The organism is Celeribacter baekdonensis (genome assembly GCF_900102315.1).
GTDB classification, from domain to species: domain Bacteria; phylum Pseudomonadota; class Alphaproteobacteria; order Rhodobacterales; family Rhodobacteraceae; genus Celeribacter; species Celeribacter baekdonensis.
Genome location: NZ_FNBL01000016.1, coordinates 1 through 57,671, shown reverse-complemented (window position 1 = coordinate 57,671; position 57,671 = coordinate 1). Strand labels below are relative to the sequence as shown.

At 59.2% G+C, this 57,671-nt stretch carries 50 protein-coding genes and 1 pseudogene (1 of these 51 running past the window's edge); 42 read left to right on the top strand and 9 right to left on the bottom strand.

What is annotated here, in order from left to right; genetic code table 11:
* The 20 genes from BLT54_RS19115 to BLT54_RS19015 all read left to right on the top strand — a co-directional run.
* A protein-coding gene (locus tag BLT54_RS19115) for a sugar ABC transporter ATP-binding protein (protein ID WP_074646888.1) crosses the window boundary here: on the top strand, positions 1-1,264 show its 3' portion. The gene continues 239 nt to the left of window position 1, outside the view; only the last 1,264 of its 1,503 coding nucleotides appear in the window; the start codon falls outside the window, past its left edge; it ends in the stop codon at positions 1,262-1,264.
* Positions 1,264-2,244 carry a 3-hydroxyacyl-CoA dehydrogenase family protein gene (locus tag BLT54_RS19110; RefSeq protein WP_074646886.1) on the top strand — a complete coding sequence of 327 codons (981 nt, stop codon included), beginning with the start codon at positions 1,264-1,266 and terminating at the stop codon, positions 2,242-2,244. The genes BLT54_RS19115 and BLT54_RS19110 overlap by 1 nt, the downstream gene beginning before the upstream one ends.
* Positions 2,245-2,337: 93 nt before the next feature.
* Positions 2,338-3,411 carry a zinc-dependent alcohol dehydrogenase family protein gene (locus BLT54_RS19105; protein ID WP_074646884.1) on the top strand — a complete coding sequence of 358 codons (1,074 nt, stop codon included), beginning with the start codon at positions 2,338-2,340 and terminating at the stop codon, positions 3,409-3,411.
* 116 nt (positions 3,412-3,527) lie between these two features.
* Positions 3,528-4,502, top strand: a complete 975-nt coding sequence (gene dctP / locus BLT54_RS19100; protein WP_159075139.1) for a TRAP transporter substrate-binding protein DctP — start codon at positions 3,528-3,530, stop codon at positions 4,500-4,502.
* Between the two features lie 75 nt (positions 4,503-4,577).
* Positions 4,578-5,102 carry a TRAP transporter small permease gene (locus tag BLT54_RS19095; protein WP_074646882.1) on the top strand — a complete coding sequence of 175 codons (525 nt, stop codon included), beginning with the start codon at positions 4,578-4,580 and terminating at the stop codon, positions 5,100-5,102.
* Positions 5,099-6,409, top strand: coding sequence for a TRAP transporter large permease (locus BLT54_RS19090; RefSeq protein ID WP_074646881.1), 1,311 nt, complete (start codon positions 5,099-5,101; stop codon positions 6,407-6,409). Before BLT54_RS19095 ends, BLT54_RS19090 begins: the two co-directional genes overlap by 4 nt.
* A 90-nt stretch (positions 6,410-6,499) precedes the next feature.
* Positions 6,500-7,978 carry an aldehyde dehydrogenase gene (locus BLT54_RS19085; protein ID WP_074646879.1) on the top strand — a complete coding sequence of 493 codons (1,479 nt, stop codon included), beginning with the start codon at positions 6,500-6,502 and terminating at the stop codon, positions 7,976-7,978.
* 173 nt (positions 7,979-8,151) lie between these two features.
* On the top strand, positions 8,152-9,645 hold the full coding sequence (locus BLT54_RS19080; RefSeq protein ID WP_226946243.1) for an aldehyde dehydrogenase family protein: 1,494 nt from the start codon (positions 8,152-8,154) through the stop codon (positions 9,643-9,645).
* Positions 9,646-9,844: 199 nt separating this feature from the next.
* Positions 9,845-11,614: a thiamine pyrophosphate-binding protein gene (locus BLT54_RS19075; protein WP_083351906.1), complete on the top strand. Its 1,770-nt coding sequence runs from the start codon at positions 9,845-9,847 to the stop codon at positions 11,612-11,614.
* A 259-nt stretch (positions 11,615-11,873) separates the two neighbouring features.
* On the top strand, positions 11,874-12,398 hold the full coding sequence (locus tag BLT54_RS19070) for a MarR family winged helix-turn-helix transcriptional regulator (RefSeq protein ID WP_074646876.1): 525 nt from the start codon (positions 11,874-11,876) through the stop codon (positions 12,396-12,398).
* A 497-nt stretch (positions 12,399-12,895) separates the two neighbouring features.
* The gene (locus BLT54_RS19065) at positions 12,896-13,885 is read left to right on the top strand and encodes a TAXI family TRAP transporter solute-binding subunit (protein ID WP_074646874.1); all 990 of its coding nucleotides are present in this window, start codon (positions 12,896-12,898) and stop codon (positions 13,883-13,885) included.
* 494 nt (positions 13,886-14,379) lie between these two features.
* Positions 14,380-16,290: a TRAP transporter permease gene (locus BLT54_RS19055; RefSeq protein WP_226946244.1), complete on the top strand. Its 1,911-nt coding sequence runs from the start codon at positions 14,380-14,382 to the stop codon at positions 16,288-16,290.
* Positions 16,291-16,462: 172 nt separating this feature from the next.
* Positions 16,463-17,029: a putative antibiotic biosynthesis monooxygenase gene (locus BLT54_RS19050; protein WP_074646871.1), complete on the top strand. Its 567-nt coding sequence runs from the start codon at positions 16,463-16,465 to the stop codon at positions 17,027-17,029.
* A gap of 138 nt (positions 17,030-17,167) precedes the next feature.
* Positions 17,168-18,448, top strand: a complete 1,281-nt coding sequence (locus BLT54_RS19045; protein WP_074646870.1) for a Rieske 2Fe-2S domain-containing protein — start codon at positions 17,168-17,170, stop codon at positions 18,446-18,448.
* Positions 18,449-18,579: 131 nt separating this feature from the next.
* Entirely contained in the window at positions 18,580-19,725 is a 1,146-nt protein-coding gene (locus BLT54_RS19040) for an alpha-hydroxy acid oxidase (RefSeq protein ID WP_074646869.1), read from the top strand.
* 155 nt (positions 19,726-19,880) lie between these two features.
* The gene (locus BLT54_RS19035) at positions 19,881-20,804 is read left to right on the top strand and encodes a PDR/VanB family oxidoreductase (RefSeq protein WP_226946245.1); all 924 of its coding nucleotides are present in this window, start codon (positions 19,881-19,883) and stop codon (positions 20,802-20,804) included.
* Positions 20,794-21,981, top strand: coding sequence for a Gfo/Idh/MocA family protein (locus BLT54_RS19030; RefSeq protein ID WP_074646865.1), 1,188 nt, complete (start codon positions 20,794-20,796; stop codon positions 21,979-21,981). The genes BLT54_RS19035 and BLT54_RS19030 overlap by 11 nt, the downstream gene beginning before the upstream one ends.
* Positions 21,978-22,970 (top strand): ABC transporter substrate-binding protein, encoded by a 993-nt coding sequence (locus tag BLT54_RS19025; protein WP_176832922.1) that lies wholly within the window; start codon positions 21,978-21,980, stop codon positions 22,968-22,970. Before BLT54_RS19030 ends, BLT54_RS19025 begins: the two co-directional genes overlap by 4 nt.
* A gap of 13 nt (positions 22,971-22,983) precedes the next feature.
* Positions 22,984-23,433 (top strand): hypothetical protein, encoded by a 450-nt coding sequence (locus BLT54_RS19020; RefSeq protein WP_074646863.1) that lies wholly within the window; start codon positions 22,984-22,986, stop codon positions 23,431-23,433.
* Positions 23,434-23,461: 28 nt separating this feature from the next.
* Positions 23,462-24,397: a DMT family transporter gene (locus BLT54_RS19015; protein ID WP_074646861.1), complete on the top strand. Its 936-nt coding sequence runs from the start codon at positions 23,462-23,464 to the stop codon at positions 24,395-24,397.
* A 21-nt stretch (positions 24,398-24,418) separates the two neighbouring features.
* Here the strand turns inward: BLT54_RS19015 and BLT54_RS19010 are convergent, their stop codons facing one another.
* Complete coding sequence (locus BLT54_RS19010; RefSeq protein ID WP_226946246.1) at positions 24,419-24,877, bottom strand: MarR family winged helix-turn-helix transcriptional regulator; 459 nt, start codon at positions 24,875-24,877, stop codon at positions 24,419-24,421.
* Positions 24,878-24,982: 105 nt separating this feature from the next.
* On the opposite strand from BLT54_RS19010, the gene BLT54_RS19005 reads away from it, so the two are divergent.
* Genes BLT54_RS19005 through BLT54_RS18995 form a run of 3 tightly spaced genes read left to right on the top strand, consistent with a single transcriptional unit; the run spans position 24,983 to position 26,894 of the window.
* A complete protein-coding gene (locus BLT54_RS19005; RefSeq protein WP_074646859.1) occupies positions 24,983-25,348 on the top strand; it encodes a Rieske (2Fe-2S) protein in 366 nt (121 codons plus the stop codon).
* Positions 25,335-25,634 carry a hypothetical protein gene (locus BLT54_RS19000; protein ID WP_074646857.1) on the top strand — a complete coding sequence of 100 codons (300 nt, stop codon included), beginning with the start codon at positions 25,335-25,337 and terminating at the stop codon, positions 25,632-25,634. The genes BLT54_RS19005 and BLT54_RS19000 overlap by 14 nt, the downstream gene beginning before the upstream one ends.
* Positions 25,635-25,655: 21 nt before the next feature.
* Entirely contained in the window at positions 25,656-26,894 is a 1,239-nt protein-coding gene (locus BLT54_RS18995; RefSeq protein ID WP_074646855.1) for an amidohydrolase family protein, read from the top strand.
* A gap of 396 nt (positions 26,895-27,290) precedes the next feature.
* Here BLT54_RS18995 and BLT54_RS18990 read toward each other — a convergent pair whose 3' ends face one another.
* Both BLT54_RS18990 and BLT54_RS18985 read right to left on the bottom strand, forming a co-directional pair.
* Positions 27,291-27,950, bottom strand: a complete 660-nt coding sequence (locus tag BLT54_RS18990; protein ID WP_074646853.1) for an HAD family hydrolase — start codon at positions 27,948-27,950, stop codon at positions 27,291-27,293.
* Positions 27,951-28,295: 345 nt separating this feature from the next.
* A pseudogene (locus BLT54_RS18985) lies at positions 28,296-28,556 on the bottom strand (helix-turn-helix domain-containing protein); the annotation flags it as partial.
* A 208-nt stretch (positions 28,557-28,764) separates the two neighbouring features.
* On the opposite strand from BLT54_RS18985, the gene BLT54_RS18980 reads away from it, so the two are divergent.
* On the top strand, positions 28,765-31,200 hold the full coding sequence (locus tag BLT54_RS18980) for a tetratricopeptide repeat protein (protein ID WP_074646849.1): 2,436 nt from the start codon (positions 28,765-28,767) through the stop codon (positions 31,198-31,200).
* 23 nt (positions 31,201-31,223) lie between these two features.
* On the opposite strand, the gene BLT54_RS18975 is transcribed toward BLT54_RS18980, so the two are convergent.
* Complete coding sequence (locus BLT54_RS18975; RefSeq protein WP_074646847.1) at positions 31,224-32,204, bottom strand: D-alanine--D-alanine ligase family protein; 981 nt, start codon at positions 32,202-32,204, stop codon at positions 31,224-31,226.
* Positions 32,194-32,715, bottom strand: a complete 522-nt coding sequence (locus tag BLT54_RS18970; RefSeq protein WP_074646845.1) for an aminoacyl-tRNA deacylase — start codon at positions 32,713-32,715, stop codon at positions 32,194-32,196. The genes BLT54_RS18975 and BLT54_RS18970 overlap by 11 nt, the downstream gene beginning before the upstream one ends.
* Before the next feature lie 321 nt (positions 32,716-33,036).
* Between BLT54_RS18970 and BLT54_RS18965 the strand changes: the two genes are divergently transcribed.
* Entirely contained in the window at positions 33,037-33,900 is an 864-nt protein-coding gene (locus BLT54_RS18965; protein ID WP_074646843.1) for a hypothetical protein, read from the top strand.
* 265 nt (positions 33,901-34,165) lie between these two features.
* On the opposite strand, the gene BLT54_RS18960 is transcribed toward BLT54_RS18965, so the two are convergent.
* Positions 34,166-34,432 (bottom strand): hypothetical protein, encoded by a 267-nt coding sequence (locus tag BLT54_RS18960; protein ID WP_074646841.1) that lies wholly within the window; start codon positions 34,430-34,432, stop codon positions 34,166-34,168.
* Positions 34,433-34,857: 425 nt separating this feature from the next.
* Here BLT54_RS18960 and BLT54_RS23055 point away from each other — a divergent pair, with 425 nt between their 5' ends.
* The 11 genes from BLT54_RS23055 (at position 34,858) to BLT54_RS18910 (ending at position 43,777) form a co-directional block, all read left to right on the top strand.
* Positions 34,858-34,986: a hypothetical protein gene (locus BLT54_RS23055; protein ID WP_281241912.1), complete on the top strand. Its 129-nt coding sequence runs from the start codon at positions 34,858-34,860 to the stop codon at positions 34,984-34,986.
* 24 nt (positions 34,987-35,010) lie between these two features.
* Positions 35,011-35,169 carry a hypothetical protein gene (locus tag BLT54_RS22665; protein ID WP_193217598.1) on the top strand — a complete coding sequence of 53 codons (159 nt, stop codon included), beginning with the start codon at positions 35,011-35,013 and terminating at the stop codon, positions 35,167-35,169.
* Positions 35,170-35,382: 213 nt separating this feature from the next.
* Positions 35,383-35,979, top strand: coding sequence for a DUF6088 family protein (locus tag BLT54_RS18950; RefSeq protein ID WP_176832920.1), 597 nt, complete (start codon positions 35,383-35,385; stop codon positions 35,977-35,979).
* 2 nt (positions 35,980-35,981) lie between these two features.
* Positions 35,982-36,989 (top strand): nucleotidyl transferase AbiEii/AbiGii toxin family protein, encoded by a 1,008-nt coding sequence (locus BLT54_RS18945; RefSeq protein WP_074646837.1) that lies wholly within the window; start codon positions 35,982-35,984, stop codon positions 36,987-36,989.
* Between the two features lie 213 nt (positions 36,990-37,202).
* Positions 37,203-38,357, top strand: a complete 1,155-nt coding sequence (locus BLT54_RS18940; protein WP_074646833.1) for a P-loop NTPase family protein — start codon at positions 37,203-37,205, stop codon at positions 38,355-38,357.
* Positions 38,358-39,003: 646 nt separating this feature from the next.
* Positions 39,004-41,175, top strand: a complete 2,172-nt coding sequence (locus BLT54_RS18935) for a ParB/RepB/Spo0J family partition protein (RefSeq protein WP_074646831.1) — start codon at positions 39,004-39,006, stop codon at positions 41,173-41,175.
* A gap of 126 nt (positions 41,176-41,301) precedes the next feature.
* A complete protein-coding gene (locus BLT54_RS18930; protein WP_074646828.1) occupies positions 41,302-41,682 on the top strand; it encodes a DUF3768 domain-containing protein in 381 nt (126 codons plus the stop codon).
* 116 nt (positions 41,683-41,798) lie between these two features.
* Positions 41,799-42,095: a hypothetical protein gene (locus tag BLT54_RS18925; RefSeq protein ID WP_074646825.1), complete on the top strand. Its 297-nt coding sequence runs from the start codon at positions 41,799-41,801 to the stop codon at positions 42,093-42,095.
* Positions 42,096-42,173: 78 nt separating this feature from the next.
* Positions 42,174-42,557, top strand: coding sequence for a DUF6878 family protein (locus tag BLT54_RS18920; RefSeq protein WP_074646822.1), 384 nt, complete (start codon positions 42,174-42,176; stop codon positions 42,555-42,557).
* Position 42,558: 1 nt separating this feature from the next.
* A complete protein-coding gene (locus BLT54_RS18915; protein WP_074646820.1) occupies positions 42,559-43,035 on the top strand; it encodes a DUF6915 family protein in 477 nt (158 codons plus the stop codon).
* Between the two features lie 106 nt (positions 43,036-43,141).
* Entirely contained in the window at positions 43,142-43,777 is a 636-nt protein-coding gene (locus BLT54_RS18910; protein WP_074646818.1) for a hypothetical protein, read from the top strand.
* An 87-nt stretch (positions 43,778-43,864) separates the two neighbouring features.
* On the opposite strand, the gene BLT54_RS22335 is transcribed toward BLT54_RS18910, so the two are convergent.
* Positions 43,865-44,197: a hypothetical protein gene (locus BLT54_RS22335; protein WP_143026888.1), complete on the bottom strand. Its 333-nt coding sequence runs from the start codon at positions 44,195-44,197 to the stop codon at positions 43,865-43,867.
* A gap of 94 nt (positions 44,198-44,291) precedes the next feature.
* Here BLT54_RS22335 and BLT54_RS18900 point away from each other — a divergent pair, with 94 nt between their 5' ends.
* The 3 genes from BLT54_RS18900 to BLT54_RS18890 all read left to right on the top strand — a co-directional run bounded on the left by BLT54_RS18900 (position 44,292) and on the right by BLT54_RS18890 (position 50,943).
* On the top strand, positions 44,292-48,689 hold the full coding sequence (locus BLT54_RS18900; RefSeq protein ID WP_074646816.1) for a strawberry notch-like NTP hydrolase domain-containing protein: 4,398 nt from the start codon (positions 44,292-44,294) through the stop codon (positions 48,687-48,689).
* Positions 48,686-49,732, top strand: coding sequence for a DUF7146 domain-containing protein (locus BLT54_RS18895; RefSeq protein ID WP_074646815.1), 1,047 nt, complete (start codon positions 48,686-48,688; stop codon positions 49,730-49,732). The genes BLT54_RS18900 and BLT54_RS18895 overlap by 4 nt, the downstream gene beginning before the upstream one ends.
* A gap of 299 nt (positions 49,733-50,031) precedes the next feature.
* A complete protein-coding gene (locus tag BLT54_RS18890) occupies positions 50,032-50,943 on the top strand; it encodes a DUF2493 domain-containing protein (protein ID WP_074646813.1) in 912 nt (303 codons plus the stop codon).
* Between the two features lie 184 nt (positions 50,944-51,127).
* Here the strand turns inward: BLT54_RS18890 and BLT54_RS18885 are convergent, their stop codons facing one another.
* Positions 51,128-51,760 (bottom strand): hypothetical protein, encoded by a 633-nt coding sequence (locus tag BLT54_RS18885; RefSeq protein ID WP_143026887.1) that lies wholly within the window; start codon positions 51,758-51,760, stop codon positions 51,128-51,130.
* 947 nt (positions 51,761-52,707) lie between these two features.
* Between BLT54_RS18885 and repA the strand changes: the two genes are divergently transcribed.
* From repA to repC, 3 genes are all read left to right on the top strand, one after another.
* On the top strand, positions 52,708-53,919 hold the full coding sequence (gene repA / locus BLT54_RS18880; RefSeq protein WP_074646809.1) for a plasmid partitioning protein RepA: 1,212 nt from the start codon (positions 52,708-52,710) through the stop codon (positions 53,917-53,919).
* Between the two features lie 103 nt (positions 53,920-54,022).
* The gene (repB, locus tag BLT54_RS18875; protein ID WP_074646807.1) at positions 54,023-55,018 is read left to right on the top strand and encodes a plasmid partitioning protein RepB; all 996 of its coding nucleotides are present in this window, start codon (positions 54,023-54,025) and stop codon (positions 55,016-55,018) included.
* A gap of 160 nt (positions 55,019-55,178) precedes the next feature.
* Complete coding sequence (gene repC / locus BLT54_RS18870) at positions 55,179-56,435, top strand: plasmid replication protein RepC (RefSeq protein ID WP_074646805.1); 1,257 nt, start codon at positions 55,179-55,181, stop codon at positions 56,433-56,435.
* Positions 56,436-56,447: 12 nt separating this feature from the next.
* Here the strand turns inward: repC and BLT54_RS18865 are convergent, their stop codons facing one another.
* Positions 56,448-57,563, bottom strand: a complete 1,116-nt coding sequence (locus BLT54_RS18865; RefSeq protein WP_074646803.1) for a tyrosine-type recombinase/integrase — start codon at positions 57,561-57,563, stop codon at positions 56,448-56,450.
* Positions 57,564-57,671 lie beyond the last annotated feature (108 nt).

Here is a 57,671-nt window from a genome sequence, read left to right as displayed (position 1 = left end):
CGAAGGCGTGGCGATGGTGTTTCAGGAAACCAGCCTCGTCCCCAGCATGACGGTTGCGCAAAATCTTTTTCTCGGGGAGGAAAAGCTCTTCAACCGGCTGCGCGGGATTTACATCGCGGCGCAGCAATTCATGCAGTCGCTGAACTTTCAGGTCGATCCCTGGGCCGATGTGGCGACCCTGGGCGCAGCCAAGAAACAGATGGTGGAGATTGCCCGCGCCGTCCGGCAAAAGGCCCGCGTCATCATTTTCGACGAACCCACCGCGACGCTGACGCCCGAGGAAAAACGGCATTTCTTTGCGCTGGTCCGCGATCTCAAGGCGCGCGGGGTGGCGGTGATCTTCATCACCCATGCGCTCGAAGAGGCGCTGAGCATTGCCGACCGGATCTCGGTCTTGCGTGATGGTGAGCTGGTGATCAGCGACGATGCGGACCGGTTCGACCGCGATATGATCGTTCAGGCGATGGTGGGGCGCAGCCTGTCCGACGAGCTTTACCACAGCCATGGCGAGGACAAGATCCGTCCCCCCGGCCACAAGGTTCTGTCCGTTCAGAACCTGTCGATGTCGAAGATCGTCAAGAACAATTCGTTCTCGGTCTATGGCGGGCAGGTCACCGGCATCTTCGGCCTGATCGGATCGGGGCGCAGCGAAACCGCAAAGGTCGTCTGCGGCATCTATAAACGCGATTTCTTTCACGGCGGCGAGGTGAGGCTTGAGAACAAGCCGGTTCGCTACCGCACGCCCCGGCCCGCGGTGATGGACGGGATCGTTTATGTCACCGAGGACCGCAAGATAGAAGGATTTTATGAAAGCATGTCGATAGCAGAGAATATCCATCGGGCGGCCCAGGCGGCCAATGTAAGCCCGGGCCTCTTCGTGAGCTATGCCGAGATGAAGGCTATGGCGGCGGACTGGAGCGACAAGCTCAACATCAGGGCCATCGATTCCGATGCGAGCGTCATCGAACTGTCCGGCGGCAATCAGCAGAAAGTGGTGATCGCACGGGCGCTTGTCCAAAAGCCGAAAGTCGTGTTTTTCGATGAGCCGACGCGGGGCGTCGATGTCGGGGCGATTTCGGAGATTCACCAGCTGATCAACGATCTGGCCGAACAGGGCATCGCGATTGTGGTGATCTCGTCTTACCTGCCTGAAATCCTGAACCTGTCGGACCGTATTCTGGTGTCGCGGGGCGGGCGCATCGTCGAGGAGTTCACCCCGGAAGAAGCCACAGAGGAACGCATCATGTATGCGGCGGTGCACTGATGGCGTTCGGGTTCGGGACACATCCCCCCGCAGGCGGGCGCATCTGTGTTGTCGGGGCCGGGTTCATGGGCTGCGTGATCGCGACGCTTTATGCGCGACACGGCTATGAGGTCGTGCTCTGCGACAGCCAAACCGCCATGCTCGACAGCTATGCCGAGCGCGCGCGGCCCATTGCCGCGACACTGGCCGACGACACTTTGACGGTCGAGGCCATTCTGGGCCGTGTGAGCACCGAGGCGTCTCTCAAGACGGCGGTGGCCGGTGTCTTCATGGTGCATGAGGTCGTTCAGGAGGTGTTGGAGACCAAGCAGGCGGTGTTCGAAGAGCTGGATCGCCTGTGTCCGCCGGATGTGGTTTTGGCGACAAACACCTCGTCGTTCCTGATCTCGGATATCGCGGCTGGGATGTCGCGGCGGGAGCGGATGGTGGGAATTCATTACATCACGCCAGCGCATATCATTCCGGTGATCGAGATCATCCACAGCGCGTTCACGCCGCCGGAACTGGTCGCATGGGGCCGTGCTTTCGTCCAGAGCATCGACCATGTCGGCGTGGCCTGCCCGGAGCGGCCCGGTTTTCTCATCAACAAGATCCAGTTTGCCATGCTGACGGAAATTTACCGCCTGATGGACGAAGGCCTGGCCAGCCGAGACGATATCGACGCGGCGGTGCGCTTGAGCCTGGGGCCGCGCCTCGCCCTTTGGGGGCCGCTTCTGACCGAGGATCTGATCGTCTCGAAAAAGACCGCGCTGGCCGTGACGGAGTCGCTGTTTCACCAGACGGGAGACGAAAACTACGCGGGACGCAAGGTGCTCCGCGATCTTGTGGATCAGGGCCATCTGGGTGCCGCGACGGGGCAGGGCTGGTACAGGTTCGAAGACGATGTGGACCAAGTCACAGAAGAGCGGGACCGGCAATTGCGCGCGCTCCTCGACTGGTTGCGCGAGGCCGGTCCTGTGGAGCGGCTGAATGTGCGTTGAAACGTGTGATCTGAAATTTCGGAGTGGCGCGCCGCTTGATGGAAAACATGTCCTGAAACCGAGAGTTCAGGATAGAGCATATGGGAGAATGTTATGCGTGGAGTGACCTTTCCGGGGGATCGCAAAGTGGCGATCATGGAATTCGACGATCCGACGCCGGGGCCGGGAGAAGTGGTCATCGAAGTCAAGGCATCGGGGCTGTGCGGAAGCGATCTGCATGGCTACCGGGCCCCTTCGGACGACCGGGCCTTTCGGGAGCTGGCGAAGGGAAAGCCCTATGAGACCATGCGCGACACCGGGCCGAAAATCGCCGGGCACGAACCCTGTGGCGTCGTCGTCGCAATCGGTCCAGGTGTCAGCGATCGTGTCGCCCGCATCGGCCAGAGGGTCATGATCCACCATTATTCCGGCTGTCATGTCTGCGATCAATGCCGGACAGGATGGCCGCAGATGTGCGAGGGCATGGTGCCCGATATCTACGGCTGGACCGCTCATGGGGCGCATGCGCAATACATGAAATGTGCGGCACATACGCTGGTCACCCTGCCTGACGAACTGTCCTTCGAGGCGGGGGCGGCGATTGCCTGCGGTTCGGGCACATCCTATGCGGCGCTGCGAAAAATTCAGCCCAATGCCAGTCATACGGTTGCGATCTTCGGTCAAGGACCGGTCGGCTTGTCGGGCACGCAATTCGCCGCCGCCCTGGGCGCGCGGGTCATTGCGCTGGATGTCAACAAGGAGCGTCTGGAAATGGCTCGACAGTTCGGTGCCGCTGAGACGATCAACCCGGCGGAGGTGGATGCGGTCGAGGCGATCAGGGGACTGACCCATGGACGGGGTGCGCATTTCTCGCTTGAAACCTCGGGCGCGCCGCAGGCCATCGAAGGGGCGACCAAGTGTCTGCGTCTTTGGGGCACGGCGGTTTTCGTCGGTCTTGGCAAGCCGCCCGTGGTCGATTTCGCTTCGGATGTCATCTTTCGGCAGATTTCCTTGCAGGGGTCGTTCACCTTTTCGACGAATATCATGGAGGAATGTGCGATATTCTCGGTTGATCGTGGTGTCGAGGTGGACGCAATCTTTTCGGATCGTTGGACACTCGATCAGGCTGGAAAAGCCTATGAGCTGCTGGACAGGCAGGCCTCGGGAAAAGGTGTGATCGTCTTTTGACGGGGGATCGCGCAAACGCAATGGGCGTTGAATTTCGAGAAGGGCGTAACGCCACTTATCCAGGTCCGAAACGACCGGATACGGCGTCGTCCATCATTAAAACAGGGAGGAAAAACATGAAAACCATTCTGAAAGGCCTTTGCATGTCGGCTGCGTTGATGCCGGTGACGATGGGGGCCATGGCGCAAGATTTGAAAGTCCTGTCGAGCTGGGATCAGAGCTATGCCGCTGTCGGTGAGGTGCTGATGCCGTTTATGGAATATCTTGAGGAGGAAACCACGGCTGACTTGAAGCTTAGCCGCTTCGGGCCGGAAACCATCCCGCCGTTCGAACAATTCAACCCTGTGTCGCAAGGTTTGTTCGACCTGCTGTATACCAATGGCGGCTATCACTATAACGATATCGCGGTCGGCATGTCGCTGGATGCGCTCAGCGGGTCCGCAGAGGAGCTTCACGCCTCCGGCATCTGGGATCTCGCGGATCGTCAATATCAGGAAATGGGCCTGAAACTGATCGCTGTCTTCTATGACAGAAACGGGTTTCACATGGTTCTCAAGGAACCGCTCGGCGATGACGCTCTGGCCGGACGCCGCATTCGCGGCACTCCGCTTTATCATCCGGTGATCGAGGAACTCGGCGGATCTCCGGCGGTGTTGCCTGCACAGGAAATCTACCCTGCGCTGGAACGCGGTGTGGTGGACGGTGCAGGGTGGCCCGCCGTCGGCGCCGTGAACTACCGCTGGTTCGAAGTGGCCGGGTATTTCGTGCGCCCGACCTTCGGGCAGGTGAGCCATATGCTGTTGATGAATCTCGAAACCTGGAACGGGCTCGATGAAACAACGCAATCCGAAATCGAGACGGCCGCGCGGCATTACGAAACGGTCAGCTCCGGGATTTTCGACGATCTCGCAGCCAAGGAAGAGGCCACGCTTGTGGCCGAAGGTATGGAGGCCACGTATTTTCAGGAGGACATCGCCGCCAATCTCAAAAGCGCCTGGTTCGAGGGCGTTCTGGATTTGTCGGCGACCATCAACCCAGAGGACATCGCCGAAATTCGGGACATGGCGGCGCAGGCGAATATCGGTGGCTGAATGCACAAACGAAAGGATCGTTCCCCTGCGGGGACGATCCAAAACCAGAAACAAGGGGTGGTTTCGGAGCTCACTATGAAGAATTTTTTACGACGCGTTTTCAGGGCGCTTCTGTCCGGTCACGATGCCCTGGTCAGTGCCGGGTTCTGGCTGGGCTCTCTGGCGCTCATGTCCATCGTGGTGATTTTCGCCTATGAGGTTGTGATGCGATATTTTTTCGACGCTCCGACGAAATGGGCGAGCGATTTCGTGTCTTTCCTGCTTCTAATTTCCGTTTTCCTCATTATCCCGCATGTGACACGCCTCGAAGGCAATGTCTCGGTTTCGATCCTGCTCGATCTTCTGGGGGAGCGCAGCTCCGAGGTTCTGCGGCGTCTGGGATTTGCGGTCGGGGCGGCTGTCTGCCTCTGGGTCGGATATATCTTTTGGCAGGAAACACATCGCCTGTTCCTGCGCGGTACGGTCACGCTGACGACGGTTCCGGTGCCGAAATGGACGCTCTATGCCTTCATCCTGTTCGGGATGCTCAATTCCGGGGTGTATTTTTTGCGACAGGCGCTGGGTGACAGCTTTCATGGCGTGAAAGGGGCGGGCAAATGATCGAGGGAATTCCTGCTGTTCTCGCCGGCGTCGGCCTGTTGTTGCTTGCCATGTTCAGTGGCATGCCGGTGTTCGTGGCCTTTCTTGTGGTCAATCTCGGGGCGACGGTTCTTTTGCTGGGCCCCGCAGGGTTCGGGATGTTCTCGGGCAGTTTCTTTGAAACCGCAACAAGCTCCTCTCTGGTGACCATTCCGCTCTTTATTCTGATGGGCGAACTGCTCTTTCGCAGCCGAGCGGTCGAGGTTCTGTTCCAGTCCATCGACACGCTGGTCGGGCGTGTTCGGGGGAGGCAATATATCCTGTCGATTGTGCTCGCCACCGTGTTTAGCACGCTGTCAGGCGCGGCCATGGGGGTTGCTGCGATGCTCGGACGTTCGCTGTTGCCCGGCATGATTTCACGGGGCTACGACGCGCGCCTGTCGATCGGGACCATCCTTGCCGGGGCCAGCCTTGCGCCGCTGATCCCGCCCAGTGTTCTTGTGATCATCATCGGCACCCTGTCCGGGGTCTCCATCGCGGGTCTTCTGATTGCGGGGATCGTTCCGGGTCTGATGTTTGCCTCGCTGTTTGCCGCCTATGTGTTCTTTCGGATATGGCGCAATCCAGAACTGGCGCCGATGACGGAAGATGCGACCCGTCGGGCGAGTGCCAGAGAGGTTGTGCTGGCGCTGCTCAAACTGCTGCCGTTCAGCATCATCATCCTTTTGGTGATGGGGCTTATCCTTATGGGTGTTGCCACGCCCACCGAAGCGGGGGCCATGGGGGTTCTGGGGGCTTTGATCACGGCTGCGATTTACCGGAACCTGAGTGTAAGGATGGTGGCGGAATCCCTGGGGGCCTCTGCGCAAGTGTCCGCGATGATCCTCATCGTCATGGCAAGTTCCAAGCTGTTCAGTCAGCTTCTGGCCTTCTCGGGCGGGGCGACGGCTTTGACGGAATGGATCGTCGCTCTGGAAGTGTCGTCCTGGACCATGCTGATCCTGCTGATGGTGCTGCCCTTTGTTCTGTGTATGTTCGTCGACCAGATCGCGCTGATGCTCATCGTCATCCCGATCTACCTGCCTATCATCGAGACCTTCCACTACGACCCGATCTGGTTTTGGCTTCTGTTCCTAGTGAACATCACGGTCGGCGGTATGACCCCGCCCTTCGGATATACGCTGTTCGCCCTGAAAAGCGCGTGGGGAGAGGGCTCTCTCTCGACAGTCTTTCGCGCTGCCTGGCCGTTTGTTGCGCTGTTCGTCTTGGGCATGGTCCTACTCGCGTTGATGCCGGGCCTGACGACCTTTGTTCCCTCCCTAATTTGAGGGGCGGACATCCAACCACCACAACCGGGCCGACAAAGTGAAACGGGCCAGAAAAGACAAACGGGATGGAGTATGACAATGGAAAATAGCATGAAGAAATATCAGGTGTTCATCGGAAACGCATGGAAGGACAGCGCCTCGGGCGAGAGCTTTCAGAGCTATAATCCCTTTACCGGAGACCCCTGGGCCGAGATTCCGAAATGCGATGCGCGCGATGTCGATGAGGCTGTGGAGGCGGCACATGACGTGCTCTATCACGGTGCATGGGGAAAACTTTCGGCCACGGAACGGGGCGCCTTGTTGCGCAAACTCGGCGATCTCGTGGCACGGGACGCCGACAGTCTCACGGCTGTCGAGGTGCGCGACAACGGAAAGCTGCGGGCCGAGATTGAGGGGCAAGTGCGGGGAATCTCGCAATGGCTCTATTTCTATGGCGGCCTTGCGGACAAGATCAACGGCGCTGTCATTCCGATCAACAAGCCGAACACCTTTACCTACACCCTGCGCGAGCCCGTGGGGGTCGTCGCGGCAATTGTGCCGTGGAATTCCCCGCTCATGTTGATGGTCTGGAAACTGGCACCGGCGCTGGCCGCCGGATGCACTCTGGTGATCAAACCGTCGGAACACACCTCGGCCTCGGCCCTCGAATTCGCGGCTCTGGTGCGTGAGGCGGGCTTCCCCGAAGGCGTGGTCAATGTGGTGACGGGATTCGGTCAGGATGTAGGCGACCGGCTGACGACCCATCCGAAAGTGGCCAAGGTTGCTTTCACCGGCGGGGAGACCGCCGGGCAGAAGATCATGGAAAATGCCGCCGCCACCTTCAAGCGGCTGACGCTGGAACTCGGGGGGAAATCCGCGCAGATCGTGTTCCCCGATGCCGATCTCGATGCTGCTGTTTCCGGAGGGATCGCCGGGATTTTCGCCGCGACGGGACAGACCTGTATCGCGGGTTCGCGTCTTCTGGTGCATGAGAGCATTTACGAGGCCTATCTCGACAAATTCGTCGCCTCTGCAAAAACGGCGCGAATGGGCGATCCCATGGAAATGACGACGCAGGTCGGTCCGGTGACCACGCAGCCACAGCTCGACCGGATCGTGTCATATATCGAGATCGCGAAATCCGAGGGCGCGCGCTGCGTTCTGGGCGGGGCGCTTGCCCAGAAGCCGGAATGCGGAAACGGCTGGTTCGTCGAGCCGACGGTCTTTGCGGATGTCCGCAACGATATGCGGATCGCGCAGGAGGAAGTCTTCGGGCCGGTGGTTTCTCTCATCTCCTTCAGGGACGACGAAGAGGCCTATGAGATCGCCAATGACACGGACTACGGGCTCGCGGCCGGTGTCTGGACCTCCAGTATCAAACGCGCGACTGTGGCTCCGAAACGGCTGCGGGCTGGCACGGTCTGGGTCAACACCTACCGGGCTGCCAGTTTCCTCATGCCGTTCGGCGGTGTGAAGGCGTCGGGGTTCGGGCGGGAAAACGGGATCGAGGCCATCGACCAGTATCTCGAAACCAAATCCGTCTGGCTGTCCTATGAGGCAGAGACGAAAAACCCCTTTGTGATGCAATAACATCGGTCCGATGAGAGGCCCGCGCAGGCCTTCGAAGACGAAGCCATAAAGCGTTGGCCGTCTTCGCAAAACGCACAAAAGAGAGCTTTGGCCGGGTGTTTTCGACAGGCTCGGTCGCTTGACAATTATTAGACATCTAAGCTAATTGTCGGAAAAATACGGGAGGAATAATCTTGTCGCACAGTTTGAACCCAGAGATCGCACAGGAGATCGCACAGGCGCTGCCGAAACATACCGATCTGTATTTCGGCGGAGGCTGGCACGCGCCTGGCAACGGCACTTATGACGATACGATGAATCCGGCCAACGGACAGTCGCTCGGGGCTGTGGCCACGGCGGGCAAGGCCGATGTCGATGCGGCTGTCGCCGCCGCACATCAGGGGTTTCTCGAATGGCGCGACGTGCTGCCGCTGGAGCGCAGCCGCATTCTCAAGGAAATCGCCGCGCTTCTGCGCAAACACGGCGATGAGCTGGCGATGATCGACGCGGCCAATTGCGGCAATCCCTATACGGAAATGCGTGGCGATGCGGCGATTGCGGCGGCGCAGATGGACTTCTTTGCCGGTCTCGTGACCGAGATGAAGGGCGATACCATCCCGATGGGGCCGGATCGTGTGAACATGACCCTGCGCCAACCCCTGGGGGTCGTGGCCCGCATCCTGGCTTTCAACCATCCGTTCATGTTCTGCGGCGGCAAAATGGCGGCCCCGCTGGCGGCGGGCAATGCTGTCATCATCAAACCGCCGGTTCAGGCTCCTTTGTCGGCGCTGCGCCTGGCCGAGATCGTCGACGGGCTGATGCCGAAAGGTGTGTTCAGCGTGCTGCCCGGCGGCACCGAGGCCGGGGCCGCGCTGGCCGAGCATCCCGATGTCGCCAAGGTGACGCTGATCGGATCGGTGCCCGCAGGCCGCGCGGTGATGCGCAGCGCCAGTGCCACGGTCAAACCGGTTCTTCTCGAACTCGGGGGCAAGAACGCGCTCATCGCCTATGCCGACAGCCATCCCGAAAAGATCGCCGATGCGATTGTGGCGGGGATGAATTTCGGCTGGTGCGGACAGTCCTGCGGCTCGACCAGCCGGGCCTTCCTGCATGAGGATATTCACGACGAGGTGCTGTCCTTCCTGTCCGAGAAAATCGCGCGGTATCAGCCGGGGATTCCGACCGACCCGGACACCACGATGGGGGCCATCGTCAGTCGGGATCAGTTCGACCGGGTGATGGGCTATATCGAAAGCGCCAAAAGCGAAGGGGCACGGGCCGTCACAGGCGGATATGCCGTCACCGATGGCGCCCTGGCCAAGGGTTGTTTCGTCGCGCCGACGATTTTCGCGGATGTGACGCCGGAGATGCGTATCGCCCGCGAAGAGATTTTCGGGCCGGTTCTGGCGGTTCGGAAATGGAGCGATGAGGACGAGATGCTGCGTGAGGTCAACGGGCTCGAACTGGGTCTGACCTGCGCGATCTGGACGCGCGATCTCGTCACGGCACACCGTGCGGCAGCACAGGTCGAGGCGGGATTTGTCTGGATCAATGAAGTCGGTCGCCATTTCCTCGGCGCGCCCTTCGGCGGTGTCAAGCAATCCGGGATTGGCCGGGAAGAGGGGATCGGGGAGTTGATTTCCTTCACCCATGAAAAGAACGTCCATATCAACCTGTCCGGGCAATGAATCAGGGCAGTGAAATGAGATGCGACAAGACCCGCGCCTGTCGGCCCGGGTCTGAGGCCATTCCATCCGCGCAGGCCTGAAAGAGGGCCTGACAAACTGCCGCATCGCGGGGTCATGTCTGATGGATCGAAAGAGCAATGGCGCAAAAACCGCACTGCGCGCCAGCTTTGCAAACGAAATGAAAGAAACGGAACGCACAATGAAAGACCGGAACACGACAGATGTCGAAATGCCTGTGACCTCTGAGGACACCGGGGTCTGGGGCAGTGATATCTTTGCCGAGATGCTGCGCGGACTTGGTGTCAAATATGTTGCACTGAACCCCGGATCGAGCTTTCGCGGGCTGCACGACAGTCTGGTGAACAAGCTCGGCAATCGCGATCCGCAGATGTTGTTGTGCCTGCACGAAGAACATGCGGTGGCGATCGCGCATGGCTATGCCAAGGTGACGGGAGAGCCGCTGGCCGTGATCCTGCACAGCAACGTGGGCCTGATGCACGGGAGCATGTCGATTTTCAACGCCTGGTGCGACCGCGTTCCGATGCTGGTCTATGGCGCGACGGGGCCGGTGGATGCAGCGCTGCGCCGGCCATGGATCGATTGGTTGCACACCTGCCGCGATCAGGGCGCGCTGATCCGCAATTATGTGAAATGGGACGATCAGCCCGGCTCGATGGAGGCGGCGCTCGAATCTATGCTGCGCGCCGATGTGATCGCACGGACGGAGCCGACCGGACCGACCTATGTCAGTTTCGATGTGTCAATTCAGGAAAAGAAACATGCCGAGGCCCCCGCCTTGCCTGATTTTTCCCGCTTTAGTCCGCCACTCCCGGCGGCGCCTTCCGCCGAAGGAGTGGCGCAGGCGGCCACGCTTTTGAAACAGGCGAAAAGGCCGGTTGTTCTGGCTGGGCGCGTCTCGCGCGACCCTGCGGACTGGGCGCGGCGCGTGGCACTGGTCGAGGCGTTGGGGGCTGAGGTTCTGACCGATATTCGCATCGGTGCGTCCTTCCCGACCGATCATCCGCAGCATCGCGGCAAGCCGTCCTTTTTCATCGACGATGTTTCGGGCGAGGTTCTGCGTCAGGCGGATGTTATTCTGAGCCTCGATTGGCTCGATCTCGCCGGAACGCTGAAACTGGCTGGCAAGCTGGAGGCCAGGGTGATTCAGGCATCGCTCGATCACCAGCTGCACAATGGCTGGGGCATGGAGCATCAGGCGCTTCCGGCACTGGACCTGCATCTCGCCTGTACGCCGGATGTTGCCACCCATGCCCTCGCCGATGCGCTGGGTGTCGGGGCCGGGGACGCGCCGACGGACCTGCCGGTCAAACCTGCGTTCGATGCACCTGCGGAGGAAACGCCGCTCGACATCATGACGCTGGCGGGCGCGCTCGGTCAGGGGCTCGACGGCATCTGTGCCAGCATGGTGCGCCTGCCGCTCGGCTGGGCCGGAGAAAGCTGGCATTTCCGTCATCCGCTCGATTTTCTGGGCTATGACGGCGGCGGCGGTATCGGTTCGGGGCCGGGGATGCTGATCGGTGCGGCGCTGGCGCTCAAGGACAGCGACCGCCTGCCGGTTGCGGTGCTGGGCGATGGCGATTTCATGATGGCGGCCTCGGCCTTCTGGACGGCGGCGCATTACGGCACGCCCTTCCTGGCGGTGGTGTCCAACAACCAGTCGTTCTACAATGACGAGGTGCATCAGGAACGTGTCGCCGTGGAGCGCAACCGTCCGGTCGAGAACAAATGGATCGGCCAGCGGATCGGCGATCCCGATATCGACATCGCGGCCGTTGCGCGGGCGCAGGGCTGTGAGGGGATCGGGCCGGTGTCGACCGCGGGCGAGCTTGTGGAGGCGGTGCGCAAGGGCATCGAGATGGTCAAGGCGGGCAAAAGCGTCGTGATCGACGCCCATGTGCAGCCGGGCTACAACCCGAATATGGTCGCTGGTCTGACCCGGAGCGAGTGAGCGGTTCTCAAGACTGGCTTGCGGTCGGACGGTCGCAAGGGAGGTCTGGTTCGTATCCGGGCCAGCCTCCGCCAAATAAACCATCGGAAATATCGAGGCGAAAATCAGGGTGAGATCAGTCCCGGATTAACGCCTTGATCCGTATGGCGCAGAAGCGATTGTACCTGTTTCCCCAGGGATACGGGTTCTGAAGCTGTGCCGATCTGCTGTGGCATTTGATACACTTGGCAAAGCCTGATAATTTTGCTTTGTATAGCGTATGACAGATCAATCCACATGCACCGAAGACCTGAACGACCTGCCGGAGGCGGATGAGCGTCTCGCCCGATTGGTGCGACTGGCGGCCCGCGGCTTTAACCGTTCTCTGCAAATGCGACTTGCGACGCAGAATGTAACATTCGGGCAGTGGATTTTCTTTCGTATCCTCTGGCAGGAGGACGGTCTGTCGCAGCGTGAGTTGAGCGATCGCGCACATCTGACGGAGCCGACAGCGCATAGTGCCCTGACGAAAATGGAAGAGTTGGGGTATATCGTTCGGCGCAACATCGAGGGAAACCGGCGTCGACAGCATGCGTTTTTGACGGAACGGGGCTGGCAGTTGCGGGGGCTGCTTGAACCGCTTGCAATCGAGGCAAACGAGGTTGCGGTAGAAGGGCTGACCAAGGATGAACAAATTAACCTGAAGCGCAGTCTCGCGAAAATGATCAGGAACCTCGAACAGGATGAGAAAGACGCTGTGCGTCGGGGGATTCGGGTCCCTCCGACCAAGGGAATGGGCGTCTGACCAGGACCTGACAAACTTTCAAAGATCAATCTGCGACACGGTTTGATTTCAAACAAGCAACATTGCCGTGTTGCGTGAAAGCTACCGATTTTCCAGAATTTATGACGCAGATATCTTGCGATATTTTCGACAAGGCCCGAGGCCGAGTGCGTGTTGCGGCAATCACGATTTTTTTTGTTACCTTAGGCGGGATACATGCACCGGGGGGGGGGGGCTGTACCTTCTGGGATTGCTTCCCTTTCTGTTTGCCTGGGTGCCCGGAACTTTATGATCTTTCAGCATTTTGACTTCATTAAGTTAACATAGATTCAAATGATAGGTTCATGCTTTTCGGGCGCGAAAAAAGGCATTTTTCTGACGATCTGAAGCTAGTTCCCTATTTGCTTGTGTAACTATTGACGGACCATGTGGGTGTATCTATAAGTAAGAAGATAGATATCTAAGACTATGGAGGAGGCTTGGATATCGCGACTGCTAAAAATTTAAAGGGAGGAAAAATGAAACACAAATTGACCACTTTTTTCGCTGCGATCGGCATTTGTGCGATCGGGAACTCTGCGGTTGCGGACAGCGTCAACGTGACGCTTTCGGGGGGTAACCCGTCCGGGCTTTGGTCCTTGCTTGGGGCCGGTGTGGACCGGGCCGTCAAAGCTAGCGATCCTGATGGTGTCGTGACCTATCAGGCGACCGGCGGCGGTTTTGCCAATATCGGTCTGCTTGCTGCCGACAGAACGGATCTTGGTCTTGCGCACGATGCTGAGATCAAGCTGGCGCTGTCCGGTGAAGAGCCGTTCCGCGAACCGATCACCAATCTTCAGGCCATCGGTTACATGTATAACTGGGCGCCGATGCATTTCTTTCTGAAGAAATCCATCGCCGATGAATACGATATCGACAGCCTTGACGATCTTGCGAAAGCCGATGTGGGCATTCGTGTCGCCATGAACAACTCGGGCAATGTGACGGCCAACATGACCGCTTTCATGCTGGACGCTGCTGGCTTTGACGAAGAGACGATCAAGGAAAACGGCGGCACAGTCGTGCGCGGTGGGTCCGCGCAACAGGTTGACCTGCTAGCCGATGGTCGCACGGATATGGTGATCAACGGGATTTTCGTTGGCCATTCGTCTTTCCTCAGTGTCGACAAGAACAACGACGTCGTTCTGTTGACTGTTCCTCAGGATGTTATTGAAAAAACAAATGAAAAATTCGGCACGGGACCCTACACGATCCCTGCCGGGAGCTATACGCATCAGGCGGATGAGGTACAGACCGTCGCACTCGGGGCCCTGCTGGTCACATCTGACGCTTTGGAGGAAGAGACGGGCTATGCGATTGCTCATAGCATTGTCGATAACATGGACCAGATCCGCTCCGTGCACAGCGCGATGCAGATGCTGACACCGGAACTGCTGGTTTCGCAAGAGACACTTCCGTTCCATCCGGGCGCGGAGCGCGCCTACAAGGAACTTGGGCTGATCGAATAAGATCAACGTATAAACCAGGTCGGCGCGCGGGGCCATGTGCGCCGACTTTTCCGATGAGGTTCGAGGATATCTGTGACTTGCTAGGGCGACGCGAAACGCATGTCGGCCATCGGGTTATGGTTTTGGCGTTATACGTAAATACGCATGATTGCGCCATTAAATATAGATATCTAAGATAATTGTAGTGTTCACGCTGCGAAAAGTGCCATGCGGGAGATGCACATATCCCGCTTTGTGGGCATCATCATGAAGAAAAGGGAGGAAAAGATGGAAGTATCTAGGACGGCCTTCAAATCTGACATGAATATATTTGGCTGCTCGGGCCAGAGGGTCATGTCCGAGCGCGTAGTGTCGGGGCAGGGAGGCTTGGCAAAGGACGGATTCTTTCACAACACTGCCGCACAACCCCTGCTCGACGCCCGATGCCCGGTGATGGGCTTTGGCGCGGATCGACAGATGCACGATACACATATGACACGCGGGGCGGTGGCACTATGAACATTCCCTCGCTTACCGAAACCGGCCGTCGCCGGAAGCTTGCTTCCACCATGCGAACGGTTGTCATCGTTCTCGCGGCCGCTTTCGCGCTATGGGTTATCTATGCGAACCTTTTCGTTATTTCCGACCCGCTGATCCTCGGCATCCTGTTCATTTCGGGCATCTTCACAATTCTCTTTCTGGCCATCGGAGCGACGGCCAGAGCCCCGGATGACGTCCCGATTTACGATTGGATATTCTCCGCATTGAGTCTTGCCTGCGGCATCTATTTTTACGTCAATGCCGGGGTCGTCGCCGATCGTATCAGCCTGCTCGACCAGTTTACGCCCGATCAGCTCTTCTTTGGCTCTTCCCTGTTGTTCCTGACGCTTGAGGCGACCCGGCGCACGACAGGCCTCGGTCTGACCGGCGTGGTTTTGCTGTTCCTGATCTACAACCTGTTCGGATATCTGCTGCCGCCGCCCTTCGGGCACCGGGTCAGCGAGTTCAGCTATCTCCTCGACGTTCTCGTGTTCACGACCGATGGTCTGTTCGGTGTGCCGATCCAGGTTGTGGCCAGCTATGTGTTCCTGTTCGTGATGTTCGGAACCTTTCTGTCCAAGGCCGGTGGGGGTGATTTCTTTTTCAACCTCGCTTCTCTGGTCACCGGGCGTGCACGGGGCGGCCCGGCCAAGATCGCTATCATTTCTTCGGGTCTCTACGGCACCATGTCGGGCAGCCCGACCTCGGATGTCGTCGCGACGGGCTCGATCACCATCCCGGTGATGAAACGCCTGGGCTACAGCGCGCGTTTTGCCGGTGCGGTGGAAGTTGCTGCGTCAACCGGCGGCAGCGCCATGCCTCCGATCATGGGCTCGGCAGCCTTCATCATGGCCGAGTATTCCGGGATTTCCTACAATGAGATCGTTTTCGCGGCCCTGTTGCCCGCTTTGATCTACTATGGTGGGGTGTTCTCTCAGGTGCACCTGCGGGCCGTGCGGCTCGATCTGCGTCCTTCCGAGGATGAGGTCCCGTCCGTTGCGGACACTTTCAGAACCGGCTGGGTTTTCCTTTTGCCGATCATCGGCATCGTGGTCGCGCTGATGTTGGGATATTCCCCGACGTTCACGGCGGGCGTCGGTGTGGTGGCGACCATTCTGGCCTCGCTGATCCTGAAAGAGACCCGTATGACGCCCTGGCAAATTCTGGAAGGGCTCGGAACGACGACGCTGCAGATCCTGCCCGTGGCAGGGGCCTGTGCGGCGGCCGGTCTCGTGATCGGCGGTCTCTCGATGACCGGGCTCGGTATGAAATCCGCCAATGTCATCCTGGAACTCAGCAACGGTCAGCCGATCCTGACTTTGGTGATCGCAGCTGCCGTGACCATCGTTCTCGGTCTGGGTATGCCGACACCGAGCGCCTACATCCTTGCTGCGGTTCTCGTTGGGCCTGCTCTGGCCAAGCTCGGGTTTCCCGTGCTTCCCAGCCAGATGTTCCTGCTCTACTACGCAATCCTGTCGGCTCTGACACCGCCGATTGCCGTGGCTGCGATTGCGGCTTCCGCGATTGCCGATGAAGACCCGTTCAAGATTGCCTTCTCCGCTGTTCGGCTGGCTGTAATCGGTTTCCTTCTGCCGTTCGCCTTCGTGTGGAACCCGGCGATCCTGTTGATGTCCGATCCTTTGATCAACACGCTTGCCATCGTCGGTGCGGTCTCTGCGACGCTTGCAATCGCCTGTTCTTTGGAGGGGATGGTCAAAACGGACCTGAGCACTCTGGAACGTTTGCTGCTGACGATCGGAGCCGTTGGCGCCGTGAGCCCTTTCCCGCTTCTGGCTGTGGCAAGCATTGCCTTGGTCATTGCTGTACTCGGGCGACAGTTCTTCTTTTCCACTCCGGTCGCGGCCGGCGGGAAGGAAGAGACCTGAGACCGGCATATTCTCAGAAGAAAGTGGCCACCCTGTCAGGGTGGCCACAACATTTTAAGGCGTTTCGGAATGCAGGCATGGCGCATGCCCATGACGAAACGTTGTGTAAAAGTCGTATGATGCAATGATTATGAGACTTTCCGTGCATGATACGCCGTCTGCAGGGGGAAAAATGTCCGCAAATACCAAGAGCGCAAACAAGCGTGAGGCCGGGAGTGTCTCGGGGTTCACCCTGTCTTTCGGTGTCGCGCCGGATCGCGCGGCTCCTGTCGCACAAATTTGCCGTGATGTTGTCGCTGCGGATGTTTCCCGCCACCCCTTGGTGTCCTTTCTGCAATTTGCCGAGCAACGGGGCGCCGAGCGGCATGGTTTTTCCATCAGTGCCCGTGGATGCCGTCTTGTTGCCGAGATGCCGGAGTTGCCTGAACGTCTGGCGCAGGCCATCAGGAGCCGGATGGCGTCGATGCCGGAGACTCCGCCGCTCGATATAGAGATCGCGTATCTGAGCGCAGACAAAGACAAACCGCCGCGTCCGGCACCGGTCTGGAAGCGTTGGGCGCTCAGTATGATTGGCGTTTATCCCTTGCTGGTGGCTTTGTTCTATTTGCTGCAACCGATCACGGCGCAGCTGCCGGTGCCGGGGGCGTTGTTTCTGGTTGCTCTGGTGTTGACTGGGCTAAACACAGGTTACGTCCTGCCGTTCCTGAACCGGCGTCTGGGGGGTTGGCTTTCGCGGTAAACCTGATACCGCTGGCGTCGAAAATGCTGTCGCCGCGCACATGTTTTATACTGCGCAGGTTGTTGACAGAATAAACTTAGATAACTAAGATTGATGCGAGTTCTGAAAATTGATTCATCGTCGTATGGAGGAGGTCATATGCTAACACCCGAAGAGAATGAACTGCTGACCCGCGTGACGGGAGATGCACCGATGGCGCAACTCATGCGTCAGCACTGGACACCTGTCTGTCTGATCGAAGAGGTGGCAGAGCCCGATGGAAAGCCGCTTCGGGTCGAGGTGCTGGGTGAAAGCTATGTCGCTTTTCGTGACACCAATGGTCGGCTTGGCATGCTTGACGAGCTCTGCCCGCACCGCAAAGCCTCGCTGGTCTATGGCCGCAACGAGGAATGCGGTCTGCGGTGCCTGTACCACGGCTGGAAAATGGATGTGGACGGCAACGTAGTGGCGATGTCCTCCGAGCCCGAGGGCAGCCCGCTCATGGACAAGGTCAAACAGCGCTCCTATCCGGTGCGTGAATGGGGTGGCTTCGTCTGGGCCTGGCTCGGCGACAAGGATGAGATGCCCGAATTCCAACCGCCGGCTTTTGCCCCGACGGAGGACACCCCGGTCGCAATCCTTAAAATTCGCGTTCCGGCCAACTGGGCACAGATTCATGAAGGTCAGATCGACAGTGCGCATTCGTCTTCGCTGCACTCGTCCACTATGGTTCCTGCCCGGGTCGAAGGCGCCGCGGCCGATGACAAATCCTGGTACCGGCCCTCGACCGACAAGGCACCGCGGATGCAGACCGAAACCACCAGCTACGGGTTTCACTATGCGGCGATCCGCAAGCCGATCAAGAATGCGGCGACGCATCATTACCTGCGCATCACCGAATTCATCGCGCCCTATTACTCGCTGATCCCGCCGAACAACAACTACAAGGTGGCCAGCGTGATCGTGCCGATCAACGACGATGAAACGGCCTTCCACTTCCTCGCTTTCGGGGGTCCGAACGTGCCATCGACCGAGGAATGGCGCAAATTCGCCCATGCCGTTCCCGGCGTGGATGTGGATCACAAATGGCGGACGCTTCGGACGCTCGAGAACGACTTCCTGCAGGATCGCGAGCGGATGAAAGAGGGTCACTTCACGGGTGTCGACGGTATCCCGAACGAGGATATTGTGATGTGGGTGTCGATGGGCAGCCGCGTGCAGCGCCACACCGACGTGTTGGGCGCCTCGGATCTTGCGATCGTCGAGTTTCGCCGTCTAATGGCGGATGCGGCCAAGAAGGTTGCCGAGGGCGGAGAAGCTATCGGCACTGGTTCCGAGGTCCCGCAAGCCAAGATCGCCTCTCATGAGGGGGTTTACCCGAAAGAGGTCGACTGGCGCACACTCGTCGATACGTCCGGAGCCACAGAGGCCGCCGAGTAATCATTGATCATATTTCTCCCCAATTCGCCCGGCTTTCTTGTCGGGCGGATTTTTATGTATATCCGAACCGCGCGGTACGCCCGGCGGCGGAGTTGTAATCCCGAGATATGAGATACACCGGAAACCAGGCCATGAAGGCCATAAATATCGACGATCTGCGCTGCCGCGCGCAGGCCCGACTGCCCGCTGTCGTGTTCGATTATCTGGATGGCGCTGCCGAAGACGAGATCACGCTTCGGGCCAACCGGCAGGCTTTCGAGCGCATTCATCTGCAGCCCCGCATTCTTTCGGGTGGGGATGTTGATCTGACGACGAAGATTTTCGGCCAGCGCTATTCCACCCCCTTACTGATCGGCCCCACCGGATTGAACGGGCTTTACTGGCCGCAAGGGGATGTGCATCTGGCGCGTGCGGCGGATGAGGCAGGGATTGGTTTCGCGCTGTCCACGGCGTCGAACACCTCCATGGAAGAGATCGCCAGACAGGGCTCCGCACCGCAGTGGTTTCAGCTTTACCCATGGGGTAAGCCCGATTTTTCAAAAGCACTGATCGATCGTGCCGCCGCCGCCGGATATTCCGCACTGATGATCACGGTGGATTCGCTGGTCGGCGGAAAGCGTGAGCGTGACCTGAGACATGGGTTCTCACATGAAATCAAAATGAGTGCTCCGATCCTTCTCGACGGTTTGATGCACCCGAGATGGCTGACGTCCGTATGGCTGGGTAAACACCGGCCCCGGTTCGAAAACCTGACGGCGTTTCTGGGGGAGGGGGCCAGCGACAAGGAGTTGGCGGACTTCACCCGCTCGCAGCGCAATCCGAATTTCTCATGGGACGATGTGCGACGTATCCGAAAACAGTGGAGCGGACCGCTTCTGATCAAAGGAGTGATGTGTGCCGCCGATGCCTTGCGGGCGCGCGATGAGGGGGTGGACGGTGTGGTGGTCTCAAACCACGGGGGACGCCAGCTTGACGGAGCGCCTGCGACGCTGTCGGTTCTCGAAGAGATCGCGGATCGGTTGGGCGATAGCGCGACCGTGTTGCTCGATGGCGGGATACGGCGGGGCAGCGATGTCGTGAAGGCGCTTGCGCTGGGAGCGCAGGGCGTTCTTCTGGGACGTGCTCCGCTTTACGGTCTGGCGGCTGGCGGGCATGTCGGGGTTGCGCGGGCGCTGTCGATTCTTGAGGAAGAAATACGCCGAACCATGATTTTTACCGGCTGTCGCAGGCCGCAGGACTTGGATCGCCGGGTGCTTGTGGGCTCTGAGATGCGGTGATGCCTACTGGTGGCCAGATGAAATGGCCGGGACGGATTTATCTGAGCCAAAACACTGGACGAACAAGGGGTTCGAATGTTGACTTCATCAACTTAGCTATCTAAGTTGATGGGGTGCTGCGAACAGATCGGGAGGATTTTATGGAGCAAATAAAAATGCGCGTCGACAAACGACGCGATTTAACGCCAAGCATCTCTGAATTCACTCTGGTGCCGGTCGAGGCCGTTGATTTGCCGGATTTTGCACCGGGGGCCCATATCACTCTGGAAACGCCTTCGGGAGCGATGCGCCGGTATTCCCTAGTAAACGATGGGGAAACACCCAAGGAATACGTGATCGCAGTCAAACGTGAGCCGCAGTCGCGCGGCGGATCGGCGTCCATGCACGAGGACGCACAGGAGGGAACCGAGCTCAATATCGAAGCGCCGGAGAACGATTTCCCACTGACCGATGTGCAGAAATACCTGCTGATCGCGGGCGGTATCGGCATTACGCCGATCTATGCCATGGCGCGCTACCTCGATAAAAAGGGCAAGGCGCTCAGGATCATTTATGTCAGTCGGAGCGCGGAAGAGTCCGCCTATCTGGACGAGTTGAACGCTGTTTTCGAAGGCCGGATCATCGTTCACCATGACAATGGCGATCTCGATCAGGTCTATGATTTCTGGGACGATCTGGTGACGCCCCGGGCCACGCATGTCTTCTGCTGCGGACCCAAACCCTTGATGGAAGAGATTAAGGCCGTGTCGGGTCACTGGCCCGAGGGACGTATCCATTTCGAGGACTTCAAACCCGTCGACGTCGTACGCGACGATGATGTGCCTTTTGAAGTCGAATTGAAGAAAAGCGGTGAAGTCGTGAAGGTTCCCGAGGACCGCTCGATTCTCGAAGCGCTGCGGGATGCCGGCTTTGCAACCTCCAGCTCCTGTGAGAGCGGCACCTGCGGCACCTGCAAGACCCGTCTTCTGAGTGGTGATGCCGATCATCGGGACATGGTTCTGATGGATGAGGAAAAAGACGATTATGTGATGATCTGCGTGTCGCGCGCCAAGTCGGGGAGGCTGGTTCTTGACCTCTGATCCCGTCCGTCTTGGCGTTGCTGGGCTGGGGCGTGCTTTCATGCTCATGGTGCCGACCTTCGATGCCGATCCGCGTGTCAAACTCGTGGCCGCTGCTGCCCCCCGCGAAGAAAGCCGTGCGGCTTTCGTCCGGGACTATGGCGGCGCGGCATATGAAACGGTCGATGAATTATGTGCCGACCCTTCGGTCGAGGCGATCTACATCGCCACACCGCATCAGATGCATATAGATCATGTGCTGGCTGCGGCGCAGGCGGGCAAACATATTCTGGTGGAAAAGCCTCTGGCCATCTCCATGGAGGATGCCGAGCGGATGGTGCGCGCCGCCGACGAGGCCGGTGTGCATCTGATCGTCGGTCCGAGCCATAGCTTTGATCCCCCCGTGGATCTGGCCGCGCGCCTGATCGAAAGCGGGGAGTTCGGTCAATTGCGGATGATTCAGGCGCTGAATTATACCGATTTTCTCTATCGCCCGCGTCGCCCCGAAGAGTTGCGCACCGAAGAAGGGGGCGGGGTCCTGTTCAGCCAGGCCATTCACCAGATCGACGTGGTGCGGCGGCTGGCCGGTGGCATGGCCAAAAACATCTACGCGATGACCGGCGCTTGGGATCCAAAACGTCCGACAGAGGGTGCGTTTACCGCCCTTATGAGTTTCGAGACGGGCTGTGTCGCCAATCTGACCTATTCCGGCTATGCGCATTTTGATAGCGACATCTGGATGAACGATGTCGGAGAATTGGGCCAGCCGAAAAAGACGGGGGCCTATGGCGGAGCCCGCCGTGCGCTCATGAACCTCAACCCCGATGACGAAGCCCGGCTCAAAGCTACACGGACCTTCGGCAGCGGGACGACGATCGAGGCATCGCATAACGAACATTTTGGTCCGGTCATCGCTTTGTGTGACCGTGCCGATCTCAAACTGACGCCGGACGGGATCGAAGTTTTCGGTGACACCGAGCGGCACTTCATCGAAGCCCCCTTTGGGCCCGCCCCCCGCCGAACCGTGCTCGACGCTGTGGTCGATGCGGTGCGCAAGGGCACGGCGCCGGATCAAACCGGCGCATGGGGGCTCGCAAGCCTTGAGGTTTGCCACGCAATCCTGACATCCGCCGCTGCCGGCCAACCGGTCGACTTGCAGTATCAGTGCAGAACGAAACACGAGGAACCGACAGAATGACCAATCTCAAGCTATCTCTGGCCATGGGCAATTACGACAGGACGCGGGCCATCGTGGATGGCCGGGTGCAGATCGACGGCGTCGATCCCATTCCGATGCTATTGTCGCCGGAGGAAATGTTCTTTCGCGCCTTCCGGCACGAGGCCTTCGATATCAGTGAAATTTCGCTGTCGTCCTATTCCATCTCGGTCGCGCGGGGGAACCCGCATTATGTGGCGATCCCGGTCTTTCTGAGCCGGGCGTTCCGGCATACTTCGGTCTATATCCGCACGGACAAAGGCATCGAGAAGCCCGAGGACCTGAAGGGCAAGCGCATCGGGATCGCTGAATATCAGCTCTCAGCCAACGTCTGGGTGCGTGGCATCCTGGAAGAGGATTACGGCGTCAAACCCTCCGATATCACTTGGGTGCGCGGCGGCATGGACACGCCCGGACGGCCTGAAAAGATCAAGGTGCAACTGCCCGACGATATCACCATGGTCGATGCCCCCGAAGGGGCCACGCTCAACAGCATGCTGGAAGCGGGCGAGATCGACGGGTTTATCGGTCCGCGCTGGCCGCGCTGTTTCTCCGAAGGTCATCCGCATGTCGGGCGGCTGTTCGCGGACAGCATCACGACGGCCGAAGATTATTTTAAACGAACGAAGATTTTCCCGATCATGCATGTGTTGGGTGTGCGTCGCAGTCTCGCCGAAGAATATCCGTTCCTGCCCGCGGCCTTGCTCAAGGCCTTTACCCAATCGAAACGATTGGCCGAAGAGGCCCTGTCGGACACCTCGGCGACCAAGGTCACCATGCCCTTTGTCGAGGACAACCTGAACCGGGTGCATGCGCTGATGGGCAAAGACCCCTGGAGCTATGGGGTTGCTGACAACGCTCATGTACTCGACCGTTTCCTAGACTATCATGCCAGCCAGGGTCTGTCGCCGCGTCGCGTCAAGATCGAGGAACTGTTCCATCCGTCCACGTTGGAAGCCTACAGCCTTTGAGGGGATAGTCGAAATGGAAGAATATAAACCCGGCGATATCGTCGAAATCGAGACGGACGATGGGCTGGCCTATGTGCAGGTCACCCATGCGCACCCAAGCTATCCGCCTGTCGTGAAATTCCTGAACGGGCCGTATCAAAAGCGGCCCGATAACGTCGCTAGCCTTTTTTCCGGCAAAGAGGAAGAGTCCATTGCAATGGTGCCGCTTGCCGGTGTGCTGAAAAAGCTCAATCTGCCGCATAGCAAGATCGGAGAGGCCGAGATTCCTTATGGCGAACGCAAATTCCCGATGTTCCGCATGCCTGTGCGCGGCAAGCAGGGCGAGATTATCTATTGGTGGTTCTGGGACGGGCAGGGGCTGAGTTATTCTTCCGAGCTTGATGAAGCGCAAAAGAAAATGCCGCTGCGTGAGGTGATGGCTTCGGATCGTTTCCTGCAAAAAATATGTGAAGGGGCCCGCTGATCAACAGCGGCATGTCGGAGGCATTCCCATGATAGCGGTTTTCGGGGGGCTTCTGGCCGTATTCGGAGCTTTTTGTTATGCGTTGAGTTCTGTTGCCATCGTCAAGAGTGCTCAATCCGCCCGGGGACGCGGCAACGATGTGTTCCTGTCCATTGTCACGACCGCCACGGTCTCCGGGGGGCTCTGGCTTTTGATCGGCCCGCCGCTGCCCGAATATGGGTCGGCGGTCTTTCTCGGCGTGGGCTATTTTGTCCTCGCCGGGCTTTTGGGAAATGTTTTGGGGCGACTGACGCTTTTTCGGTCGGTGGAACTAGCGGGAGCGATCGAAACCGGGCTGATCCGCAGACTCATTCCGGTTTTCGCCGCCGTTTTGGCCTTTTTCTTTCTTGGAGAGGTGATGACCCCGGCGATCATGGTCGCCTTTCTTCTGGTCACCACGGGCGTGGTCGTGATGATGACAAGCCCGTCGCGCCGTTCGGGTCTTCCCGGCGTCATTTCAGAGCGTCCCGCTGCGGAGCGGCAAAAGGGGCGTTTGCTGGCTCTTGGATCGGCTGGGGGCTACGGCAGTTCTCTGGTCGCGCGCAAGATGGCCATGCAATACTTGCCCGATCCGCTCGCCGGAGTGTTCGTTGGCGCATTGACTGGATTGTTCTGGTTTGGTGCGTCTGCGATTTTGCGTTACAGCCCTCAGACACAGCTTCGCGCCCTGCTGGAGAAACCGAGCGGCTGGCAGCTTTTGGCTGCCGTGGCGATGAGCACGGGGCAGATCACGTTGTTTTTTGCCTTGATGTTGGCCGATGTGACCGTGGTCGCGCTTATCTCGTCTGTCGAAATGTTCTTTGCCGTCTGGTTTGCGGCTTATGTCTTCAAAACCGAAAACCGCCCCGGACGCAGGTTCTACCTGTCCTCTGCGATGGCCGGGACAGGGGTGATCCTGCTGGCCCTCGCTCCGGTTCTGTCATGATCTCGGTTTCCCGAGCGCTGCTCAGGTGGCGGTCGAGAGAGTTTTGATGATTTTGTCCAGCGAAGCGAAAAGCTGGAGCAATTCGCCCTCGTCGAAATTTTCGGAGGCGAGTCTGGCGGCGACTTTGGCCGAGGACATGGCCTCGTCGATTTTCTTATGCCCCTCTTCCGATAGGCTGACGATGATCATGCGCCTGTCCTGTTTATGACGTTCGCGGCGGATGAGGTTTCTCTGTGCGAGCTCGTCAAGGACACGCGTCGATGAGGCTTTTTCGATGCCGAGCTGTGCGGAGAGTTCCGATTGGCTGAGGCGTCCTTCTTCTTTCAGTGTCCTGAGATGGATGTATTGCGCCATGCTCAGATCAGAATCGATCAAACGCTTTTGCAACAGCTTGCCATAGAGATGATTGGCGAGGCGAAGGGACGCGCCCAGCCCGCGTTTTTGCGAGGGGGATTCACCTATGACATTGTTATTCATCATTATTTTAGGCCCTTAAATTCTTGACGAAACCTAAAGCATTCCATATAGTAAGACAATCTTACTATGTTAACAGTAAGATTTGCTTACTATAACGGAGGAGAGTGTATGCCTGAAAAACTGTTGTGTGCCTCATCGGATATCAGCGAGACTACTGCGAAAATCTGTGAGCTCGAAGGTGTGGAGATCGGTGTGATCCGTCACAAAGGAACGGTCGTGGCCTATCGCAACGTCTGCCCTCACCAGGGTGGGCCGGTGTGCGAAGGGCTCAAGATGCCCAAGGTCTGTGTCGAATTCGACGAAGAGCGTCGCCCGCTCAAGCAAAGCTTCGATACGGACGAAATGCATTTCGTGTGCCCCTGGCACGGTTGGGAATTCAAGATCGAAACCGGCGAGGCCCTGGGCGACCCGAAAATTCGTCTCAATCGCTACAAGGTGATTGAGCGGGATGAAAACATCTATGTCGAAGTTTGAAAAAATGACCCCGCAAACCAATACGCTGGACGCCTCTGTCGATGATGTGCTTCGTGCTTTGCGTGCGCCTGATGGCGATGGGCTCAGCCTTACACAAATGCAATCCCTTCTGGCTGGGTTGATCCGCGTTTATGCCGGTCTGCGCGAAAGCGACAAGGATCTGGCAGCTTTCCCGAACGACAGCGATGTCTCGGCGACCGAAGTGGCCATTGCCACCACCGGCCTGCTCGAAGCGGCCGATATGGCGGCGTTCGAACTGGGCATGTGGCAAACGCTGAAAAATTAAGGACAGGGAGCGATACCTCAAATGTCACTGACACCTAACGCACTGAACTATAGCTCTGACAACGATCCTGCGATCAAGGAATTCAACACGACGAAGCTGTTGAAAAATGCTCGCAAACAGGCGGAAGAGCGCAATTACAAAGACTTCTTCATTTGTGATGTGGACAGCCACCATTACGAAACCGAGGCCCTGCCCGAAATCCTCCAGTACATGGATGATCCGGTCATGCGGCATCTCGGTTTGTCGGCGGGCAATGTCGGGCGTGCCAGCCTTATTCCTCAGGCCATCGGATCGCAGGACATGGCCGGGCGCGTGACGCGCTATGCCGGGCGCAACAAGGAAAAAGTGCCCGAAAGTCCGCATCGCGACATCACCCTGACCCGTCGCTGGATGGATGCCATGGGGGTGGATGTGGCTTGCCTTTTCCCGACGCCGATGCTGTTGCTGGCGACCCATCCGCAGCCGGAGGTCGAGGTCAACATGGCCCGCGCCTATAACAGATGGCTCTGCGAGCGCATTCTGGAAGAGGACAAACGCATCTGTTCGATGGTCTACCTTCCGATGAACGAGCCGCATGAAGCCGAGAAGATGATCGACGAATTCGCTGAACGCAAGGGCGTCGTCGGCTTCCTATCTACCGGCTATCTGAAACGGCCTGTGCATGACAATGCCAACATGCGCATCTTTGCTAAGCTGGAAGAGCACGGCAAACCTCTCGGCTTCCATGCAGCCTATCACTGGGCGGATTCGTCGCTGGCGCAGTTGAACAAATTCATCTCGGTGCACGCGCTCGGATTCAGCTTCTGCAACATGATCCACATGACGAACTGGGTGCTGAACGGGATGCCGGAACGCTTCCCGAAACTGAAAACCCTCTGGATCGAAAGCGGGTTGGCCTGGGTGCCGTTCCTGATGCAGCGTCTGGACAACGAATACATGATGCGCACCTCTGACGCGCCGCTTTTGAAGAAAAAGCCCAGCGACTACATGCGCGAGATGTTCTATTCGTCGCAGCCGATGGAGCTTGTCGACAACCGGGAGGCGCTGGAAGTGACGTTCAAGATGATGAACGCCGAGTCGCAGTTGCTCTATTCGTCGGACTATCCGCATTGGGACATGGATCTTCCGAGCACGATCTACGATCTCCCGTTCCTGAAGGAACAGGCCAAGCGGGATATTCTGGGCGGTAACGCTCTGAAGCTCTTCAATATCGAGCCGACGATGTCGGACTGGAAACTCGAAGCGCGCAAAAAAGGCTGACACCAGGCGATGCGACCGGTTTCGTGCCGGTCGCAATCTATGAGCGCTAGATGAAGCGCGACCCCTATTGCCTCCGAAGGTAGGGGGAGTTCTATCTCGGCCAGTATTCTTTTCTGGAAGACTGCTAAAGGGGTTTTCTAACCAAGGTATTTTCCGGGCGTATTGTTGAGTTGTTTCAGCTCATGGTCTGGCATCCGTGTGATGTCTCGCTTGGGCCTATAGCTCACCCAGTCGATCAATAACAATAATTGGTGAAGCAGACCCGAAAATGTAATATACTTAACGGGTCTGTTCCTTCGCACGTCACACCTTTGTCTACTCGGATAAAGATCGTGCAGCCCGGCATAGACTTTTCGGTCTCTGCAAAGCTGGTTGCTGACCTTGGATTGATCGCTCTCAAAGCCCCAACAGTTTCGGTAGGTCAGCCATATCGGTTAGCCGTCGCGCACCGAAGAGGTCGTCTGGTTTCAATGCCGTCTTTGGGACATAGGCAAAACAAGTCATAGCAGCATTGAAAGCCGCTTCAAATCCGCTCACGCTGTCCTCGACTACCACGCAGTTTTCCGGCGCAACGCCATTCATTTTGGCCGCATGTAAAAACACATCAGGCGCGGGTTTGCTGGCGCCGACATCATAAGCTGAATACATTTTTCCTTCAAACCAGGAAAGCAGCCCTGTCTGTTCCAGCGTGACATGCATCTTTGCCAGGAGCCCATTGGAGGCAACGCAGAGCGGTATGCCAGCCGACGAAATCAACGCCACCGCCTCACGGGCACCCGGGATCGGCGTGACGTCTGTCCTAAGAGCGTCGAGAACTCTGTTGTAGAAATCCTGCGGCCATTTCTCTGGAAGGCGCAATCCCCTGTCACTCACGTAACGTTCGACATCATGTCTGCTCTTACCGACGAACAGATTGCAGCATTCGACGAGTGACAGGCGTGCGCCAGTCGAAAGCAAGTAAGTATGCAGGACGCGATTGAAGGTCGGCTCAGAGTCGACGAGCACACCATCACAGTCGAAGATCACGAGTTTGGGAGTAAGTTGAGAAACTGGCAATGTCGGGCCCCCGTCCTCTTTGTTTGGGAGTAATCGTCCGAAACGGCTTGGAGGATTTCACGTCATGTATTGGCATTGCGCCCGGCATCAACCCTTCTAACGCTCAGTCATGTGTTGTCGCGAAACCAGAATAGATGAACACGCCTCGTTTGTCCCGTGCAGTCATCCGAATTGGGTAGAACTTACAAGCGTCACATATCGATGAGCGCCTTATGGAAGAGGAGGTCGCGGGAATTCGGACCAGCGTTTAAGGTGGGTCGCATGATGAAAGAGACGATCCACGATGGCAAAGAGAAAAACCACTCGCTTGATTTCAATGAGCTACTCCCCATCTCTTGGACAGAATTTGGCGAGATCTGGATGCTTGATCAGCTTGCGTTGTCGCGAACGTCGGTCATCGGCTTTCAACTGAGCAGCAGCGCCATAGTAACCCGCGTATTTCGGCAGGCTCTCGTCGACAAAATAGTTCCGCTTTAATTCACGGTAGGGCGTCGCTTTCGAGCGCTTCAACACACGCGCCATCTCACGGACAGGAACTTTAGCACTCAGCCAGCGCTCGATTTTACGCCGTTCTTCGATGTTCAATTGCTTGTAGGAGCCAGACATGGCACAATCTCCTAATTAGATAACCCATTGATTTATAATAGGAGTCGCAGTTCAAAGTAGCGCGCCCCTAGCTAAATTTTAGTGGCCTGTAAGGTTTATTATGTATATTATATGTGGCGATTTGTATGACATTTCGAGACTGGTATTCCCTGAGGTGGCGGCTTTGCCTATGCTGGGCGCGGATTTGCAGCGTTGAAGAGTTTTCGCGATGAGTGATTTACCTTTCGTCAATCGAACCGACGACCTGTCTGATGTGTTGAGCCTGTTGCATGGGCACTGGGACAAACCCTTTTGCTTGTTCCTCGAGGCGGCATCGGGCATCGGCAAAAGCCGCTTCATGGACGAGGTCGCCCAGCGACACGAGGGCCGCGATCTAGTACGCGTGCGCATTCGCCGCTCGCGCGGGTCGCGCCTGGAGGACGGGGTGTTCCTGACCCAGATCGCCGCCGCCCTGCAAAAGGCCGCCGAAACCGGGGCCAAGATCCTCAGCATCGAGGAGTTCAACAAGAACCTAAAGGCCTATCTGACCGACGAACACCTGGGGCTTGAGGTCGCCAACGAGCTGTTGAAGGAACTGGACGTGCCTCTGGTACGCCAGATCAAGGGCTTCTTGGAACGCCGCTTCAGCCTGGGTGAGTTCAAGCCCGAAGAGCTGTTGGACATGAACGGACAGGCCGCGGTGACCTATCTGAAACGCTATGTGCGCGCGGTGGTGGAACACCATCCAGTCGGGTTGATCCTGGAGAACATCCATCTGATCGACGAGGCGACGTTGGGGTTTCTGGTCGAAGATGTGACCTGGCGCAAGGACAGCATGGTGTTGTGTGAGATCACCCAGATCGAGGCGCAGAGCCCTTTCGTGACCTGGAGCCTGGGTGAACTGGTCGAGGAGTTCGACCGCGCAGGCTTTACCTGCAAGGCGCGGATGTTGTTGCCTCTGACCTATACTCATTACGCCGAGGTTGCGCGCAACATGGGCGTCACCAAGGACCAGCGCCTGTCGCAGGTCTATCACCAGGATGGCGGCGATCTGCGCGGGATCCACAACCTAGCGAAGGTGGTGCGCTCCGGTGCCGGGCTGAATGCCACGCAGGTTTCGGACGGCGACAGTTATGCGCAACTGTTCAAGACGATGAGTCGCGATGAACGCTTTCTGGCTGTGACCCTGCATCTGCATGACGGGGCGGCACCGGCGGCTCTCCTGGACCATTTCATGGACAGGCTGGCGGGTCAGGGGCTGGACCCCGACCAGTTGCGCGTAGCGCGCATGGAGCTGGCGTTGAACGAGATGATCACCCTGGGTGGCGGTCAGGTGGCCTTTGCCCATGATGGGTTGGCCCGCGCTATGGAAGACCTGGCGCCCCCTGCGATGGTCCAGATTGCGCGCAAGACCTGGATCGACGTTTATGGCGATCAGGCCGAGACCGACGATCAGTGGCTGTTCCAACTGCGCCTGGCGATCGAACATTGCGAGGAACATACCCTGCACCGCGCCCTGTCGAGGCTTGAGGCGATCGGCGACAACAGTCATTTCCGTGACCGCATCGTGGCGGTGTTGGAGGCCGCCGCGACCCTGTTCGGCCAGCAGATTGCCGAGGGCGCGCGGGATCTAGGCCTGTCGGGCCTGCGCAAGGTCGCTGGCCTGTTGTTTGAACTGGAAGCCTATGCTTCGGTGGCACTTCTGCTGGATCGGTTGGAGCTGTCGGGCGAGATGGATCGCCTGGCGCGGACGGCGGTCGCCGGGCGGCTGGATCAGGTCGATGAAACCCTTGCGCTGACCGCACCCGAACAGTTGGCGGGCTGTCGCGATCACACCGGGTTCGCGGTGGTGCGGCTAGCCGCGCTGGCTTCGATTCACCAACGTGATGCGGCGCTGGCGCTCTATCGCCAGGTCGTCGCCCGACCGGAAACCCCGCGCAGCCCCTATTTCCCCTATCTGCTGCGCAATGCCGATATCTTCCTGTCCTATGGCGACAGCCTGGCGCCCTTACGCCAGAGCGCCGAGCTGTTCGCGGCGCGTGGGCAGATGCGTGAGGCAGCCCATTCGCGCAATGCCCTGGGCATGCAGTTGGGCCGATTGGGGCGGCTGGACGAGGCCTCTGCCGAACTGGCCCAGGCCGAACAGATGATGACCGGCCAGGCCACAGGCCATGCGCAGATGCTGAACAATCGCGGGGTGATCCAGTTGTCGGCGGGCCAGCATGGCGAGGGCACGCGCATACTCTTCCTGCTGGCCCGCGACGGCGCGCAGGATCCGTTCGACCGGATCGTGCTGGCGCAGAACCTAGCGGTGGTCGGGGCGCTGACCGGTGATCCCGACACCGAGGCCCTGTTCGCTGCGGCCGAGCGTCTGCTGACTCATCATGCCCTGTCGAACCAGGGGCTGTGGCGCAGTCTCCACTGGAACTGGTCCCGGTGGGCCTCGGCTGCGGGCGATGCGCCCACGGCCGAGGCGCGCATGGAAAAGGCGCGCGGGATCGACATGATCCACACGGACCTTTGGCAGGCACGGCTGTTCGGCACCACCTTGCCAGACGGTGATTCCACCTTTCTGGCTGGGCAGCCTTTTCATTATTCGTTCCTGTCGAAGTGGCATTTCCCACTGGACCTGAACCGGGCTTCTTGCTCTACCGCGAACCCGTGACCTGTCGCCCCTGTGCGTGGTCGTCAAGTCGCCAAGGATATCAGGGTACGCCACATGTCGGGATACTCCACCCCCAGCGACGCCATGGATTGGGCGAAACTGGCCGTCGGGCCAAGGTGCACGTCCGGGGTCAGCTCGATCAAGCGGAACCCGTCGCGCGTCATGCGACCGTCGATGCGCATGTAGTCGACCTTTTCGAAACTGTCGAACAAGCGCCGGCAGGCGCGGAGCAGCGCGGGGTCAAGGGCATGGGTGATCGGGGTGTTTTCCGTCGGGCGGGTCAAGGTCTTTTTGACCTCCATCGACCAGATCCCGCGCGCCAGGTCAAACCCCTCGACATCCAACCGCACGGCGGCCAACTGCGCGCTGTCGCCATCCGCGCCCATCAGGCAGATCGAGACCTCGTCGCCTTCCAAGAATTCTTCGATCAGCACCGGGCAGGCCAGGGCCTCTTGCAGGGTGGCGACTTGGCGCGCAGCCTCCTCCCACCCTGGGCAGAAGGCCCGTTGGTCAATGCCGATCGAACCGCCCTCGGCCAGGGGTTTGACCACGAAGGGCGAGGTCAGGCGCGGGTCGGGTTCAAACGGTCTGCCGGGATCGACAACCTGCCCCGCCGGCCCGGCAATGCCATGGCGCCAAGCATAGCTTTTTGCCAGGTCCTTGTCCTGGCAGACGATCGCGCTGTAGGCGTCCGCTCCGACATAGCGCAGCCCCAGCCCCTCGCAGGTCGATGGCACCAGCGTGCGCCGCGTGCGCGTGCGCGTGCCTGACCACAGGCTGATAACGACCGCGTCCTCGCGCAACAGCGCGGGTGCCTGAGCGGCCAGCGCCCCTGGGCTGTCCAGGTGGGTGACGCGAAAGCCTGCGTCGGTGAGGCCGCCGACCACCGCTTTCAGGTACGTGGCTTCGGTGAATTCAAGCGTGCGATTGGCAAAGCTGGCGTCGTGCTGGGTTACCGTGTCGGCGACCAGACAAACATGCGAGGTGCTGGGGTCAGTTGTCATGGGAGAAGTCTCCGATCAATTTGGGGGTCAGGGAGGTGAGGTCGAGGGGAGCGAAGGCCACGCCGTGGGTGAACACTCCGGCATTGGTGGTGACAAAAGCCTTGCCCATCAGGCTGGCGCAGATCAGGTGACGGCGCACGAACCCGGCGCTATGCGGGTTGACCAGGCCGGGTGCCAAGCCGTTTGCGCCCAGCTCATCCGCATCAGCAAAGCGCAGGCGCCGGGTGCCCAGGGCGGCCTTGACGTTGCGCGAATGCAACCGCCGGTCGCCGGGCAGATGCACCCCGACCAGCCCGTCCGGGGTGCTGAGTACAATGGTCTTCAGCTCGTTACCCAAGAGCACGCCACGCGCGCGCGCGGCATCGTCGCAGGTGACGACCGGGGCGTGGTGAAATATCCGCAGGAAACGGAAGCCGGGCCAGCGGGACGGCACATCGGCGGGCAGGCTGGGCTGCAGCCTGGCCAGGCGTGCAAGGGTGGCATTTCCGCCAAGATTGAGGGGTTTGTTCATCGGGCCTCTTCTTTTCTGCTTGCGTTGATCCCTCTGTTCATAGAAAACGCCACCCATGCCTGTACGGGCGTGTGAACCACGTCCCACACCGCCGCATGCACATGAATGGCGGCGAACAGGGGTATGCGACGGCAAATAAGGGGCCAGACCGGCAGGCAAAGTCGCGCACAGGCGCCACCCGGTGGCTCTTCCCTAACCGTCCCGAACTGCACCAAACCGCCCCGCGCTAAGGTTAATTCTTGACGGAACACCTCGACTTGGGCGAGAACTTGCCCTCATAGGACGCACAAGGGTGTCTGGGGTGATAAGAGGGTATAAATTTTGAAACAGTCACCGAAATGGCTTTCGGATGACCCTGACGATTATCTGCATCCCCAGCACCTGGCCCCCGCGCATTTTATCCCGCCCGATTGGCAGGACGACTATGGCCGCTGGCGGCATTGCTATCTGCCCGGGGTGCGTGAAGAGGTTGCCGGGTGCTTTACCGCTATCAACTGCGCGCTGTTCATAGACATGATCAAGCCGCTGGTCGATCTGGCTGCGCGTCTGGTGCCGGATGAGGTCAAGAGCCAGGTCGCGCCGAACAACCCGGCGGATTGGACCATGCTGCCCGAGCCGCAGATCCGTCGCATCTGGCGCAACGAACGCACACTGTTTTCCAACGCCTTTCTGTTGCTGACCTGTTTGCAGATTGCCGTGTTCATCAAGGCAGGCAAGGTTTCGGGCCTGACCCTGTCCGCTGAACATGAGGTCGAAGGCCTCGATCAGCAGTCGATGGACCAGATCGAGGCAAAGTTGCGCGAGCTGGATATCGAGCACAACCAGACCCTGACCCATGGGCTGAGCCTGCACCTGTCAGTTTTCGAAACCGCGCTGCCCCGGCCCGAGCTGTGGACCCGAATTGCCGACGATCCTGCGCTTCTGTTGTCGTATAAACGGACAACGAACCAACCTCTGGCACAAGTGGCGAAGATGTTCGAGGGGTTGAAGAAGGGAAAACTGGTCAGTCTGTTGACCGCTTGGCATATTACCAAATGGTTGCGAGATACCCTACCGGACGAGCCGCCGGTTAGCTGGTGTTACTGTCACAAGCAATCGCCACGGCGTGCTGCCGTGGAAAAGGAAAGTGTGCCCTATTGCGGCCGCGAGACTGTCTTCGGCACGATCCCGACCTTGGGCCCCTGACGGAGGCACAGTGCCCTTGGACGGGGTAACCGCTCAAAAAGCTGGGAAGAGGTGGCAGTGCTTTAAATCTCGGGCCTTGCCTCTCAACTCCTCGACCGCTTGGTCAATGGCGGTCCGTTTGGCTGCCATCCTAGCGGTTTCCAGCTGCGCCAGAAACGGTTTGGCGGCAAGCATGATGATCAGGATAGGGACTATGAAGGGTTTCGGTTGGGCCTGGCGGGTCTTGAGAGTTTCTTGCCGTACGGGCAGGTCACGGCGCCACGCCTTAGTCGACGGCTTCCGTGTAAACCGAGACGGCGGCGGTAAAGCGCTGCACCTTCCTGGGGGGTAGTTTCAAGTTCGACAGGATCATGCGCAGTTTCTCAAACGGCAAGCGCCGGTAATCGGCCACGGTGACGACGTCGGGGTGATTGTGCGCAACCCGGACGGCGATGCGTTGCAGTTCGGGTTCTTCGACCAGGCTGGGCATGTGGAACTGGGCCGCCGGGTCAACGTTGTCGGTATCGAAGGTAAAAGCTCCGTGTACACTCATTCCAGCTTCATCCTTACCCAGAATACATCTTCGGCCTTTGTCCATTTGAAGGGGCACACGCCGTTGCCAGTCACGCGACACAATGCGTCTTTGTCGTCTGACGTTTCATCTCTCTTCAGTACCCGTGAACCGGGCGTCATCTGTCGTGCAGTCTAGCGCATGTGGGCATGCGGTCAACTCCCTGCTCCCCATTCGCAGGGATGGGGAGCAGCCCACACAAATCAGGGACTTATCGTATGCGAAAACTGGTTTAATTTCAATCTTGAAGCCACCCGGGGTTGTGCCATCTTCGATGGCATTACTGGCGGATAGTCTTTTGAAGATGTCGTTTTCTGCCATATTCGGCTCGGCCTTGGCCATTGTGTTGCTGGGCCTCTACGCTTGGCCGCTGGTCTGATGATTCTGGAAATCAAGATAGCGTGCCGGTGGGGAACGCAGCTGTTCCCCTTGGGGCCGATGTCTGTTCTGAGGCTTTGGCCAAGGCCTTCGAGTCGGGCTACAAGAATGTCCTGACGCTGGTTGGCGGTCTGGTCACGGCCCTTGTGGTGGCCTAGCTGGCGGTGGCAAAAGCGGCTGAAGTGCCGACGATGAACGGGTTCCGCCCCGAATCCACACTTGGCAAGCGGATCAGCGTCCTCGTTGTCTCGGCCTATCTGACGGTCTGGGCCCCGGTGGAGCTGTTCACGCTGATTTGCGGGGTCATGCTGAAACACGGGCGTGGTGCCCATGGTCTCTGATCTTGGCATGATCTGGCCGGGTGCGGCGACGTCAGCAAAATCGAAGGCATGCTTCTTGATCGCTATTTCGAACAGGTTTCAAGGCTTTTTAGCCCAGACCAAGTCATTTTCTTTGAGGATGGCGCTATCTGTGTTCAGCCTGGGAGACTGGTCGATATTCACAACATTGACTTTCAGGAAAACATACCATATTTTCTGACAAGGAGATGAGCCATGATTATGTCGAAGATCAAACAACGCATCATCGGAAAGGGTCGAGGCGCCATCTTTGCGCCCTCGGACTTTCTGGATATCGGGACGCGCGCGAGTGTGGATCAGGCGTTGTCGCGCCTTGCCGATCAGGGCATGATCCGGCGCTTGACCCGTGGGCTCTACGATTATCCCAAGAAAAGCCCGCGCTTCGGCTATCTGTCGCCGTCTGCGGATGACATCGCGAAGGCGGTGGCGCGCAAGGACAACCAGGTGCTGCAACCCTCCCCTGCTATGGCGGCCAATCAGTTGGGGCTGTCTACTCAGGTGCCGTCCAAGCCGATCTATATGACCGATGGCCCGACCCGGACAAAAACAGTTGGTCGGCAGGTGATCCAGTTTCGCAAGGCGTCCTCAAAGACGCTCGTTGGCGCGGGCCAAAGGACCGGTGCCGTGTTTCAGGCGCTGCGTTATATTGGTAAGGACCGGATTGATGATCAGGTGATCGGGCAGCTGGCCCGTGCGCTGAATGACAAGGATCGGGTGCTGCTTTCCAAACAAAGCAAACATGTGCCTGCCTGGATGCACCCGGTTGTGCAGCAAATCGTGGCGCACGCCTGAGTATGGATCAGTTTGCCAACGACACCCCCGAACAACGAGACGAGGCCTTTCAAGAAGCCGCGGCACAGCTTGGAATGTCCAAGGCGATCGTTGAGAAAGACTTCTGGGTTTGTTGGTCCCTGAAGCATCTTTTCGCTCTGCCCGCCTTTGGCGAGCATATGATTTTCAAGGGAGGGACATCCCTCTCCAAAGCCTACAATATGATCCACCGCTTCTCAGAAGACGTGGACTTGTCCCTTGATCGCGCTCAGTTGGGGTTCGAAGGGGATCGCGATCCGGAAAACCCCGATCTGACCGGAGGAAAGCGAAAGTCCTTGCTCCAAGAACTCCAGGAGACGGCAGAGGCTGAAGTCTCTGGGCCGCTCTTGGCTGCGATTGATGCAGCTTTCGGTGCCAGCCTGGATCAAGACTTCTCTTTGACCGTTGATCCGAACGACGCCCAAACTCTTCTCTTTGCCTATCCGTCTTTGACGGAGACCTCCGATGGCTATGTCAAACCGATCGTGCGTTTCGAGTTCGGAGCGCGTGGGGTTCACTTGCCGGCCGAGGTTCGCGAGATTTCGCCATATGTTCATCAAGCCTTTCCTGGTCTTCTGGGATCAGCCGGGGTGGATGTGAACGTGTTGGGCGTCGAGCGGACCTTCTGGGAAAAGGCCACGATCCTGCATATGCTCTACCATCAGGATCCTGCCAAACCTCTCGCCGACCGAATGTCACGCCACTACTACGATATGGCCCAGCTCATCGGTCATGAGGCCAAGGCCCGCGCACTCGGTCGCTTGGATCTTTTGGAGCAGGTGGCTCATCACAAGTCTGTCTTCTTTAAAGCCGCCTGGGCAAACTACGATGCGGCACGCCCCGGAACGCTGAGATTGATGCCCAATGAGGCTCTCACCGCTGCTCTGCGCCGGGATTATTCCGGGATGCAGGAGATGATCATCGGGGATGGGCCGCGTTTTGATGACATCCTAGACTCGATCAAAGCCTTCGAGGTTGAAATCAATAGATGACCTATCGGTCACAATTTTTGTGCGGTCCAATTGGATTGGCGCCTTGACGATATTAGGGATATCCGGCACATTTCACTCGGCCTCTAGTGCATGCCAGTGTGCCCGTCACGCAAAGCTACGCAGCACTTCATTCTTAAATGAACAACCCAGACCAATTTCGGGATCTGGTTAGTAGCGGGCACCTAGTCGGATCCCTATTTTGGGACCTGAACAATGACGACAAAAACGAAAATCGATCACCTGAAACTCTTGGCAAAGCGCTACGCACATGCCACGCGCGCAAATCAACATGAAGCGCTCGATGCGGTTGCCTCTGAGCTGGGCTTTCCACATTGGAAGGCGCTCACGGTCAAGGCCAAGCAAGGTTGGATGCCGAGCGAGGAGGAGCTTGCCAAGGCCGAGACCTTTGTTCGTGAATTCTTCCCTTCACTCGGAGGCGAGCCAAAATTCATTGAGCAAAGCATGTCGCATCCCGTCGACGAACCAATCAAAGCAGGTGCGATTGACGGGCATGCCTACCAACTATTCGAATCCTTCGGTGACATTCGCATGGAAGGCAATGGGTGGCGCATCCTCATTGGAGAGGCGGATTTCTCGCAGCCTAGGGTCGAGATCGAAACCACACACAAAGAGACGAGTCCTGCCAATGATAGCGGCTTCGTTGAGAAGGCGCTTGCTATTGCGGAAGCCCAAGCTGTGAAAACCCGTGCAGCCATTGCGTCCGATTGGCCTCGGCGTTCGACCAAGCCAAACGCCAAAGGCGAAGTCGTCCACCCGCTTCACGGTGACCGGGCAGCGGAATGGTTTTGTCTTCACTGCGATGGCAAAATATCGGGCACCCAGATCGCTGAAAACCTTTGGCATTGTCCGAGTTGCGGTGCCTCTCCTTTGGATATCTTCACATCGCCGTGGTGGTTGGAAGGCGGCGATGGGGAACCCAAAGTTGTTGAATGTACCAATGATCGGAAGCGTCCAGAACCCAAAATCCAAGTGGTGGATTCCAGGCCAACTCTGAGGCTGGATGAGGAGAGTATTTCCTTGCTTCTACGGATCGCGCTTCTTGAAGATGCCACCAACCCGGGAGAGCGGCTCGGTGCTTTGTTGGCTGAGATCAATGTCGATGATGATAACGATGCTTGGATTACCTTCGACGAAGACCTGTGGCCTGATGACAAGGACCCGGATGCGGCCATTGCGGTTGCCGACAAACTTGGCATCGAACTCGAGCTTGAGATAACCTGTATGACGTTTCCGTTCGCTTGGCCGGGTTTGGGACATGTTACTACCAGCACCAGCGAGTATCTTGGGCATCTTTTGGACGCATACGCAGAACATGGGGTCATTGTTCGTGGCAATGACCTTGAGTGATTGAACGTGGTTTGGCTCCACCGGCTTGGTCGGTGGAGCCTTCTTTGAGGATTCGTGGAACTTGCCAAATGAACTGGTTTGTACGTCAGCGCCCTGTGCTGACCAGGCTCTTGGCTGCGCTCGGAACCGCTAAGAGGCATTTCCGCCCATTCTGGAGACGATCCTTCGTGCATGTTAGAGCTGAGACCGCGGGCGAAACCGCGATCGCTTGAAGCAGCGGTCAGCCGGGTCTCCGCTCCGCCCTAACCCGGCTGGCAGGTTTCCAATCCTGAATACCATCTGCCATCCGGCCGGCGCCCCGAACAGGGGCTCTGGTGTCGCGTGCCGCGTCAGCCTCCGCGTATAAATCCGGTTCCTCCCGCGCGCGGCTCCTTCCCGATTTCACCGCTCTGGCCCCCTGTGTCGTTTCGCCGTCCGGCCGAAGGACGGGCTATCGCCGTCCCCTGCTCTGCCCAGCCGAGAAGCACGAGGGCTTCCCCCGAGCGCGGTCTGCCTGCGGGCCTGTCTGGCACATACTCTGTGCCGAATGAGCGGTAGCGACCATTGTGCTCGTTCCAGCAAGAGCCAGAGGAAGGGAAGCCCGGGTGCCGGGCTTGAAAGGATAGAGAGAGCCTCTTCCGGGTCCGGCGTGACAAGGATTCTGATCATGGCCAAGACCGCAACTCGCCCGAAACCCACCACCTCAAAGAAGACCGAATCCGTCGGATCGGCCGCGCCTGACGGCACCGCCGAAATCCGGATGATCCCGCTCGACCAGCTGGAGCCTAGCCCGCTCAACGTCCGCAAGGTGGCCGCAAGCGCCATCGATGACGCAGAACTCCTCGCCAGCATCCGCGAGACCGGCATCAAGCAGAACCTGGTGGTTCATGCGCTGTCTGAGACACGTTTTGCGGTTGATGCCGGCGGTCGCCGCCTCAAGGCGCTGAAGCAACTCGCCGATGACGGTGTGATCCCCGCCGATCTTCCCGTGCCCTGCCTCATCGAGGATGAGCGCAACGCCATTCTCACCTCTGCCACGGAAAATCTCCAGCGTGCTGCGATGCACCCGGCCGACCAATTCGAGGCCTTCGAGAAGATGATCGGTGAGGGCCGCAGCGAGGACGAGATTGCGCTGAAATTCGGCGTCTCCGTCGACCTCGTGCGCCGCCGCCTCAAACTCGCCCGTGTCGCACCCGAAATCATCGAGCAGTTTCGTGATGGCGATCTGACCCTCGAATGCGTGATGGCCTTCACGCTGACGGATGACCATGATCGCCAACTGGCAGTCTGGAACGCGGTGAAGGGCGGCTATCACATCCATCCTCAAAGCATCAAACGCCAGCTCACCGAGACCGCGCATTCGGCGAACTCAGCCCTCGGGCGTTTTGTCGGCATCGAGGCCTATGAGGCAGCGGGCGGTGTTCTGCTGCGCGACCTCTTCGACGACCGTGCCAGCGCCCATATGGAAAACCCCGAGCTCCTCGAGCGCCTCGCCATCGAGAAACTGCAGGCTGCGGCCAAACCCTTCGAGGCAGTGTGGAAATGGGTCGAGGTGCATCTCTCGGTGGACTACGGCGCGTTTCGCAGTTTCGGGCGGGTTTATCCGCAAGACATTGAACCCGATCCGGACCTGTTTGCCGAGGAGGAACGCCTCATCGTGCGCGAGGAAGAACTGGCGGCGCAGAATGGCGGCGAGGACTGGACCGACGCTGAAACCGAAGAATATTACGCCATCGAGCCGCGTCTGCGCGAGATCGAGACTCTGCAGCGCGAACGGCAACCTTACGCAGACGAAGATCGCGCCATCGCCGGTGTCGTTCTGACCATCGGCCATGACGGAGCGCTGCGGGTCGAGAAAGGCCTGGTGCGGCCCGAGGATATTCCTGCGGCACCCGAGCCTGACGAGACCACCGCAGATGTGGATGGCGCCCCCTCCCCTGCCCGGCCACACGTGACGCCGCCGACCTCTTCGACGCCGGCACCGACCTCCGACCCGGCCGCGACGTTGCGCAAGGCGGACGGGATTTCGGCAAGCCTCGCCGACGATCTGCGCGCGACGCGTCAGCATATCCTTCGGGCGCATCTGGCGGCGGATTTCGAGGTGGCGTTCGATGCGATGCTCTACGCGCTCTGCGAGCAGGCTTTGGGGCGGTCTTACAACAACGAGGCGCTCGACATCTCGATCCGGGCCTTCCAGGCGCAGAACTGCGAGGTGTTGCATGAGGATACGGTCGCTCAGAAGATGCTTGAGGCGCTGGAGCAGGACCTCGCCACGGACTGGATGAAGCTGGAGAAACCCGAGGACTTCCAGGCCATGTCGGCGCTGCCCATTGCCGACAAGCAGGCGCTATTCGCCTGGGCGGCGGGTCTGGCGGTCAAGCCGCAGCTCTCCTCCGACAATCGCCCCTCCCCGATCATCGAGGAGATCGGCGCGCGGCTCGACGTCGATGTGGCGGCCTGCTGGCGCCCGACCGCGGAAAACTACTGGGGTCGGGTCAACAAGGGGCATGCTGTGGCCACGGCGCGCAAGCTGATCGGCGAGGATTACGCCGAAGATCGAAATCGCGAGCGTAAGGGTGATCTCGCCGCGGCCGTGGAGCGGGCCTTTGCGGAAACGGCCGGTCAGACGGAAGGGTTCGACGCCGCCACGGTCGCAAGGACGACGCGTTGGCTGCCCGACGGGATGGTGTTTGCCGGTGCGTTGGAGGCCGACACCAAAATGATTGGCGATGCGCCCGATGCCGAGAAGGGCGACGTGCCCGCCGCAGACGCTCTGGTCGAGGCAGAGAGCGATGAACCATCGTCCTTGCCCGCCTTCCTCAGCGGGGATGCGACCTGACGAAGCGAACAACGATCTGATTACCACATGAGCCTTGGGCCGTCCTCACCTTGAGGGCGGCCCTTTCCGCCTGACGGGTTGCCTACAGCCGATATCGGATCGGCTGGCCTGTCCCGGAGACACCCCATGACCGCCACACTCGATCTCGATTCCGTTCAGGAAGCCGTACTGATCGCCGCGCAAAACGATGCGTTTCGCCACTCCATCCTCGGCAATCCTCCCGTCGCCGATGCCCCGCAGGGCCAGTTCGTGATGACACGCGGCGTCGCGGCGCTTGGGCTCGACGCGCAACTGGAATTGACCCTCCGTGTCGCCGTCTTCGAGGGGTTCAATGCCGACATTGATCCGCAGGGCTGGCACGAGATGGGCGTCATCGACCTCGATGGTACAACCGTCTGGTTCAAGGTCGATTTGTACGACGTCGACTACCAATATGGCTCGCCCGAGCCTTCTGACCCTTTGCAAACGCGCCGGGTCCTGACCCTGCTTCTGCCGTCGGAATACTGACGACTCCGTTTCACCGACATCGCCACGGATCGCCCTTGCACAAAGGGCGGTCCTTTCGGGCTGGCGGGTTCCAAGGGGCGCGATGATCGCGTTCGGCCTGCTGCAGGAGACCAGAGATGGCCAAGACACTCGACTACCAGATCACCCTCTATCCGGCGCATCGTGACGGCGCCTTCGTTGTCACCCAGTTCCAGATGCTGGGGAGCTACCCCGAAAAGCGTATCCAGGCCGCTGGCATGGATGACCTGATCGAAAAGGTAACGCAGTTCGCGATGGAGCATGGCGAGAGTTGCAGCGCTTCGGTGCGCTGCCTCGCCCCGCGCAAACCACCGGGTTTCAAGCGCGCGACGGAGAACCTCTATTTCAACCTGGTTGACCGGACCGCTGAAAACCGCGGCGATGCTGCGGCCTGAGGCCCCCTTCGGAAACCTTTGGGGCGGCCTTGTGCAACGGTCGCCCTCCCCTTCCCTCAGTTCCAAAGGACCAAAGACATGACACAAGTGAGTGATTTCTACGCGCAGATGCTCGACTCCCAGAGACGTGCTGCCGAACATCGGGTTGAGACCCGCGCGGCACTTCTTATCGAACTGCGCGCCCTCGGCATAATGAACATCGAGGTGCAATACGAAGGCTACGGCGATTCCGGCAATGTTGAGGATGTCGTCGTGGCCCCTGACACGGTCACCCTGACGGACGAGTTGCGGCGCCGGGTCGAAGACTTCGGTTGGGATTTTGCCTATGCGCTGAGCCCAGGCTTCGAGAACAACGAGGGCGGCTACGGCGAACTGACCTGGTCGCTCGAGGCGGACAAGATCGATGTCAGCCACTCGAACCGCTATATCGAGTCTGAGACCACCGAACACGAGGGGCTCTGACATGGCACATCCCCTCCATCACGCCGAAAGCTCGGCCCGAAAGTTCGGCGGCGTTCCAGATGATTACCAGCATGTGCATGACTGGTTTGACTCGTCCAAAGAGCACCTCGCGATCTTTACGCATCGTGCACATCGGCACCACACGCTCGGGATCTTCGAAGCTGAGCGATTGTTTGGACACTTCCTGACCAACAGCGCGGGCCGGGTCGTCCCGATCCGTTGGATCGTCGAGCAGCATGTGCGCGAAGACTGCCAGGGGCGCATCCCGTCGCTGGCTGACTGGCTCGGACGCATACAACCCGAACCGTGGATGGCCAATGGCCGGATCGACAACGATCCGACGCAGATCGGCAGCGATCCGCGCGCAGTTTGGGTCGCGGCGGTTTCCAATCACCAGACCATTCTCGGTTTCGAAGATTGGTTGCTGAAGGTCTCGGTCGAGCACGTCCAGCATCGGGAGAACCGCGCCGCCGCCTGAGCCATGGGGGCAGTGAAGCCATTGCCCCTCGGAAAACCCCCTGATCGACCCGCTTGAGCCACTACCGGCCGGGCGGGTCGAATGCGTTTCAAGAAAGGACATCAATATGCACAACCCCGTCTACGAGGAGACCTACCAAGGCCACACCATCAAGATCTACCACGACCCGGACGCAGAAAGCCCACGGGAGTGGTGCAACCTCGGAACACTGATCTGCTGGCACCGCAGATACCGGCTTGGCGACAGCCACCCCTTCGACAGCCCCGAGGCGTTCCTGCGCGATCTCGCCGGTGTTTCGGAGCAGAGCGACCTCTCAATGGACCAGCTGCTTGAGCGCGCCGAGCGCAAGGCGGTCATTCTGCCAGTGTTCCTCTATGACCATTCCGGCCTCGCGATGAACACCATCGGCTTCCACTGCCCGTGGGATTCCGGTCAGGTCGGCTATGTCTATGTGACGCTCGAGGCGGTCCGGACGGAGTTCGGCGCAAAACGCGTAACCAAGGCTCTGCGCGCAAAAGCTGAAGGCATCCTGCGCGGCGAAATTGTCAGCTACGACGCCTATCTCGGCGGGCGAGTCTATGGCTATGTCATCGAGTGGGACGGCGAGGAGGTCGACGCCTGCTGGGGGTTTGTCGGCGACTATGAGCTGGACTGTCTGCTCGAGTCGCGCCGGGCGGTGCCAGCACCGTTACCGAGTCAAACACGCGAGTCCGCTGCCGCTCAAGCGCGGGCTCACCCTTAGGAACCGGCACAGGTGGCATACGCTCCCTTTCTTGCGGCAATCCCAATCGGCCTCGCATTGCTGCAATGCAGAAATATCATGGCCTGCCTATTGTGCGGCTGCAGCATAGCCACTATCTTGAAGTTGTGATCGGTTCTCTCCTCCTCCCTGAACCGATCCGGAATAATCGGCGGCATCCACCTCCTCCCGGATGCCGCCTTTCTCTTTTTCAAAGCTCTTCCTGAAGGTTGTCCGGGTGCCTACTGCCGCCAATCGGTCGACGACGGACCTGTTTCGGATGCGCAGGCCGCCAACCGCCCAAAACTTAGGCGAGCTGGTACTGCGCCAAGCTGACAAGGACTTCTGCGACAGCGCCCACAGACCCATCCCCAGTTTTTGGGGATAAGTTTCCGCTATCTGAACGGAGATCAGCAATCCCATGAAAGAGCGAGAGACAGGGCGGGAGGGGTGACCCCTCCCGGGTGAGAGAGTGCGCGCGGGGCTTGGGGCCAACCCTCAACCCCGGAGATTGCCGATGAACGCTCACCCCCATTCTGTCCCGCTTGTGCCTGAGCCTGAGGCCCCTGCCCGCCCGGAAGCCTCGTGCTTCGCCCACAACCTGATCCAGACTGCGAGAACCCTCGTCCCTGTGTTCGAGGCGGGCAGGTCCATCGACGCCGCCGCCCTTCGCGCCGCCATGGAAGGTGCCTTCGGCGCCAGCGACACCAGCGGTGCTTGGGTCTGGAAGGACGCCTATGAGGCCGCCGAGGTTGCGCAGATCCTGATGCTTTCGCGCTACGGCGCATTGATGCAGCGCCAGGCCGCCTCACCACAGGCTTTCCTCACCATGATCGAGCGCCTCGCCGCTCTGGCCCCGTCTCACACGCGGCGCTCCGAAGACAGCGTCCGTCTGCAACAATTCTCAACGCCTTTGCCGCTCGCGGCCACTGTGGCGAAGGCGGCGGGGTTTCAGGACGGCGACCTGGTACTTGAACCGTCAGCTGGCACCGGCATGCTCGCGATTTTCGCCCGGATTGCGGACGCTCGCCTGGCGCTGAATGAGCTTGCCGAGACCCGCCGCGCCCTGCTGGGACTTCTGTTCCCCGGTGCAGTCGTCTCGGATCACGACGCCGCGGCGATCGACGACCGGCTGGATCGGTCCATCACGCCCTCGGTCATCGTGATGAACCCGCCCTTCTCCGCGGCGAAGCATGTCGCGGGTCGGTTCCGGCAGGCCACCAGCCAGCATGTCCTGTCCGCCTTGGCGCGCCTCGCGCCGGGTGGGCGCCTTGTTGTCATCACTGGCGAAAGCTTCCGCCCCTCCATGAAATCCTTCCAGTCGACGTTTCAACGGATCGGCCAGCGCGCCGATGTGGTGTTTTCTGCTGCCATCGACGGCAAGGTCTTCGCTCGGCATGGCACCACCATCGACACGCGGCTGACGGTGATCGACAAGCGCCCGACTGGCGCCGGAGAAACTGCACCTACCGAGAGCGAGACCGCCTATCATCCGATCTGCGCGACAACGGGTGAACTTCTAAACGCGGTGCTGACCCACTGCCCGGAGCGCCGCAGCCCTCCGCCCTGCCCAACCAGTTCAGCCCTGTCGATTCCGTCCCGCCCGACGCGAAAGAACCTACATGCCCTGCGCAATGCCGCCCTCAAGGAAACCCGTGCCCTCGCCGAGGAACGGGCCAAGCATCCGTTCGACGACATCGAGACGGCCCCGCTCGACTACCTGGCGAAAGCCTGGAGCGAACTAGACGGTGCGCTGCAAGACACGGTTTACGAGGCCTATGACCTTCAGGCGATCCGGATCGACGGCGCGGCGGAACATCCGACAGCACTTGTCCAATCCGCCGCCATGGCCTCGGTGCCGCCGCCCGTGCCGAGCTACCGCCCGCTCCTGCCGAAGAGCCTCGTCCAGGACGGTCTCCTCTCTGCGCCGCAGCTCGAAAGTGTCATCTACGCAGGCAATGCCCATGAGACGCACTTGAAGGGCTGGTTCAAGCGCGGCGAAATCGAAGGCCAGCTGATGGCCGCGGCCGAGGGCGACGAAGGTGCCTTTCGCCTGCGCAAAGGCTGGTTCCTGGGCGATGGCACGGGTTGTGGCAAGGGACGGCAGGTCGCGGGTATCATCCTCGACAATTGGCTGAAGGGGTGTCGCCGGGCAGTCTGGGTGTCAAAAAGCGATAAGCTCATCGAGGATGCGCGCCGCGACTGGGTGGCGCTCGGCGGGCGCGAAAGCGATATCATGCCGCTCTCGAAATTCCGCCAAGGGAGCGACATCAGGCTTCCCGAAGGCATCCTTTTCGTCACCTATGCCACGCTGCGCTCTGCGACACGCGAGGGCAAAGCCTCTCGCCTCGACCAGGTGACGTCCTGGCTTGGCGAGGGGTTCGACGGGGTCATCGCTTTTGATGAAAGCCACGCCATGGCGAACGCCGCCGGCGAAAAGTCCGACCGCGGCGACAGACGCGCCTCCCAGCAAGGCCTCGCTGGTCTTGCATTGCAGAACGCGGTTCCGGATGCACGCGTCCTTTACGTCTCGGCCACTGGTGCGACGGTTGTCGGCAATCTGGCCTATGCCTCCCGCCTCGGGCTCTGGGGCACCGGGGATTTCCCCTTTGTGACGCGGGCAGAGTTCGTCGCCGCGATGGAAGCCGGGGGTATCGCCGCCATGGAGATTATCTCGCGCGACCTGAAGGCGCTCGGGCTTTATCTGGCGCGGTCCCTCTCTTACGCCGGGGTCGAATACGAGATGCTGGTGCATGAGCTGACGCCTGCCCAAGTCGCGATCTACGACAGCTACGCCGATGCCTATCAGATCATTCACAACAACCTCGAGGCGGCGCTTCAGGCCTCGGGCATATCCTCCGAGACCGGCACGCTGAACGCCCAGGCTAAATCCGCCGCGCGTTCAGCCTTCGAGAGCAACAAACAGCGCTTCTTCAACCATCTCATCACCGCTATGAAGTGCCCCTCCCTGATCCGTTCGATCGAGGCGGATCTGGCTGCGGGTCATTCGGCGGTGATCCAGGTGGTGTCGACCAGCGAGGCAGTGATGGAGCGCCGCCTCGAAGACATCCCGCCCTCCGAGTGGGATGATCTGCAGGTCGATTTTACGCCGCGCGAGAACATCATGGACTACCTGTTGCACAGCTTCCCGACGCAGCTTTTTGAGCCCTATACGGACGAGAATGGCGATCTGCGCTCGCGTTCTGCCCTCGATGGCGACGGCAATCCGATTATCTGCCGTGAGGCGGAGCGGCGGCGGGACGCTCTTGTCGAACATCTGGGTGCCCTCGCTCCGGTGCAGGGCGCGCTCGACCAGATCCTCTGGCATTTCGGCGGGGAGGCGGTCGCCGAGGTCACGGGGCGCAAGCGGCGCATCGTGAAAACGCGGCAAGGACGGCTCAAGGTCGAGAACCGCCCCGCCTCCTCCAATCTGGGCGAAACCCAGGCCTTCATGGATGATGCCAAGCGCATCCTGATCTTCTCCGATGCCGGTGGCACCGGGCGCAGCTACCATGCCGATCTCGGGGCCAAGAACCAGCGCCATCGGGTGCATTACCTTCTGGAGCCCGGCTGGAAGGCCGACAATGCGATCCAGGGGCTCGGGCGCACCAATCGTACCAACCAGGCGCAGCCGCCGCTGTTCCGGCCGGTGGCGACCAATGTGAAAGGCGAGAAGCGGTTTCTTTCCACCATCGCCCGCCGTCTCGACACGCTCGGGGCCATCACCAAGGGGCAACGCGAGACCGGCGGGCAGAACATGTTCCGCGCAGAGGACAACCTCGAGAGTCCCTACGCGCGCGCGGCGCTGCGGCAGTTCTTCTACAAGCTGCGGGCGGGCAAGATCGACGCCTGCTCCTACGCGAAGTTTCAGGAGATGACCGGGCTGACGCTCGATGAGGCGGATGGTACGATGAAAGAAAACCTGCCGCCGATCCAGCAGTTCCTGAACCGCTGCCTGGCCCTCCGCATCGACATGCAGGATGCAATCTTTGAGGCCTTCGGCGGGTTTCTTTCGGCTATCATCGAAGATGCGCGCCAGGCAGGCACGCTGGACGTCGGGCTTGAGACCCTGCGCGCCGAGAAGTTCGAGATCGTCGACCGCAAGGTCATCTTCGAGCATGAGGCGACGGGCGCAACGGCAACCGCGCTGACCGTGGAGCGCACCGATCGCAACGATCCGCTCACCCTGCCCCGGGTTAGAGCGATCTGCGCCGATACGAAGGGTGCGACGCTCTGCTGGAACACCTCCTCCAAACGCGCGGCCCTGATGGTGAAGGCGCCGGCCTTCATGGATGAGGATGGCGTGCCGATCCTGCGGGTGAAGCTTCTGCGGCCCTTGGCGACCGAGATCCTCGCACTTTCCGAATTCTCGAAATCGCACTGGGAAGAGATTAATGATGCGATGTTCGAACAGCTCTGGCGGGCCGAGGTCGACGCGGTGCCGGAGTTCACCACGTCGAAGATCACACTGATCTGCGGCCTTCTCCTGCCAATCTGGGACCGGCTGCCCGCCGACAACATGCGCATCTATCGCCTGCAGACCGAGGACGGGGAGCGCGCCATCGGTCGCTTGGTCAGCCAGGAGCAGCTTCTCAATGTCTATGCGCGGCTCGGGCTCGATTGTCAGATCGAGATGACGCCGCAGGAGGTGTTCGGCGCGGTGATGGAGGCGCGAACGACCCTGAGCCTCCTTGGCGGCTACCAGCTGCGCCGGTCGCTGGTCATGGGTCAGCCTAGGCTCGAGCTGATCGGTGCGTCGGGTGCAGCCCTGCCCGGTCTGAAGGTCATGGGCTGCTTCACCGAAGTGATCCAATGGAAGACGCGGATGTTCATCCCGGTGGACGGCATTGACGTTCTTGCACGGGTTCTTGCCGCACATCCGGTTGGCGCAAGCGCATCGGAGGCCGCCGCATGAACGCGCGGCGCAGTATCGCAGACCTCTCGGCCGATCTGGCAGACCGTGCCGAGAGTTTCTGCCGACAGTATTTCCCCGAGGGGCGTAAGCAGGGCAACTATTGGCAGGTCGGCGATACCTCTGGCGCAAAGGGCCAGAGTCTCGCGATCCGGCTGCAAGCGCAGGGTGGTCGTAAAGCTGGGTCCTGGCAAGATTTCGCGACGGGTGAATATGGCGATCTGATCGACCTGCTGAAGGAACGGCTTGGATCGGTCACGCTGAAGGAAACGCTGAGGGAGGCCCGGTCCTTCCTCGGTGAGGCCCCCTGCCCTGCCGCTCTGCGTGACACCCGAAAGGCTGAGCGTCCGGATGCTTCCACGAACAAACGTATCGCGCGGGCGCGCAAACTCTTTGCCGCCGGCAAGCCGGTGCTTGGCACCTTGGCCGCCACCTATCTGCAAGGTCGCGGGATCACACGGCTCGGTCCTGCCCTCCGCTATCACCCACGGGTCTTTCTGCGGCAGGGCGAGGACGACGCCGATCCGCCGCAAAGGGCCCCTGCCCTGCTGGCGAAGATCACCGACAATCGTGGTCAGGTCACCGGATGTGCGCGCACCTATCTCGACCCGTCTACCGGCGGGTTGGCCGCGATCGAGAGCCCAAAACGGATCCTTGGGCAGCTTCATGGCCATGCCATCCGCTTCTGGTCCGGCTCACCTCGCAGCGATCTCATCGTCGGCGAAGGTCTCGAGAACACCCTCTCGATCGGCACCGCTCTCCCGGAGTTCGATCTCGCCTCCTGTCTCACCGCCACCCATCTCGGCCTCTTCATCCCGCCGCCGGGCATCCAGCGCATCTGGATCGCGCGGGACAATGACGAGGCTGGACGTAACGCATCCATAAGATTGCGTAACCAGCTGGAATTGATTGGAATTGCCTTTGGTGATCTCGTGCCAAACATGGGCGATTTCAACGACGATTTGCGGGCTTTTGGCAAAGATCCGCTGCGCCGGTCCTTGTTGAAGGCCATGAAAGCGCAAGGTCTGGAGATCGAGGACGGGTGAGCGCCAGCCTCCTCTCGTGATAACTGAAGGGGCAAAGGTTCCGCGGGCTCGATCTGATCCCGTTTGGATAAGGGGAGCGATGGACCGGCGGGTCGGAGCAGAGTGCTCCTCGCCCGGGCAGCAATGCGCCCCGCACCAAAAAATCCCCCTGAGCCTTCGGCTCATTCCTCGCGGGAACAATTTTCCGGCCCGCGGCGCATTCTCCGCTGCGCTTCGATCCTGACGGATGCGGCCCGGTCGCCGCCGGTCCTGTTATCGCCCCATCCAAATCGGGTCAGATCAAACAGAGGAACCAGACAATGCCCCATCAGACAGACATCCCCGAGGAGACCGGCGTAACCTCCGCCATCCTCGACCACCTCGCACTTCATGGCGCAACACCGGGACCTGGCGAGACCGATCACCGCCCCCTGCCCCAGCCTGACGAGGTTGATCTCGCCATGGCGACACTTTTTGAGACCACCACCGGCCTTCTCACTGGCAGCCAGTTGGAAGACAATCTCGAAGAGATGCTCTGGTCCCTCACCTCGATCTTCCATCGCCGGCTGGCCCATATCCAGAAGCTCCTCGACGACAATGAATCCGAGGTCCGGGAAAGTCTGGCCATCCAGGACGGCTCCGAGGTCGCCTCGGTCGAGCTGGAACGACTCCAGATGATCGGGCTCAAACTCTGGGACCATCGCGACGCTTTCGAACAGATGCGCGATTTGGCCGTGGACCATTTCTCGGCCGCCACCGGTTCTCCCTGGCTGCCCCGCACTGGATCACGCGTCTCTCATCGCGGCCTCACCTCCGCCGTGGTGGACAGCCGGGCCTATCTATCGGCCAAGCGCCGCAAGGAGACCGAGGTGCACTGCCCCGAAGGCACGCGGATCGCGTTCTCGGGCGGGGACTATCACGCCTACGATCTGATCTGGTCCGTCCTCGATGCCACCCATCAGAAATACCCCGACATGGTGCTCATGCATGGTGGCACTCCAAAAGGTGCCGAGATGATCGCCGCCCGCTGGGCAGATACGCGCGGTGTTACCCAGGTGGTCTTCAAACCCGACTGGAAGAGCCACGGCAAGGCGGCCCCCTTCAAGCGCAACGACAAGATGCTCGAGACCATGCCGCAGGGCCTGATCGCAACACCGGGCTCCGGGATCACCGAGAACATCGTCGACAAGGCCCGCAAGCTCGGGATCCGCATCAAGAGGATCGGGGCTTAGGCCCCGGTTCGTTTTCGGCTTAGTTCGACGAGGCTGCCATTGGAGCTATTTTCTTGAAAGGGGAGCAATGCAGTACGAAGTGAGATTTCGCTGTGGATGCGCCAATGGCCGCTTCGACGTTTCTGCATGCGGCACAAACGGTTGTTTTCGCCACTGACAGAAGCGTAGTTTTTGCAAATGAAGTTTATAGACTTCCTGAAATGCGACCGTTTCGCATTGTCAGTCCGAGCTCGTTGCCGCTAAGCGAAACAGAGACCGGCCCATGTCGATCGTACGCGTGAATGCTGCAAGTCCACGGCCCTCCGAGGTCCTCACTGATCGATCTGAAGCCATATCCATCCTCCGGCTGTGTTGGTTGGAAATCTCCATCTTCAAGCGCAATGAGAAATTTGATGTAGTAGGTGCTGTTTGGCTCAAAGATTAGCTCGACTTGCTCGCCTGCGGCTACACCTGTCGCCGTTGAAGCTCGGAATGACAGAGAGTTTCCGCCTTCCAACTTCGGCTCGCATGCCAACCTGTCTCCGATGAAACCAAGTTCACCACCTGTGTTTGTAACGGTCATTCGAAATCTATCTGCATCAATCAACTGACCGCCGATCAAAAAGTTTGCCCGATTGGGGTCGAGTGCCTGCAGAACATTGTTTGCGTTGATGCCTAAAACGGATACCAGCGCCACAAGTAGTCCCAATACTGGCGTCGAAATAGAGAAGTGCCGCCGCCAGTCGTTGAAGTGATTGCACTGCTTACAGAAAACATAGCCTTTCTGCATCGGCGAGCCACAAAATCGACAGCAAGTTTCTTCTACTTCATCGTTCACTGGTCGATCTCCTCGCGGCTGGTGTAGCTGAAATGTCGCAAAATCGACAGTATGTCTCCCACGCGATAGCTTTGCGGACAGTAGCCTACCGCCACTTTCTTAGGAAAGGCCTGTCGACTGCACTGGGCTAATATGTCGGTTTCACACTAGATCGCCAACCGTCGGCATCTCGTTCGGCTGTTCACCCACCTTCCTTCGTGGCCACCGCACTTCTCCCTTTGTCTGAGTTGCATGACATGCTGGTCGCAGCTGTCGTCCCGTCCACAAAGGTTGTCGCCGATCTTTTTCCCCTGACCCTGCGGGCCATTCCTCGCGGATCAAAAAGACCGGCGCCGACTACTACACGCTGACCATCCGCGACCACGGCTTCAACGCGAACCTCGGCAAGGCCGCCAACCAGGACGATCTGTCCCTGCAGGCCGTCATCCCTTGGGGGCCAAAAGACGCGGCGTGACGAAAAGAATCGGCCGGGGCAACCCGGCCGATTCTCATTTTTTCGCTTGCCACTGATACGGTCGACTTACGCGTTGAAAAGCTTTCGCGCCGCTCACTAAACGAAGTAAATGAAGTTAGATCTGAGTGGTATTCAACCTTGCAAAGTAAAAGCGGAGCATGAGTGCCTTCGTAACTGGGACCGGCATTGACGATCTGGGTAGGCAGCCATTTGACAGCCGTGCAGAGCGAAAAAATACAAATATAACAGTTAGATATGACTACGTTGGCACGGAACCACGGTCTCATCTCGCGTGGCTAAGAACCCCGTTGAATCTATATGTTGGGCTGCGATCTAGGGTTGTCGCCATGGTTTGTTGTGGCCTCTAGACTCGCTGGCGACTGAGGTGAGGCCGAACAGCCGAGCAATAAACGTTGTTAAGACTCGATTTTCCGTGTAGATGACACTTTAAAGAGCGAATTCGCTGAAAAAGCGATATTTAGAGGGCGGGCAGATGCGAGAAAGGTCTTTTGAGGCTGATACGAAGGATCAACCCTTCGACGAGATCATCCTCCAGCAGGGGGAGCTGATATCTGATCGCCTCAACATGTTGCGGCAAGAACAGTATCCTCCGGACGCTCAAAAAGGTCTACGTCAGTTTTCCCTAGCAGAGGTCGCCTACTACCTCGGTGTCACGCAGTCGACAATCAAGAAGCTCCACCTCGAAGGTAAGGGCCCCGATCCGGAAACTTCGTCGTCGGGGAGACGTAGCTATTCAGCTGAACAAATGCTCGAACTGAGAGCTTATCTCGACAAGCATGGCCGCCCCGGTAAACGCCGTTATGTCCCCTATCGGCAGCCTGGCGAAGAACTGCACGTCGTGTCTGTCGTGAACTTCAAAGGGGGTTCCGGAAAGACCACTACCGCCGCCCACCTCGCGCAGCACTTGGCGCTGAAGGGGCATCGAGTTCTTGCGATCGACTTGGACCCTCAAGCCTCGCTCACAGCTTTGCATGGCATTCAGCCTGAACTCGACGACGTGCCTTCGCTCTACGAAACACTTCGGTATGATGACGAGCGCAAGCCGATCTCAGAGGTGATCCGGCCAACAAACTTTCCCAACCTAGATATCGTTCCGGCAAGTCTCGAGCTTCAAGAATACGAATACGATACCCCGGTTGCTTTGACGAGCAGCGATCCCCATGAGGGCCGCACCTTCTTCACTCGTATATCGAAGGCGCTTAGCGAGGTTGATGACCGTTATGACGTGGTTGTGATCGATTGCCCTCCTCAGCTGGGCTACCTCACGCTCACTGCTCTCACGGCTTCTTCCTCAGTCATTGTGACGGTCCATCCTCAGATGCTGGACGTCATGTCGATGAGCCAGTTTCTCCTGATGCTGGGCGGGATCATGAAGACGATCCGTGACGCTGGAGCGAACATGCGCCTGAAGTGGTTCCGATACCTCGTAACGCGATTTGAACCAACGGACGGTCCCCAAAAGCAGATGGTTGGGTTCCTCCAGGCGATGTTCCCAAATCAGATGCTGTCGGCTCCTGTGCTGAAGTCTACGGCGATCTCCGACGCCGGGATCACCAAGCAGACGCTTTACGAAGTTGAACGGTCTCAGTTCGTGCGGACTACTTACGACCGCGCAGTGACATCTTTGAATGACGTGAACGACGAAATCGCCGAACTGATCCACAAGGCTTGGGGGCGTGAATGACTAAGGTTTTGACAGCCGTGCAGAGAGCCAGTTTTGACAGCCGTGCAACTGTCGAAATGCGCGCTGCGCGTCGGTTGGATTCGGGCGAAAGGGAGATGGCTTGATGGCTCGCAAAGACCTCCTAAAGAGCGTTATGGCCGGCTCGCCGGAGCAGCCCAAGGATTCCGGTCGCTCTGGATACGCAATGCGCGGTGCTTCGAAATCGATGAAGGTTTCGATTGATAGCCTTGCGGAGAACTCGAAGCGTCTCCTTGAAGGCGAAACCATTGTCGAGATCGATCCGCAATTGATCGATGTGTCATTCGTTTCGGATCGGCTTAGTGATGACGATGTTGCTTTCGACGAACTGAAAGCATCGATCGCTGCAGGTCGCCAGGACACGCCGGTATTGCTTAGACCGCATCCGGAAGCGGATGGCCGCTATATGATCGTCTTCGGGCATCGCCGTGTGCGAGTTGCTTCGGCGCTAGGCCGTAAGGTTCGCGCAGTTGTAAAACCAATGGACGATGTGGCTCACATTCTTGCTCAAGGGCAGGAAAACACTGCGCGCGCAGATCTCTCTTTTATTGAGAAGGCCCTATTTGCGAAGAGCCTCTTGGATATGGGGCAAGCAAAGGACGTGATCCAGTCCGCCCTTACCATCGATGGGACGTTGCTTTCACGGATGCTGTCAGTGGCGCAGAACGTCCCTCGGCACGTCATCGAACAGATCGGGCCAGCCAAGCAGATTGGGCGTGATCGCTGGGAAGACTTCAAGAAGTTGGCTTCGGAACCATCGAATGACAAGATCCTCAAGGAAGCTTTGGAGTTCGACGGGTTTCAGAACCTCGACAGTGATGCTCGCTTTGAGTTCCTGCACAGCAAGCTGGCAGAAGCGGGCAGGGCGCCGAAGCGCCGAAAAACGCGTGCCATGCCCAAGAAACGAACCTGGACTGCCGGCAAAGGCCGCATCAAGGGAGTCGTCGGTCGTTCCGGAAAGGCATTCAGCATTTCGCTTACGGCACAAGATTCAACCGAGTTCGGGGACTTTCTCTCGGGTCGGCTTGATCAGCTGTACAGCGAATTCCTCGCGACGAAAGAGGAGCAGTCAGAACAATGATCTAGGCAAAAGAAAAGCCCCCAAGCAGCGTGGCCTGAGAGCTAATCTGAAAAGTTTGGTCGCTTAGAGGATATCTCTCCCGCGAATCACTGTCAACAAGAACGCCACTTTGGCGAACGGCTTTCTTTTGCCTCCACATAACTGGAGGTGAGAAACAGGCATGAAACATACAGGTTGGCGCAAGCCGACACCGGGTCTTGGCATTGCAGAGCAGCTTGCCCAAGCCGGTGAACGAGTAGCTGTACCCAAAACGCGGGCGTTCGTCGCCGTGAAGCGGGTCGGTGCATATATTGGCCTCAAGGCCGGAGACATGATGCTCCTCGACACGCTCGGGGCCTTCACCCAGGCCCAGGACTGGGAGGAGGGGCAACGCCCGATCGTTTGGGCGTCGAACGCCTACTTGATGGAACAGACGGGTTTCTCGCTTTCTGCGCTGAAACGCCATGCCCGACGCCTGGCAGAGATCGGCGTGATCTCCTTCCAGGACAGCCCCAACGGCAAGCGTTGGGGCCGCAGGGACGCCGATGGACGCATCATCGAGGCCTACGGCTTCGATCTGTCGCCGCTGTCGGCACGCGTCGAGGAGTTCGAGGAGCTCCATGCCGAGTTGCAGGCCGAACGCGAGCTCTGCCAGCGCCTGAAGCGTCAGATCACGGTGGCACGCCGGATGATCCGCGCGCGGATCGACGCGGCCGTCAGCAGCGCGCTGCGTGGGCCCTGGACGCAGTTCACAAGCCTTTTCAAGGAGCTTCTGGACCGGCTGCCGCGCCGCCATGAAGCTTCTGAGCAGCTTGCTCGGCTCTTGACGTGGTTCAAAGAGCTTCAGGAGCGTGTCGAGGCTGCCTATCTCAAGGCAACCGAGGCCGCCCAACCTGTAGAAAACACGTCGGAAACCAAGGAGCAAGTTCTCAAGAAGCCTCAAAAAACGAACCCCAGGGAGGTCATTTCTGACCCTCATATACTAATTACAAACCAACTTAATCCTGTAACTAGTAATTCCTCAGAACATGAGGAAGTCGCGGCCGTGGTGCCCAATGCTCAGCTGGAAGAGTGGGTTGCCGAGGTGCGCAAGAAGCGTGCGGCGCTGGATCTGCCCACTGTGATGCAGGCCTGTCCTGAATTTGCGTCCTGGGCGCGCAATATGGGCGGATTCCTGAAGGACTGGGGCGATCTGCATCGGGTTGCCGGGCAGCTCAGGCCGATGATCGGAGTGTCCGAGCATGCCTGGAACGTAGCGCAGGAACGGCTCGGCAAACAGGTGGCGACAGCGGCGCTGGCGCTTGTTTTCGAGAAGCATTGCGCGGGCGAGGTTTCTTCACCGGGCGGCTATCTGCGGGGTATGGTCGAAAAAGCCGGGGCAGGGGAGCTGCACCTCGAGCGCAGCTTCTATGGCAGGCTCAGTGGGCAAGCGGCGTGACGGCGCTCGCGATCAGAGACCGGCGGCCTTGGTCAGGTTCACTCGGAACCGATCACGGTGGCGCTGGTAGCGACGAGTCATCTCGGCCGAGGCGTGCCCCAGATGCTTCTGGACGTAGCGCTCGTCGACTTCAGCCGAACTGGCGAGGCCTGCGCGCAGACTGTGCCCGGAGAATAGCGCCTGGCGTTCCTTTTCTGGCAGCTCGGAACGGATGCCGGCATCTAGGACGGTGCGTTTGATCAGCCGGGCCACATGCTTGTCGTTCAGCCGCGTTTCGGATGCCCGTTTGCCATCGCGCGAGGTGCCGACAAAGACTGGACCGAAGTCGATCTTCGCAAAGTGCAGCCATTGTTCCAGTGCATGTACGGGGCAGGTCTGATCTGTTGACCCGCGGCCAATCTCGACCTCACGCCAGCCAGTCTTGGCATTGAGGGTGAGCAGGGCGCCTTTGTCGAAGGTCTCGATCCAGCCGCCCGAGTCCGGCGTGTCGTCCTTGTGAACGTCGAGGCTGACGATCTCGGACCGGCGCAGCCCGCCAGCATAGCCGATGAGTAGAATCGCCCGATCCCGCAGCCCGCGCAGGTCGTAGGGCAGGGTGGCGATCATGGCGAGAATGTCCTCGGCCAGGATCGCTTCCTTCTGCACCGGTGGACGCGCGTGCTTGCGCTTGATCCCGGCCAGCACTGTCGCGATGTGACGGTTCTTGCGCTCGAGGGTGAAGCCGCGTTGCGCATAGTTCCACGCAAGGCCTGAGAGGCGGCGGTCGATGGTGCTGACTGATAGGGGTCGGGACGCCGACTGCGAAGGGGAGGGGCCTGACCCAGCGGCCAGATCCGCGAGGTAAAGCCCGATCATCTCGGGAGACGGCGGTAGAGGCTCGATGCCTTTCATCCGGCACCAGCGCGTGAAATGCGCCCAATCCTTCGCGTAGGCTGTCAACGTGTTGTCGGACGCTGCAGCGCGGGCATAGTCGCGGGCGGTGTCGACCAGGCGATCAAGGCTGCCGGACCCCGCGACATGGGAGGGCAGCGCGATGCTGTCGCTTTTCTCTTGATCGCTGTCGCCGTTCTGAGCGATACTAAACGCACCAGAGTTTGATGACGTCGACCTTTCGTCCTCTGTGGGCATTTTCCAGAAAATCTGTCGGTCTGCCGGAATTCTTGAGACTGCGTTCCATGTGTTTTCAATAGCTTGCCTGTGTCGCATTTCTGAAACCGATTCAAGGTATGTGAGACT

Coding starts and splice junctions, on each gene's coding strand:
- BLT54_RS22335 (WP_143026888.1), bottom strand. CDS start 44,197: ATGGGATTGCTGATCTCCGTTCAGATAGCGGAAACTTATCCCCAAAAA.
- BLT54_RS19110 (WP_074646886.1), top strand. CDS start 1,264: ATGGCGTTCGGGTTCGGGACACATCCCCCCGCAGGCGGGCGCATCTGT.
- BLT54_RS19085 (WP_074646879.1), top strand. CDS start 6,500: ATGAAGAAATATCAGGTGTTCATCGGAAACGCATGGAAGGACAGCGCC.
- BLT54_RS18940 (WP_074646833.1), top strand. CDS start 37,203: ATGACGACAAAAACGAAAATCGATCACCTGAAACTCTTGGCAAAGCGC.
- repA (WP_074646809.1), top strand. CDS start 52,708: ATGCGAGAAAGGTCTTTTGAGGCTGATACGAAGGATCAACCCTTCGAC.
- BLT54_RS18935 (WP_074646831.1), top strand. CDS start 39,004: ATGGCCAAGACCGCAACTCGCCCGAAACCCACCACCTCAAAGAAGACC.
- BLT54_RS19025 (WP_176832922.1), top strand. CDS start 21,978: ATGACCAATCTCAAGCTATCTCTGGCCATGGGCAATTACGACAGGACG.
- BLT54_RS19050 (WP_074646871.1), top strand. CDS start 16,463: ATGTCCGCAAATACCAAGAGCGCAAACAAGCGTGAGGCCGGGAGTGTC.
- BLT54_RS18960 (WP_074646841.1), bottom strand. CDS start 34,432: ATGAGTGTACACGGAGCTTTTACCTTCGATACCGACAACGTTGACCCG.
- BLT54_RS19020 (WP_074646863.1), top strand. CDS start 22,984: ATGGAAGAATATAAACCCGGCGATATCGTCGAAATCGAGACGGACGAT.
- BLT54_RS19005 (WP_074646859.1), top strand. CDS start 24,983: ATGCCTGAAAAACTGTTGTGTGCCTCATCGGATATCAGCGAGACTACT.
- BLT54_RS19095 (WP_074646882.1), top strand. CDS start 4,578: ATGAAGAATTTTTTACGACGCGTTTTCAGGGCGCTTCTGTCCGGTCAC.
- BLT54_RS19065 (WP_074646874.1), top strand. CDS start 12,896: ATGAAACACAAATTGACCACTTTTTTCGCTGCGATCGGCATTTGTGCG.
- BLT54_RS18910 (WP_074646818.1), top strand. CDS start 43,142: ATGCACAACCCCGTCTACGAGGAGACCTACCAAGGCCACACCATCAAG.
- BLT54_RS18920 (WP_074646822.1), top strand. CDS start 42,174: ATGACACAAGTGAGTGATTTCTACGCGCAGATGCTCGACTCCCAGAGA.
- BLT54_RS18925 (WP_074646825.1), top strand. CDS start 41,799: ATGGCCAAGACACTCGACTACCAGATCACCCTCTATCCGGCGCATCGT.
- dctP (WP_159075139.1), top strand. CDS start 3,528: ATGAAAACCATTCTGAAAGGCCTTTGCATGTCGGCTGCGTTGATGCCG.
- BLT54_RS18915 (WP_074646820.1), top strand. CDS start 42,559: ATGGCACATCCCCTCCATCACGCCGAAAGCTCGGCCCGAAAGTTCGGC.
- BLT54_RS19000 (WP_074646857.1), top strand. CDS start 25,335: ATGTCGAAGTTTGAAAAAATGACCCCGCAAACCAATACGCTGGACGCC.
- BLT54_RS18890 (WP_074646813.1), top strand. CDS start 50,032: ATGCCCCATCAGACAGACATCCCCGAGGAGACCGGCGTAACCTCCGCC.
- repC (WP_074646805.1), top strand. CDS start 55,179: ATGAAACATACAGGTTGGCGCAAGCCGACACCGGGTCTTGGCATTGCA.
- BLT54_RS18895 (WP_074646815.1), top strand. CDS start 48,686: ATGAACGCGCGGCGCAGTATCGCAGACCTCTCGGCCGATCTGGCAGAC.
- BLT54_RS18930 (WP_074646828.1), top strand. CDS start 41,302: ATGACCGCCACACTCGATCTCGATTCCGTTCAGGAAGCCGTACTGATC.
- BLT54_RS19105 (WP_074646884.1), top strand. CDS start 2,338: ATGCGTGGAGTGACCTTTCCGGGGGATCGCAAAGTGGCGATCATGGAA.
- BLT54_RS19075 (WP_083351906.1), top strand. CDS start 9,845: ATGAAAGACCGGAACACGACAGATGTCGAAATGCCTGTGACCTCTGAG.
- BLT54_RS18975 (WP_074646847.1), bottom strand. CDS start 32,204: ATGACAACTGACCCCAGCACCTCGCATGTTTGTCTGGTCGCCGACACG.
- BLT54_RS19035 (WP_226946245.1), top strand. CDS start 19,881: ATGCGCGTCGACAAACGACGCGATTTAACGCCAAGCATCTCTGAATTC.
- BLT54_RS19040 (WP_074646869.1), top strand. CDS start 18,580: ATGAAGGCCATAAATATCGACGATCTGCGCTGCCGCGCGCAGGCCCGA.
- BLT54_RS18950 (WP_176832920.1), top strand. CDS start 35,383: ATGATTATGTCGAAGATCAAACAACGCATCATCGGAAAGGGTCGAGGC.
- BLT54_RS19010 (WP_226946246.1), bottom strand. CDS start 24,877: ATGATGAATAACAATGTCATAGGTGAATCCCCCTCGCAAAAACGCGGG.
- BLT54_RS19015 (WP_074646861.1), top strand. CDS start 23,462: ATGATAGCGGTTTTCGGGGGGCTTCTGGCCGTATTCGGAGCTTTTTGT.
- BLT54_RS18900 (WP_074646816.1), top strand. CDS start 44,292: ATGAACGCTCACCCCCATTCTGTCCCGCTTGTGCCTGAGCCTGAGGCC.
- BLT54_RS19055 (WP_226946244.1), top strand. CDS start 14,380: ATGAACATTCCCTCGCTTACCGAAACCGGCCGTCGCCGGAAGCTTGCT.
- BLT54_RS18970 (WP_074646845.1), bottom strand. CDS start 32,715: ATGAACAAACCCCTCAATCTTGGCGGAAATGCCACCCTTGCACGCCTG.
- repB (WP_074646807.1), top strand. CDS start 54,023: ATGGCTCGCAAAGACCTCCTAAAGAGCGTTATGGCCGGCTCGCCGGAG.
- BLT54_RS19090 (WP_074646881.1), top strand. CDS start 5,099: ATGATCGAGGGAATTCCTGCTGTTCTCGCCGGCGTCGGCCTGTTGTTG.
- BLT54_RS18995 (WP_074646855.1), top strand. CDS start 25,656: ATGTCACTGACACCTAACGCACTGAACTATAGCTCTGACAACGATCCT.
- BLT54_RS18945 (WP_074646837.1), top strand. CDS start 35,982: ATGGATCAGTTTGCCAACGACACCCCCGAACAACGAGACGAGGCCTTT.
- BLT54_RS19045 (WP_074646870.1), top strand. CDS start 17,168: ATGCTAACACCCGAAGAGAATGAACTGCTGACCCGCGTGACGGGAGAT.
- BLT54_RS19070 (WP_074646876.1), top strand. CDS start 11,874: ATGACAGATCAATCCACATGCACCGAAGACCTGAACGACCTGCCGGAG.
- BLT54_RS18980 (WP_074646849.1), top strand. CDS start 28,765: ATGAGTGATTTACCTTTCGTCAATCGAACCGACGACCTGTCTGATGTG.
- BLT54_RS18865 (WP_074646803.1), bottom strand. CDS start 57,563: ATGCCCACAGAGGACGAAAGGTCGACGTCATCAAACTCTGGTGCGTTT.